This window comes from Rhizobium sp. P1_E6, from assembly GCF_056405875.1.
Map to the genome: position 1 here is coordinate 1 of NZ_JBFUBG010000054.1, position 42,259 is coordinate 42,259.

The window sequence follows — 42,259 nt, forward strand, 5'->3', positions numbered from 1 at the left end:
GCAGACGCCCTGGCATGTGCCATGGATGGCGACGGCGTCGCCACAGATCGTTGAACTCTCGGGACGGTATGCAGAGCGAACGGTTTTCACACGTTTCGTTCCCCCGCCGAACGCTGATGCCATGCCCGGCATGTGGAGGAACTATTACGAAAAATGGCCAATGATGACCGGCGAACAATTGCCGTCGGAACTTATGGATACCGTGGCCGATCTGAGGCCCTTCGCACCGCCTGCCCGCTTCTTCGACAAGCGAACTTATTCTCCCTGGATCGACGGGCGGCTACATGAAACCCTTGCGCGGGAAAAGGTCGAAGCCATCGCCATTACCGGCGGCGAGACCGATATTTGCGTGCTCGCCGCAGCCCTTGGCGCAATCGATCTCGGCTATCGCGTCATTCTGTTGAAAGACGCCGTTTGCAGCAGCGCGGACGAAACCCATGACGCTACCCTCGAATTGCTGGGCGGCCGCTTTTCGGTGCAGGTGGAGATTACCGACACAGATGCATTCCTCTCCGGTCTCTGACCTGCCTCTATCCCTTCTCACTCCTTCGGAATGATGCTGATGTTGCCGCTCACTTCGAGAATTGCAAACCGGATATCTTTGACACTTGCGATGCCCTGCTGTGTTCTTGCGGCCTGCATCACATCGTCTCTCTGAAGTCTCGAACCCTTGAGGGCAGCCTCGTCATAAACGCCGTTGGTAACGAGGACGGTTGGAGCGCCGTCGATCAGTCTGGCCGTCCGGCGCGACCAGCGCTTCAGGTAGGAAAGCGCGATGTCGGTCGTAAACAGCGTCAGGATCAGCAGTACGGAATTGGTGATCGAGAAATCGTCGCCCAGCATGGCCTGCTGTGTCGTTTCCGAAATCACCAGCACGATGACGAGATCGAAGGGTGTCATCTGCGCCAGCGTGCGCCGGCCCGACAGCCTGATAATCACCAGCAGGGTGAAATAGATAGCGACACCGCGAATGACTGCGTCCATTGGCACCTCAAGGCAAGATGCGGACCGAACGTTCGATGACGTCCTGGTCTATACCGATGTGGAAGGAATGCAGCCCCGGCTTCTGTGTATGAAGCCTCAGGATCACCTGGCTCGTCGCGCCAGGATCGGCGGGAAAGACATAGCCGATACGGCCGTTCTCGTAGTCTGCCGCTTTCTGCGGCGGGTCGATGCCTTCGACGGAGAAGATCGTCAGAAAGTCTGGATCGACAACGAGCCTGCGGTCCGAAGCCGACGGCGAAAAAAAGACGCGCAGTTCGTCGGGCGCATTCCAACGCGTGATGATCGGAAGCTCGAGGCTGCCGCCGGCAAGCTTCAATTCCTGCTGGGAGAGAAGCCCGCCGCGCCCAAGCGCTCCGAAAAGCGCGGCAACGAGAATGGCGGCAAAACCAAGCCACGCCCAACGCTGTGCACGCCAGACGCGCTGCTGGAAGCGAGTATGATCCTCGATACCTTCGGGAAGGCTGCTGCTCGTTTTCGGCATGTCAGTACCTGAACGAGCAGCCTTTCCGGCTGCTGTTGAATTGCCTCATGATGCCTCCGGCTCAGTCGCCATTCTGAGTTAGCGCGGCCGGTGCAGTCGGCAAGACGTTATGAACACAAGGAMAAGCTCCGGGCTTGCGGGCAGTTCAGGTCCAGCAGCTTGCGCTCAATAGCCCCTTCAAGTCTTGCGCCACCAGTCGCGGCTCTCGTCGGCGATCTCGATCCCCGCGATGTCGGCGCCGGCTAGCCAATCAGCAACCGTCCTCCCCCCGACCACCAGTTCGGGCGCGATATCCGCAAGCGGCATCAGCACGAAGCCCCGCTCCGTCATTCGTGGATGCGGCAGTTCCAACCGCGGCGCATCCTGCTCCACGCCTTCATAGGTCAGCACATCAATATCGAGCGTGCGTGGCCCCCAGCGCTCGATGCGCTCGCGCTTCATGTCCCGCTCGATCGAGAGGCAGAGATCGAGCAGTGCTTCCGGAGCAAGGCGTGTTTCCACCGCCGCGCAGGAGTTGAAGAAATAGGACTGGTCCGTCTTGCCCCAGGGCGGCGTGCGGTAAAGCCGCGAGACGGCGGCCACCCGGCAGTCCGCGTTGGCGTCCAGTACCGCAAGTGCTGACGCCATGGACTTGACCGGATCTCCGATATTGCCGCCGAGGCCGAGCGTTGCGAGACGGAATGGATTATCGGGCACGATGCTCAACTGTCACCTGCACGAAATCGAGCACGCCGGGGATCGGCGCATTCGGCTTGCGCACGGTGATCTTGGCCCTGATGATCTGCGGGAACTTCTTGCTGAGCCCCTTGGCGATATCGAGCGCCAGCGCCTCGATCAGGTAGCGCCGCTGGCCGACGACGATCCCCTCGATGATGGTGAAGGCGGTGCCGTAATGAACGGTCTCGTGTATGGAGTCGCTTTCGAGCGCGCTGCCCGCCTCCACCTCCAGCTCGGCATCCACGAAAAAGCGCTGGCCGAGGAACTCCTCCTCGTCATGCACGCCGTGGCGGGCGAAAAAGGCGCAGTTCTGCATCAGGATCGTATAGGTGCTCATGACGGCCTCCCCTAAAGCATGTCGTGCAAAAGTGTATAGCGGTTTGCGATGACGACATGCGAAACAAAGACTTAAAGCATGTCACGTAAAAGCGCGTAGCGGTCTTGCGATATCGACATGCGGAAACAAAGACTTAAAGCGTGGCAAGCGGATCTGAAGCATCGCGACACGCTTTGGAAGCGTCGTTCCGGGCGGCCAGCATAGCATCGGCCACGGCAAGCGCATCCCTGTTGATTGCGACATTGTGTACCCGGAAAACTGCCGCGCCTTGAATCCGCAGCAGCGCGCTAGTCGCGGCCGTCGCCGCATCGCGCTCCGCCGGTTCGCGGCCGGTGACCGCGCCGAGGAAGCGCTTGCGCGAGGTGCCGGCAAGAAGCGGCAGGCCGAAGCGGTGCAGTTCTTCGAAACGCGCCATCAGTTCCAGATTTTCACGCGGCGTCTCCTTGGCAAAGCCGAAGCCCGGATCGAGCACGATACGGTCACGCAGGACGCCGGCGGCAGAGGCGATCTCCAGCGAGCGATCGAGAAAGAAGACCTGGTCCTCGATGATATCGGCAAGCTTCTGCCGGTCGCGGCCGGTATGCATGATGCAGAGCCCTGCCCCGGTCTCGGCCGACAGCGCGGCAATGGCCGGCTCCTTCTGCAGGCCGAAGACGTCGTTGACGATATGGGCGCCGGCACCGATGGCAAGCCGCGCCGTTTCCTCGCGATAGGTATCGATGGAAATCAGTGCTTCAGTACGGCGGCTGAGCGCCTCGATGACGGGCAGGACACGCGCCTGCTCCTCCGCCGGACTGACGGAAGCCGCATCCGGTCGCGTCGACTCGCCGCCGATGTCGAGGATCTCGGCGCCGTCTGCGATTGCCTGCAGCGCGTGCTCGACGGCCCTGTCGACCGTCTGGTAACGCCCGCCGTCGGAGAAGGAATCCGGCGTCACGTTGACGATCGCCATGATCACCGAGCGTTTGTGAAGCTCGATCTCGCGATCATGGGCCACACGCCAGAAACTGCTATCGAGCTGCTTCACCAGTCTAATCCCGTCGCTAGCCAAAAAAGCCGCTATCCGATATTGCTCTTGCGGTGGCTATGCCCCAAGCTCCGCCAAACTTCAACACAGGTTCAGTTCAGAATGCCGCTTGCGTTGCGTTATATGCGCCTTCCCATCGCCCTTTCCATGATTGCCTTTTTGCTCTGCGGCCCCGCGGCTGCCGAAGTCGTTGCAACGAAAAGCTATTCCTATTTCAACATCAAGGGAAAGACGGCCGACGAGCTGGACGATGAACTGAGCCGCCGCGGCCCGACGGCGAACGGCTCTTCCGCCCGCCATCCCGGTGCTACCAAGATCCGCTTCGGCGGTGAGGCAACCTATATCCAGGAAAATGGCCGCTGCCGCGTCGGCAACGTCAAGGTCACCGTCCACACACAGATCATCATGCCGCGTTGGGCCAACCGCAAAGGCGCAAGCCGCGAGCTGTCGATGATCTGGGATGCGCTGTCGAGCGATATCAGGCGCCACGAGGAGCGCCATGCCGAGATCGCCCGAACCCAGGCGCGCGCCATGGAGCGCGAACTCAAGGCACTGCCTTGGCAGCGCAATTGCGAGGCGATGCAGGAACTCGTTTCGGAGAAGTCGGCTCGCGGAATAGAGGAGCATGACAAGCTGCAGGCCCGATTCGATCGCGTCGAGGCGGTCAATTTTCAGAATCGCATGCTGAGATTGCTCAACAACAGACTCAAGGGCAAAGGCGGCGAAAGATAAGCCCCTTTTGCCCTTAACACGAGCCGAGATCGTTAGCTGCACAATGAAACTTGTGCGAAACTTGTGCGCTTCCCAGCCTTTTATCGATCATTTTTCATTCTGGTGGACTCAACCGGAACGCGGTAATATGACTATATTCGAAAGTGCAGTAAGGCAGCTGGCTTTCGTGATTGTGTTCTCCTGGCGCGTTCCGAAGCCGCGGGTGTTCCTCCCTCATCCGTAGGTAATGCGCCCGCCTCGCCTCGCTCGCCTCTGGCGTGCGAGGCTTTCTTTTTGGCAAGAGCCCGACTTTTTCAGGAATATGAGAGTTTTTAAGCCTGCCGTTCCGGCACGTGCACGGTGAGGCCGTCATAGGCAGCCTTCATCCTGATCTGACAGGAAAGGCGTGAGGTCGGACGCACGTCAAAGGCGAAGTCCAGCATGTCCTCTTCCATCGCTTCCGGCGGACCGACAACCTCGGTCCACTGTTCGTCGACATAGACGTGACAGGTCGCACAGGCGCAGGCGCCGCCGCATTCGGCCTCGATGCCGGGAACGGAATTGCGGACAGCATTCTCCATCACGGTGGAACCTTGATCGACATCGAGATCGAAGCGCGTTCCGTCAAAGGCGACGATGGTAAGTTTGGGCATCAGGATTATTTCCGGTCTTTGTAGCAGGTGGGCGGATTTTTCTTCCGACAATTCGGCGCATCAGTCAACATTGCCGGATCGCCCGAGCCTCGCAGATTGGCCAGGACTGCGCCATTCTCTATGCGTCATGGGGGAAGTCGCAAAAAGACCCGCCGTTCCCTAATGGAACAGCGGGCCTAGGTTAGCCCCTACCTGCCCTGCCTTATCCGCGGCAGAGTTTCAGAATGAAATTTTCGGCGTCGACAATGGCCGCACCCAACGCAGCCATGGCGGTCGCGTCGCCATTGTTCTCTTCCACGGCTTCCGCAGACTGCGAAACCCGGAAGGCGCCGACGGAGCTTGCTGCACCCTTCAGGCGGTGTGCCGCTGCGCCCACCTTGGTTGCCTCGCCGCTTGCAATGTCCTGCAGGCAGGCGCGCGCCTGGCGCGCAAACATCTGGAGAACTTCGATTTCCACCGTCTTGTCGCCCATCGTCTGGCGCGCAAGATGGACAAGGTCGATCGGCCTGATCTTGGAGGGCGAAGGGCCCTTGGAATTATCAGGTGCTTCGAACGCAATACTCACTGCTGCCATTTGCCAATTCTCCGGTCTTATATCGCCCGCGGTTGCATCTGTTGTGCGGTCGGAGAATGGCGATCACGTTAAATTCCGGCGCATTCAGGGCGAAAATCTAACCGTATGGTTAACGTCCCTTAAATATCGCTAAAATATCGGCTTTTAGGCCGCTTCCAAAATTTAAAGGTGTTAACAACGGGTTAAGAGGGGTGGAAACGCAAGGGTTCATTAATTGTGTAGGCAGCCCAGATGTGTCACTACGATACTGTTGAGGCGGGCTCATGCCGCGCGCCTTTGCCGACAGAGTGGATAATGGTAGTGTTTTGATACCTTTCGTTTGAAAAATCGGCTATCTACTCTGAAATGACATGCTTATCCGTCCGTCCTGGATGGAAGGCTGGCACGGCAAAGGTTCTTTCCGGGCGAAGGCGGTGGCCCGGATGCGCTGCCGGTCTGGCCGGGAATTGCGAGGCATATCGGAATGGCGAATAACAAGTACAATGAATCGATAGAGGACAAGGCGTTCAAGGCATTGGACGAGGCGCTTCAGATCGATTTCGGCCAGGAGAACGTGCCGTCTCGCCGCGGTAACGCGCCCCACGCCCCGGAGGCTAATGTGACTGACCCATCCAATGCCCGTAATCAGTCCCAGGAAGAAGCACAACGCCGCCGAGGCCGCGCTGCCCGCACAGGCGACCAGCAGGCTCGGGCACCGGCCTTCGCCCCCGCTAATGATGCCAGCCGCAATTCACCCGCCTCGCTTCTGAAGTCGCTGGAAAACGGCTCCAGCCGCCCTGCCCTGCGCATGGCCACTTTCATTTCCATCCTGTGGGTCATCATCGGCCTCGGGCTGATGTTCATGCTCTATGGGCCGCAGATCTCGCAGATCCGCTCGCTGACCGATCTTGCCGCTCTACCGGGCGTGATCGCCGGCGTCGTCGGCATCATCGTGCCTGTCATGATGTTCTATGCCTTCGCCATCATGATCGCGCGCGCCCAGGAAATGCGCAACGCCGCCCGCTCCATGGCTGAAGTTGCGCTGCGCCTTTCCGAACCGGAAACCATCGCCTCCGAACGCATCATGACGGTCGGCCAGGCCGTGCGCCGCGAAGTCTCGGCGATGAACGAAGGCATCGAGCGCACCATTGCGCGGGCCTCCGAACTCGAAACGCTCGTGCATTCCGAAGTGAATGCGCTGGAACGTTCCTACGCGGATAACGAACTGCGCGTACGCGGCCTCGTCCACGAGCTCGGCTCCGAGCGCGAAGCGATCGTCAACCATGCCGACCGCATCCGCTCCTCCATCGCCGGCGTCCACGACCAGCTCAAGGAAGAGCTGTCGCTTGCGACAGAAGAGATCGCCATCCGCCTTGCGACCTCGGGCGAAGCCTTCGCCTCGCTGATCGATACGCGCGCTGCCGCGATCATGGAGAAGTCGGACAGCGCCATGCAGTCGCTCGGCACGCTTTTGGCCGCCAAGACCGATACGCTGCTCCATACGCTGACCGCGTCCGGCCTTGCGATTGGCAATGAATTCGACAACCGCCTCGACTCGCTGACCAACACGATCAACGAACATGGCGAGCGCCTGCTCACCCAGTTCGAGACGCGCGCCTCGACGATGGATGCGAGCACCGAGCGCCTGAATGCCGCGCTGCAGGAGCGCACCCAGCAGCTCAACGAAATCCTGATCACCCGCACGCGCGATATCAATCAGAGCCTGACATCGGGCGAACGCACCATCGGCGGCACGCTCGACGACGTGCTCTCCAGGCTGAACGCCGCGCTCGACGAAAAGGGTGCAAGTTTCCGCCAGAGCCTGCAATCGACGGCCGACGATGCCGTCATGGATCTCGACGTGCGCTCCGGCTTCTTCGAGGAACGTCTGCAGACGACCGTTGCCCAGCTTTCGACCGCCTTTGACGAACGCGTCTCCGAATTCACCGATGCCTTCGACAAGCGCGCCGGCTCGCTCGACACCAAGCTCATCGAAAGCCTCACCCGCATCAACGAGACGCTGTCGGGCAACGCCGATTCCATCGATAACATCCTCAATTCCAATATCGATCGTCTGAGCATCTCCATGAGCGAGCAGTCGCTCACACTGGCGACCGCCTTTGCGACCGGCCAGGAAGTGCTGGAAAGCACCCTTGCCAGCCGTTCGGAGGAGATCACCTCGGCGCTGACGACCCGCACCGGCGAACTGGGTTCGGCGCTGAGCAACGCCACGTCGGAAATCTCGCTGGCGCTCGCAACCGGCACGTCCGAACTGCAGAACAACCTCGCCGCCCGGGCAATCGAATTCCGGGATACGCTGCAGACGACCACGACCGAAATCGCCACTGCCGTCGATAGCGGCACCGAAAAGGTCACCGGGGCATTCGGCGGTCGCGCCGAGGAACTGAGCAGCGTTCTCGCCGCTCGTGCTGCCGAGATCACCGATGCGCTGAAGACTGCCCATACCGGCCTCGACAGCGTGATGGCGGAACGCGGCGGCGCGCTGATCGGCGCCCTTGCCGACCATCACACCCGCTTCGACGAAGCGCTCACGAGCCGTTCCGACGCCATCATCAATGTCGTGTCGGGCACGCATGACCGCCTCGCCGAGACGCTCGACGAGAAGGCGATGGCGCTGGCGATCTCGCTGAACGAGACGCAGTCGCGCATCGAGGACACGCTCTCGACCCATTCGGAATCGCTCATCAGTGCCGTTTCCGGCACCAATGACCGCCTCGCCGAAACGCTGCAGCAAAACCAGGCCCGCATCGAGGATACTTTCGCGGCCCGGTCCGAGTCCTTCTTCAATGCCATCTCCGGTACGCATGATCGCCTCTCCGATACACTGGATGAAAAGGCGATGGCGCTTGCCATCTCGCTGAACGAAGGCCAGGCCCGTATCGAGGATACGCTTGCGACGCGCTCGGAAGCCATCATCGATGCCGTCTCCGGCACGCATGAGCGTCTCTCCGAAACGCTCGACGAAAAGGCGATGGCGCTTGCCATCTCGCTGAATGAAGGTCAGGCCCGTATCGACGATACGCTTGCGACCCGCTCGGAGGCGCTGCTCAGCGCCGTTTCCAGCACTCATGACCGTCTCGCCGAGACGCTTGATGAAAGGGCGATTGCGCTCGGCATCTCGCTGAACGAGGTGCAGTCGCGCATCGAGGATACGCTCTCGACCCATTCGGACGCGTTCATCAGTGCCGTTTCGGGCACGCACGACCGTCTCGCCGAAACGCTCGACGAAAAGGCCATGGCGCTTGGCATTTCGCTGAACGAGACGCATTCGCGCATCGAGGATACGCTGTCGACCCGGTCGGAAGCGCTCATCAGCGCCGTCTCGGGCACGCATGACCGCCTCGCCGAAACCCTTGATGAAAAGGCGATGGCGCTTGCCATCTCGCTGAACGAAAGCCAGAGCCGACTGGAAGACACGCTGACGGCGGGCGCCGACGCTCTCGTCAATGTGGCCACCGGCACGCATGACCGGATCGCCGCATCGCTCGGCGAAAGCCAGTTCCGCATCGAGGAAGCGCTCACCAGTCGCGCCGAATCCATCGTCCATGCCGTCACGAACAGCGCCGACCGCCTGTCCGATACACTTGACGAAAAGACCATGGCGCTCGCCATTTCGCTCGATGACGGCCAGAGCCGCTTCGAATCCGCGCTCGAAAACCGCAGCAACGCCATCATGGACACCGTTGCCAGCGCCGAGGAGCGTGTTGCCGGCGCCTTTGCCGACCGCACGGAAGCGATCCGCGCTGCCTATACGGGCAATCAGGCGCGTCTGGAAACCGCGCTTGCCGAGCACACCTCCACCCTGTCCGAAGCCCTCGATGCCGGCAGCGCCCGCATGGAAGGCATCATCGGCGGCATGACGGGTCGCATCGAGGTTGGCATGACCGACGCCCAGCTGCGTATGGCCGCCCTTGCCAACGATGCCGCGAGCAACGTCGAAGGTGGCCTTGCCGCCGCCCATGAGCGCATCCGCGCCACACTTGACGATCGCACCAATGCCATCAACCTGACCCTGAGCGAGGCCCATAACCTCATCAACGACACGCTCTCCGAACAGGCGACCTCGATCGGTACGTCGGTTGCGACGAGCATCGGCATGCTCGAAATGTCGCTGGAAGATCGCGAGGCTGCGATCCGCAATGCGATCGACAAGAGCGCACAGACACTCGAGGATCGCATGCGCGAGGGTGCCGGCCATATTGCCGGCCGCTTCCAGGAAGCCGCCAACACGATCTCGCGTTCCGCTGCAGATTTCTCCGGCCATCTCGACCATTCCGTCGACAATCTCACGGGCCGCTTCACCGAGACCGGCGCCCGCGTCGAAGCCGGCCTTGCCGCCATCGAGGCCCGCATTGCCGATGGCGTCGGCGGCGTGGCCGATAAGGTCGATGCTGCCGGCAGCCATCTCTCCGGCGTGCTCGAGGACGGCATTTCGCGCCTCGGCGCGCTCGGCGACGACACAACGCAACGCATCGCCGCAACCCTCGGCAGCAGCGCCGCAAACCTGACGCATGCGCTCGACAGCCGCACCGCCAGCCTGACCGAGGCCCTCGACAGCCGCGCCGCCAGCTTGACGGAAGTCTTCGACGGCCGCAGCGCCAGCCTGACGGAAGCACTTGATGTCGGCAGCGCCAACCTGACCCAGGCCCTCGACAGCAGCAGCGCAAACCTCGCGCATGCTCTCGATAGCCACAGCGCCAATCTCACCCAGGCTCTGGACAACCGCCGGGCGCATCTTGCCGAAACGCTCGACAGCGGCAGTGCAAACATGGCGCAGTCGATCGACGGCCGCACCTCGGCGCTGAGCGACATGATGGATCGCGGCAACGAGCGTATCACCGAACGCTTGTCCACCATGGACCGCGCTCTGACCGTCGGCCTCGAGGCCGTCAACCGTACGATCGAAGGCAAGGCCGCCGGTCTGGCCGCAAGCCTGCGCAACGCCGTTGCCGAAGCTGCCGAAGGCATGGATGGCGAAGCCACCAAGTCCTCGGAACTGCTCAGCCGCACCGGCCAGCAGTTCGCCGAAGCCATGGACGAGCGCTCCTCGCAGATCGTCAACCGCGTCGCCGAGGCACAGAGCCGCCTCGCCGGCCAGGCTGCCGCCGTTGCCCAGACCTTCTCCGAGGCCGGCAATGTCATCGTCAACAAGGTGGCGGAAGCAGAAAGCATCGTCAGCACCCAGGTCAACGCCATCAATCACGCGCTCGCCGATGCCGGCCAGACGCTGGAAGCGCATGGCAACTCCATCCGTTCGACGCTGACGGATGCCGGTGGCCAGATCACCTCGAGCATGGCTGATGTCGACCGCGCGCTCGAAGCCCGCACCAGCATCATCCGCTCCAGTCTGGAGCAGCGTGCCCGCGAAATCGACACGACGCTCACCGATATCGACAGGGCGCTGGAAGCACGCGGCAACTCGATCCGCGCAACGCTCGACGAGCGCACCCGTGACCTCAACTCCATGCTGGCCGGCCGCTCCACCGAGCTGACGCGCATCCTGGACGAGACGGCCCGGCCGATCATCGACCGCTACACCGATGCCGGCCAGGAAGCTGCCGCCCGCATCACCGCCGCCGCAAGTCTCAGCGCCGAACGCCTGCGTGCAGAAAATGACGCTGTCACCCAGGCCATCACAGCGCGCGCCGAAAACGTCGCCAATGCCGTCGCCGCCATCGAGAACAGCCTGACGAGCAACGTCAACGGCCTCGTCCAGCGCATGTCGGAAAGCAGTGCGGCAATGGCTGTCATGATGACGCGCGCCGCAGACGAGCTGACCGGCGTCGACGGCCGTCTCAGCGACACGACCTCGCGCTTCACCGACTCCGCCGCCAAGGCCGCCGAAATGGTCTCTGCTTCCACCCGCCTTCTCGAAGGCAAGGTCGACCGCCTGTCGGATATATCCGGCCAGACGCTCGCCCAGGTCGGCAGCATTATCGGCCGCTTCGACGACCACTCGAAGGTCCTGGGCCAGGCATCGCATCTCCTTGCCGCAGCCCAATCCGGTCTCGTCTCTACGCTGGAAGAGCGTGAAGGCGCTCTGCAGACCCTCGCAGCCGGGCTCGTGCAGCGTTCGGCCGAAATCGAAAAGACCATGCGCGGCCTCGGCGGCATGATCGAAACGGTCTTCGAACGCGCCGAGCAGCGCTCCAACCAGGTCACCGGCACGCTGCGCCAGAGCGTCCAGGCCTCCTTCGCCGATATCGGCCGGGTGCTCGCCGATACCGAAAAGCGCGCCGAGGACGCCGCCTCCACCATGCGCGACGCGATCAACCGCGCCGGCGAGGAAGCCAATGCCACGATCGACACCAGCTTCGCCAATGTCGAGCGACGCTCCGGCGATCTTTCCAACCGCCTGCGCGGCGGCCTGACGGCTTCGCTGTCGGAAGTCGAACGCATGCTCGGCGAGGCAGGCCGCGCCTCCGACAATGCAGCACAAAGCCTGCGTGAATCGCTGCGCGATGCGATCGACGAGGCGGTCGGCCGCTTCTCGGGCGCCACCGAAGAGATCCGCCGCTCGGCAACCGATATCCGCAACGAACTCGATGCTACCCGCGCCGAACTGAAGCGCGGCGCCTTCGACCTGCCGGAAGAAGCCAAGGAAAGCGCGTCCGCCATGCGCCGCGCCGTCGCCGAGCAGATCAAGGCCCTGCAGGACATCTCGCAGATCGTCGGCCGCTCCAGTCAGCGCCTGGAGCTCTCCGAGCCGGTCGCCCGCACGCTGGCACAGGCCGAGCCTGCTCCGCGTGTTGTCCAGCCGGTGATCCCGACTGCACCTGCCCCGCAGCCGGCACCAACGGCGCGCCAGTCGATCGAATCCATGGGTCTGCGTGGCACCATCACACCGACCCCGGCGGCAGCGCCTGCGCCCGCTCCGGCTCCTGCTCCGCAGCGTCCGGTTGCCCAGGCCCCCCAGCCAGCTCCGACCCCGGCTCCGGTTCGCCAGGAAGCTCCGCGCACGGAACCCACGAGCGGCGGCTGGATCAGCGATCTTCTGCGTGGCGCCTCGCGTGACGAGACAGAGGAAGCACCGCGTGCCCCGGCCCGTCCGGTAGTGGAAGCCGCCGCTCCGGCCCCTGCTCCCACCCAGCGCGCCAATGACAGCCGCAACCCGCGCCATGTCGTTGAATCGCTGAATTCGCTCTCGGTCGATATCGCCCGCGCCATCGATCATGATGCCTCGGTTGACCTGTGGCGCCGCTACCAGCGCGGCGAGCGCGACGTCTTCACCCGTCGCCTCTACACGCTGAAAGGCCAGCAGACCTTCGACGAGATCAAGCGCAAGTATGACCGCGAACCGGAATTCCGCACCGCTGTCGACCGCTACATCGGCGATTTCGAAAAGCTGCTCGCCGATGTCGCACGCACCGATCCGAACCGCACGGTAACGCAGTCCTACCTGACCTCTGACACCGGCAAGGTCTATACGATGCTTGCTCATGCGGCAGGTCGTCTGAGCTGAGTTGTCGGGCCGTAAAGGGCACGTCATGGGATAGTGAGACAAAAGGGGTCATCTGTGGATGGCCCTTTTTTATTGCCCCGGCTCCTTCATTCCGTCACAAACATTCCCGATCCGCATCCACCAGATTGGGTCGCCAGATCCGCCAGACCCTCGCCAAGCCACTTGCCAAGCCAGTAGCTTGCCACGACAGAGACAGTAGACATTGATGACCAAGACGACCTCCCGGCTGATGGCCGCCGCCTTCTCGTCCGTATTTCTTCTGGGCGCGTTCATTCAGGCCGAAGCCGGCCAGGCAAGCTTCCTCGTGGATGCTCAGACCGGCCAGGTTCTGGAGGCGTCCAATCAGGATGATCTGAACTATCCGGCGTCGCTCACCAAGATGATGACGCTCTACCTCACCTTCCAGGCGCTGCACGACAAACGCCTGACTTGGGACCAGAAGCTCACCATGTCGGAAAATRCCGAGAGCAAGGAACCCTTCAAGCTCGCTGTCGGCGCCGGCCGCAAGGTCACCGTCAAGGAGGCCGTCGAAGGCATCGTGGTCCTGTCGGCCAATGATGCCGCTGTGGCGCTTGCCGAACAGCTCGGCGGCTCCGAACAGGCCTTCGGTACTCTCATGACGGACAAGGCCCGCCAGCTCGGCATGAAGGACACCGTCTTCAAGAATCCGTCGGGCCTGCCGGATCCGGAGCAGGTCACCACGGCTCGCGACATGGCCACACTCGGCGTTTCGCTGATGCGTGACTTCCCCGAGGAGTTCAAGCTCTTCTCCATGCGTGGCTTCCAGTTCCGCGGCATGAAGCTGCGCGGCCACAACAATCTCATGTACCGCTATAGCGGTGTCGATGGCATCAAGACCGGCTTCACGGATGCTTCGGGCTACAATGTCGTAACGTCAGCGGCAAAGGACGGGCGCCGCGTCGTCGGCGTCGTCATGGGCGAAAAGACCGCCAGCCTGCGCGACGACAAGATGGCCGGCCTGCTCGACAGCTACCTGCCGTCCGCTTCGACCGCCACGGCCTCGGCAACGGGCGGCACGCCGACGATGACGGATGCTCAGCCAACGAAATGAGGCGACGAGCGCAAGCTCTCTGGTGTTTGATTGTTCGCCGATGGACGTTCAATGTCAGTGGATCACTGCAATCGGTCGTTTCGGGAAAGAAATCGTTGCTGTTCTTTCTGGAGTTCGTTCTTCGGAATGCAGCCGCGCAACCACCCATAGTTCATGGCGGAGCCAGAAAACGCCGCCTTGCTCGATTCCGGGCTACCTCTTCGTACCGTCCATTGAAGAAGCGAACCTGGCAGAATACCGGTTTTTTGGCAGCCAAATCGCACGCATTCGAATTGGATCGATTTGTCTGCTGGGGTGCAGCTGAAGCCGAGAGCGCGGAGTTTCGTGGCCATCGTGGCCTCTTTTCCGTTTACTTCCGAAACAAGCCTTTCGACAAACGCCTTGTACTCGTTCATGGCAAGAGGCGGTGAAGCGGATGTATTGCTCGTAGCATCCTGGGCTTGCACACCGCTCCAGCCTTCAAGGAAGGCCAGGAGCGCAAAAGCCACATTGCGCGTTATTCCAAGCTGCGATCGACGAGCCAAAACCCCACCTCCGGCTCCCGCCTATTAGATTGACTTCAGCGTCCAGCCAACAATCTGGTCGGTGACCGATGTAAAGGCACGGCCCAATCCCTTGACGAAGCCCACGTTGTCGCCGCCGGCCGGAGCAGTGGCCCGGAAGACCTGCTGGGCACGCACTGTGCCGTTTCGATCGTTGAGGATCTTGGCGGAAATCTCCACCACGGCCTTGTTGCCAGACGCTGCGTCGATCTCGAAGGAGCGGATGTCGGTGACGACCTGATAATCGATCGCCAGTCCCTGCCCCGGCTTTCCGACGCCGCCGAGCTTGCCGGAATTCTCGAAGGCCTGGACGAGCTTCGACTGCACCATGCGCGGCAGCGTGTCGCTCCACTGGGCGCGCGACAGATACTGGATTTCGGAGGGTGAAACGCGGATGACGATCTGGTCGCTGTTCAGCGCCTTCAACGCCGTCGGATCGGCAATCAGGATCTGCCGGGTCTTGGCTGATGGACCGGTACCATCCACAGTGGCTGCAGAGAGATCAAAGGTGTCGTTCTTCGCCGCCGTCCCGCAGCCCGCCAGAAGCGCTGCCGTCAGCGGCAAAATAATCGCCGTCCCACGGATCCAGGAACGGCGCGACATCGAATGCGATAAACCCATATTACGCTACCTCTGAATTCCGTTTAGCGCCGCGTGCGCCCGTCATATTGTTTAACCGTCGGTCCGCCGAAAATGATCCGTTGCGGGTTCTGGTCGAAATTGGTGATGGCATTGTTGAGGTTGTTCGCGGTCCCGCGCAACTCGTTGATCAGCGTCTCGACATCACGCAATCCGCTGCCCGAGAACTTCTGCAGATTGTCGGCGATCGGCCCGATGCGGGCATTGACGTTGTCGGCGACCTTCTTGAACGATTCCAGCGTGGCGCGCGCCTCGGTGAAGAGCGAATTCGTATTGTCGGAGCCCAGCAGCGCGTCGACCTTGATGAGGATACCGTCGACGCGGGTCGAAGCAGAGTTCAGCTTGTTCGCCATCTGCTGGACGTCCTGGATCGTTTGGTCGATATCCTTGCGGCGGTCCGACACGGTGTTGGTCACGTCGCGGATGGAGGCAACGGCGGCGCGCGCATCCTTTGTCGCCTGGGCAATATCGTCGACAGAACCCTTGACCTTATTGGCGTCGATGGCGGCGACCAGCGTATCGACACGATCGAGCGTCACCTGCGCCTTCTTGCCGAATTCGTTATAGGTCGTGACCGTCTGATCGAATTTGGCGACCAGGCCCTTGAGATCGCCCGAGGCGTCGGCCACGTCGCGGCTCACCTTCTCGGCATTGGCCAGGATCGTGTTGATCTTCTTCGCATCGACGGCCTTCACCAAATCCTCGACGGCAGCAAGCGTCGAATCCACACGGCCTGAAACGTTCCGAACGGTGTTGGAGAGATCGCCGACACTCTGCAGGAAGCTGTCGATATTGCCGGAATTCTTGGCGAGCGCATCCGAGAAGGTCTCGGCATTCTGCAAGGTCTTGGTCAGCGGTCCGCGCGCATCGCGCACGAAGCCCTGCACGTCACCGACGGCATCATTGGCGCGGTCGAGGATCTTGTCGGCCGTTGCAAGCAGGTTGGTCACGCTCGACTGGTCGGCGACGATGACGGCGCGCTTGCCGCTTTCCAGCGCCTGCTGGAGAATGTTCTTGTCTTCCTTGCGGCCGCCCGAGAGCTCGATATAGGCCGCACCCGTCAGGCCCTGGATTTCAAGGGCTGCCTTGGTGGAGGGATAGATCGGCGCATCCGAGCGCACCTCGGTGAAAGCCAGCGAATATTGCGGATCGTCGGCATCGATGGACAGCGTCTGCACCGAACCGACCTGGATACCGTTGAATCGAACAGGCGAACCGACGCTCAAACCGTTGGCAGAGCCCGGAATGCGCACGATCAGCTCGGCCATCGGCCCGCTGCGGCCATATTCGGCCATCCAGTAGACGAAGCCGAATGCGGCCGCGATCACCAATACGGTGAAAAAACCGACGATCGTGTAGTTGGCTTTGGTTTCCATCGTCTCCGGTCACTTCCCGCTGTCATGCTGCGCCCGGGCCGCCGGCGCGTCGTCCTGCGGCACGATCGAACGCGCGCGCTTGCCCTTGAAGTAGGCCTGAACCCACGGATCGTCGTAGGCCAGCATGTCGTCGATCGTTCCTTCCACCATTACCCGCTTCTTTCCAAGCACGGCAATACGGTCGCAGACGGAAAACAGGCTGTCGAGGTCGTGGGTCACCATATAGACGGTTAATCCCAGGCTATCGCGCAGATTGGCGATCAGCTCGTCGAATTCCGCCGCACCGATGGGATCGAGGCCGGAAGTCGGCTCATCGAGAAAGACGAGTTCGGGGTCGAGGGCCAGTGCGCGGGCGAGCGCCGCGCGTTTGATCATGCCGCCTGAGAGTTCGGAAGGATATTTGTCGGCAGCGTCGGCGGCGAGCCCCACCATGCGGATCTTCAGATGCGCCAGTTCATCCATCAGCGTAACAGGCAGATCCAGATACTCGCGCATCGGTACCTGGATATTCTCCTTCACCGTCAGCGAGGAGAAGAGCGCGCCCTGCTGGAACAGCACGCCGAGCCGCATGTCGAGCGCATTGCGCTCCGGTTCATCCAGTTCGTCGAAATCCTGGCCCAGGATCTTGATGGTGCCGGAACGGCGCGGCAGCAGGCGGAGCACCGTGCGCATCAGCACCGATTTACCGGTGCCCGAAGCGCCGACGAAGCCGAGGATTTCACCGCGGTAGATATCGAGGTTGAGCTTGTCGAGAACCACTTTAGGCCCGAAACCGACCGTGACGTCGCGCGCCGACAGCACGACATCGCGTTCCGCTTCCCCGGCCTCGTTTCTGGTCGATTCGATTGGTTGCTGATCCACGCCGCCCGCCATGTCAGAAATCAATCGCTGCATAGAACATCGCAAAAAGTCCGTCCATCAGGATGACGACGAAAATCGCCTTCACGACGGCGGCCGTCACATGCTGGCCAAGCGATTCGGCACTGCCGCCAACCTTCAGGCCCTCAACGGCTGCGACGATGCCGATGACCAGCGCCATGAAGGGCGCCTTGATCATGCCGGCCAATATGGTCGAAAGCGTCACGGCCTCATGCAGGCGCGACAGGAAGGTGGCAAACGTAATGCCCGAATAAAGATAGGCGACCGCAGCCGCACCCCCGAGCGAGGCGAAGTTGGCAATCACCGTCAGCAGCGGTAGAGCGACTGTCAGCGCCACCAGCCGCGGGAAGATCAGCACGCCGATCGGGTTGAGGCCCATCACCTTCAGCGCGTCGACTTCCTCGCGCATCTTCATGGAGCCGATTTCGGCGGTGATGGCGCTGCCCGAGCGGCCGGCGATCATGATGGCGGTCAGAAGCACGCCGATTTCACGCAGCTGAAGAATGCCGACGAGATCGACGACAAAGATCTCCGCACCGAAATAACGAAGCTGGAAGGCGCCCTGCTGCGCGATGATCGCGCCGATCAGGAAGGACATCAGGAGGATGATCGGAACGGCGCGCACGCCCATATGGTCGATCTGGTTGACGATCGAGGCCGGCGAAACGCCGCTGCCGCGGCCGAACTTCATCTGCGCGCCGCGCACCGCCGATCCCAGGATATACATGGCGGCCGCCACATTGTCCCAGACATCGAGCGTCATCCGGCCGATCGGCGCGAAGATAAGCTGGGCGATCGRGAGCTTTTCCTTCTGCTCCGGCTCCTGCTTTTCAGGATCCTTGGAGAAGGTAGCGATCAGCTCGTCTATATGCTCGTTCGTACCCTCGAAACGAACCGCGCGGCCGGCCGCTTCCTGCTGTTTCTTTAGCCGGCAAAGTAGCCAGATGCCGGCCGTGTCGATATCGGTGACACTGGAAAGATCGAGCGTCAGGTCGCCGCTGTTGCTGCGCGCCAGTTTCTCGAAATCCTGCAGGACGAGGTGGATGTTGGCGCTGCGCCAATTGCCTTCAAGATGCACATGCTGCCCCGAGCCCTCGGCTCGGTCGTCCACATGCAGCGAGGCGGCGTTGCGTTTCTCGGACTTCAAATGACTTGTGTCTTTCAATGCTTGCAGCGACAGTTCCGACTCGCGAACCTTATCGTTCGCCGCCCAGCGCGTTAATATACAGAAGCACCGCGCAATTTCCATGCTCGCAGGAGAGCAATTATGCCGCGTCACCTTGATATCCAGATGAATTCATTCCCGATTGCCGGCACTTTCACCATTTCCAGAGGGGCGAAAACCTCCGCCGAGGTGATTACCTGCACGCTGAGCGAATCAGGCAAGAGCGGGCTTGGCGAATGCGTGCCCTATCGCCGCTATGGCGAGACGATTGAAAGCGTGCTCGCGCAGATCGAATCGGCCCGCCCGCTGATCGAGGAAGGCATTTCGCGCGCCGAACTTTTGCATGCCATGCCACCCGGTGCGGCGCGCAACGCCGTCGATTGCGCCCTTTGGGATCTGGAGGCCAAACTGTCAGGCAGGAGCGTCGCCTCCCGCCTCGATCTCAGGCATCTGAAGCCGCTGACCACGGCCTATACGATCTCGCTCGGTGAGCCCGACGTCATGGCAGCGCAGGTCCGCACACATGCGCAGCGCCCGCTTCTGAAGGTCAAGGTCGGCACCGGCGACGATGAAAGCCGTATCCGTGCGGTGCGTGAGGCGGCCCCCAATGCGGCCATCATTCTCGATGCCAATGAGGGCTGGCCGGAGGATCGGCTGGAACATCATCTGCGTATAGCGGCCGAAGCCAATATCGCGCTGGTCGAACAGCCGCTGCCGGCCGGTCGCGATGACATGCTGGCCGAGATCGCCCGCCATGTTCTCATCTGCGCCGATGAAAGCGTGCATCACACCGGCGATCTCGCAAGCCTCGCCGACCGCTATGACGCGATCAACATCAAGCTCGACAAAACCGGCGGCCTGACTGAGGCGCTGGAAATGAAGGAAGAAGCGCAGCGGCTCGGCTTCTCCATCATGATCGGCTGCATGGTCGGCACTTCGCTTGCGATGGCGCCCGCCGTTCTGTTGGCGCAGGACGCCGATTTCGTCGATCTCGATGGTCCGCTGCTCCTGGCCCGCGATCGCGAGCCCGGCCTGAATTATGCTGGCTCCCTGGTATTCCCGCCCGAAGCCAACCTCTGGGGCTGAAGGTAATAGGCGATGATGACAAGGGTGAGCCCGAAGGCGGCGACACAGGCCATCACGTAATAGCTGTAGAGGCCGAGCGCGGCGTAGATATAGCCTGACGCAATGGTCATCAGCCCCGAGGCCATGCCGATATAGAAGAAATAGGCGCCCTGGGCTGAAGCTTCCTGCGTCTCCTGCACCGTGGCGATGATGCGCCGCTGCACGCCGGTATGCACGAAGGCATAGGTGAAACCGTGCAGGCACTGCAGCGTGAAGAAGCCGAGAAAACTCGTCTCCGTCGGAAAGAACACCCAACGGCAGACGCTGACCGCACAGCCGAAGCGGATCAGCGTCCAGGCATTGAAGCGGCGGTTGAGGCGTCGGGAGAGGAAGAAGACCGTCACTTCCGAGGCAACGCCGGCACTCCAGAGAATGCCGACCTCTGTTCCCGAGAAGCCGAGATGGTGCCAGTAGATCGAGGAAAAGGCGTTGAGCAGCGCGTGGCTCGCCTGCTGGATCGAAACGCCGAGCAGCAGCAGGAGCAGATGCGGTTCCCTCAGCCCGCTGCCTGTCGTCGCCGGAAGGTTGATCGGCTGGCCGCGTCGCCGTGTCGGTCCGATGCGTGGACAGAAGATCGCCATGGCGATGGTCAAAATGAAGCCGAAGATCATGATTGGCAACACCATGCCGCCACCCCAGCGGCCGACCAGTTCGCCGCCGAGCATCGTCGAAACGATGAAGGCGATGGAACCCCAGACGCGCATCGAGCCATAATCCAGCCCCCAGCGGCGCACGCCTGATATCACGATGGATTCGACGACTGGCACATAGGGCGCGAAAGTGGCACCCTGCAGCGCAAAGACGATCAGCACCGACCAGAAGCTCGACGTCCAGTAGAGCGCCACCGCCGTCAGCAGCGATAGCGCCCCCGACCATAAGAGCACATGTGCGCGCTCCGGCATGCGGTCCGCAAAGACAGCCACGATCGGCGCGACGAGAACGCGCACGATCATCGGCACGGCCAGGATGGTGCCGATCTGATGATCGTTGAACTGGTGGGTCGAAAGCCAGACGGGGAAGAAGGGCAGGACGATACCGTTGACCAGCAGCGGCGCGYTGTAGCAAAGCGCGCTGAGCAGCCGGAAGCGCGGCGGCGCTCCCTCACCCGTCGAGGGATTTTGTGCGGGAATCATGATGGACCTGAAGGAAACTGTGCGTTGCCTAACACATCCAATCAAGCACGACTATGGCGAGAAATAGCCCAATCGAAACGATTAAAAAAAATAAACCAAAACGATTTAAAAAATAAATAGGGCCCGTCGCCAAGCGGCAACGGGCTAAATTCCTGGGTGTACCGGCAGAAAGCCCGCCGGCACGGTACGCGCGCAATATTCAGGCGGCCTGCGGGGCGAAATCACCCTCTTCAAGCAATTCGATGGAGGTCAGTGCCGGCACGTTGCTGGTCAGCGCGCGCCAGGTGATGAGTTCGAAAGTGCCGTCTTCATGCTCGACGATTGCCGTGCAGCTTTCGACCCAGTCGCCGGTGTTGATATAGCGGATGCCTTCCATATCCTCGATCACGGCGTGATGGATATGGCCACAGATGACGCCGTCGGCGCCGCTCTTGCGGGCTTCCTCGGCAACCACGCGCTGGAACTCGCCGATGAAATTGACGGCATGTTTCACCTGCAGCTTGGCCCAGGCCGAAAACGACCAGTAGGGCATGCCGAGACGGCGGCGGATCGCGGCAAGCACGATATTGATGCGGATCGCCGTGTCATAGGCCCAGTCGCCGAGATAGGCGAGCAGTCGGGCGTTGCGCACAACGACGTCGAATTCGTCGCCATGCAGGACGAGGTACTTCTTGCCGTCGGCGCCGTCATGGATGATGCGGTCGACGACTTCGATGCCGCCAAAATGTGTGCCCGGAAAGGCGCGCAGGAATTCGTCGTGATTGCCGGGGATATAAACGACGCGCGTACCCTTGCGCGCCTTGCGCAAGAGCTTCTGGACCACGTCGTTGCAGACCTGCGGCCAGTACCAGCTGCGCTTCAGGCGCCAGCCATCGATGATATCGCCGACGAGGTAGATCGTGTCAGCCTCGTGATACCTAAGGAAATCCAGCAGAAAATCTGCCTTCGCAGCCTTGGAGCCGAGATGCACATCGGAAATGAAGAGGGTGCGGAAGCGCCGGGGTTCCATCATGTCTATCACAAGCCTTTCCGCTCGTGTCCCATCGTTCTTCGTCTAGCCTTCCAAAATCAGACTCGTGTATCAGGAAGATGACAAAACGCAGGAAAGCCCTGCGAAGCCGATCAATCCACCGGTCAGAGCGTCCCTGGTGAAGTGCCGCAATCCGATCAGGGAAGGCTCTAATGTCAGCTCCCCTTTACCGTCCGGGTCAAAAAGTTCCCCTGCGGCCATTTCCGTACTGTCCAGGCCGGTCGATTGATGTATGGAGGAGTCTTCAAAAGACTTTGAAGGACGATTGGAAGCGGCGATGGATCACCAGGAAAAATCCCAGGAAAAAGCCAAGACGGAAACGAATCTGACGGGCGGCAGCCTCGACGAACAGGCGCTTTTCTTCCACCGCTATCCGCGCCCCGGCAAGCTGGAAATCCAGGCGACCAAGCCGCTCGGCAACCAGCGCGACCTGGCGCTCGCCTATTCTCCCGGAGTTGCCGCTCCCTGTCTCGCCATTCGTGACAATCCGGAACAGGCGGCCGACTACACGTCCCGCGCCAACCTCGTCGCCGTGATTTCGAACGGTACTGCCGTTCTCGGTCTCGGCAATATCGGCCCGCTTGCCTCCAAGCCGGTCATGGAAGGCAAAGCCGTTCTCTTCAAGAAATTCGCCGGCATCGACGTCTTCGATATCGAAGTGGATGCTGCAAGTGTCGAGCAGATGGTTTCCACCGTCGCTTCGCTGGAGCCGACCTTCGGCGGCATCAACCTCGAGGACATCAAGGCACCGGAATGCTTCCAGATCGAGAAGCAGCTGCGCGAGAAGATGAAGATCCCGGTCTTCCACGACGACCAGCATGGCACCGCGATCATCGTTGCCGCCGCGATCCTCAACGGGCTGGAACTCGCCGGTAAGAAGATCGACGAGGTCAAGATCGTCGCCTCCGGTGCCGGTGCGGCGGCACTTGCCTGTCTTAACCTGCTCGTGACGCTCGGCGCCAAGCGCGAAAACATCTGGGTCCACGATCTCGAAGGCCTCGTCTATGAAGGCCGCGTCGAGCTGATGGACGAGTGGAAGGCAATCTACGCCCAGAAGAGCGACACCCGCACGCTCGCCGACAATATCGGTGGCGCCGATGTCTTCCTCGGCCTGTCCGCTGCCGGCGTGCTGAAGCCGGAACTGCTTGCGCAGATGGCCGACAAGCCGCTGATCATGGCGCTCGCCAACCCGACGCCGGAGATCATGCCGGATCTCGCCCGCGCCGCGCGGCCCGATGCGATGATCTGCACCGGCCGGTCGGACTTCCCGAACCAAGTCAATAACGTCCTCTGCTTCCCCTATATTTTCAGGGGCGCGCTGGATTGTGGCGCCGAGACGATCAACGAGGAAATGAAGATGGCCGCCGTGCGCGCCATCGCGGCCCTCGCCCGCGAGGAGCCTTCGGACGTCGCCGCCCGCGCCTATTCCGGCGAAACCCCTATTTTCGGCCCTGACTATCTCATCCCCTCGCCCTTCGACCCGCGTCTCATCCTGCGCATCGCGCCTGCCGTCGCCAGGGCCGCTGCCGAAAGCGGTGTCGCGCGTCGCCCGATCGCCGATTTCGATGCCTATCTCGACCAGCTGAACCGCTTCGTCTTCCGCTCCGGCTTCATCATGAAGCCGATCTTTGCGGCCGCGAAGACGGCAGAGCGCAAGCGCGTCATCTTCTCCGAAGGCGAAGACGAGCGCGTGTTGCGCGCCGCCCAGGTGCTGCTTGAAGAAGGCATTGCCGAGCCGATCATCATCGGCCGTCCGCAGGTCATCGAAACGCGCCTGAAGCGCTACGGGTTGCGCATCCGCCCGCTACAGGATTTCGAGGTCATCAACCCCGAGGACGATCCGCGCTTCCGCGAATATGTCGATCTTTATCTGCAGCTGGTCGGCCGCCGCGGCGTCATCCCGGAAGCCGCCCGCACCATCGTGCGCACCAACACGACCGTCATCGGCGCCCTGGCGTTGAAGCGCGGTGAAGCGGATGCGCTGATCTGCGGCCTCGAAGGCCGTTACGAGAAACATCTGCGCGACGTGCGCCAGATCATCGGCAAACGTAAGGATGTCTGTGATTTCTCAGCCCTCAGTCTGATGATCTCGCAGCGCGGTGCGACCTTTTTCACAGACACCTATGTGACCTTCAATCCGACAGCCGAGGAAATCGCCGAGGCGACGGTGCTCGCTGCCGAGGAAATCAAGCGTTTCGGCATCACGCCGCGCGCCGCCCTCGTCTCGCATTCGAACTTCGGCTCGCGTGAATCCGAAAGCGCTACCAAGATGCGCAATGCGCTGCAGTTGGTGCGCGAGGCGGCCCCCGATCTCGAAGTCGACGGCGAAATGCACGGTGAAAGCGCGATCTCCGAGGAGCTGCGCCGTCGTGTCATGCCGCACACGACGCTGCATGACGAAGCCAACCTGCTGGTCTTCCCGAACCTCGATGCGGCCAACATCACCCTCGGCGTGGTCAAGTCGATGACCGACGGATTGCATGTGGGCCCGATCCTGCTCGGCACGGCAATGCCCGCCCATATCCTGGCGCCGTCGGTGACCTCGCGCGGCGTGGTCAACATGGCGGCGCTTGCTGTCGTCGAGGCATCGCAGCCGGCTTGAGCCGGTTGCCCGTTCTCATTTGAAATCAGGCCTATCTCAAAATCAGGGACTCCGTATCGACCGGCGTCCCTGATCAGCCAGCGCATCGGCGCGCTCATTGCCATCGGTGCCTGAATGGCCCTTGCACCAGGCGATACCTATCATCGGGTTCTGCGTTAGCTCGACATCGAGGGCCTTCCAGATCTTCGCATCTGATATCACCCGGTTTCTGGCCTTGCCGTTCGGGTTGCTTTTCTTCCAGCCATTGTTTCTCCAGATCGGACGCCAGCCGTTGCAGCCTTCCACGGCATAGACGGAATCCGACCAGATGACCGCCGCTGCATCAGCTGCTGTGCGGTTGATCCATATTGCCGCCTCGAGCACCGCGGTCACTTCCATCGTGTTATTGGCCGTATCCTTTGCGCCGCCGAAGCCGGATGCGATTTCGACGCCATCGCGATAGGCGACAAAGGCCCATCCCCCGTGGCGGGAGCCGGRCTCAAARCAACCGTCCACGAAAACGTGAAGTCCGCCTCGGGCATCCGGTATTGCCCAAGTCGTTTCCGCGGCGGCAGCTTCGTCAGAAATATCTGTCATGTCAGCTGTTTAGCTATGAACCTTTTTCCGGGCGGGTGCAGGAGAGATTGGAATGGAACCATCAGGCTTGCTGGATAAGGTCGCAAAAATGCGCTAGGAATTACTCCGAGCTTATTAAGGGAAATACGTTAAGACAAAGCGCGGTGGATTGAAGCCGCAATCGACAGATAAATGCTTTTCTCTTTCCGGAACGACGTCGTGAAGCGCCGAAACCTGTATCTCGTTTTCTATCTGGCATTCGCGGCTCCTGCGGTGGCGCAGACCAATGCGATCTGCGAGGATCTGCGCGGGCGCCTTGCCGACTTGCCGCAATCGATCGGCAATAACGGCCTGGAGATGCGCCAATATGCGGGCGCGCTTGCCGAACAGAACCTGGAATTGCGTAAGGTGCGCGGCGATCTGCGTCGGTATGGCTGTACCTCAGGCAGCATGGTGGTCGTCGGCGGCGAGAATGCCGGCTTCTGCACCGAGCTCGAGCAGGCTGAAGTCAAGATGGTGGACAATATCAGCTTCCTTCAGGATCGCCGGAACGAATTGCGCCAGTCCGGTACGGATGCGGCCCGCGAGGGCCTGATGGCCGCACTCGAGGACAATGGCTGCAACAGCGACAGCTTTGGCGAACCCGCTCCGAGCGACGTCTATGCTCCAGCTCCGAGCATCGAAGAGCAGGCCATGCGCGGCGACACGTTCATTCCGCTCGGCGGCGGCGAGCACTATGGCCTGCCGCGCGCCGAAATGCTCTCGCCTGTCAGCACCATCTGCGTGCGCACCTGCGACGGCGGCTTCTTCCCGATCAGCAACAACGCCACTTCGGTGGATTTCGGCCGCGATGCGGCGACCTGCTCGAAGATGTGCCCAGGCGTCGAGACGGAGCTCTTCTATCGCGACGTTTCCAGCACCGAGACCTCGAACATGATCTCGACGGCGACGGGAACGCCCTACAGCGAGATGAAAAACGCCTTCGCCTACAAGACCCGCGCGCCCGGCGAAAAATCCGCCTGCTCCTGCAATCTGACTGCCTATTACGAGCAGATGCGCAAGAGCCAGGCTGCCTATGCGCCGGCACCCGAACCGAAGGGCTCGATTACGACGATCAAGACGGAAGCCCCGAAGGCCGCGAGCGCGCCGCCTGCCCCGCAGCCGCAGGTGGCGGATCGTCCCTATGACCCCGCCGGTAACAAGGTCCGTCAGGTCGGCCCGCAATTCCTCGCCGGCGATCAGGGCAAGATCGATCTCGCCAATCCTGCAACATCGGGCCCGCAGCCCCAACAACAGCAGCAATAGGGTACGATCTCGGCCGTCGGGACAGCGTCTTCAGTTTGAGGCGCGATGCTCCCTGAACGCTGCCGCCAGCGTGCGCAGTGCCGCGCGCGATTTGGCATCCGTCAGCGTCGAGTGCAGCACGACCTCCGAGGATGGTAGCGACGGCAGGCCGAACCGCTCGCTGACCTCGACCGTACCGACGGGTGCCAGGCGATAGGAAAAGGTCGAGACAGCAAGCCCGGCCGAAACGGCTGCTGTCACAGCCGAAGAGCCGCCGCCGAGGAAGACTTCCGCCCAGGGAATGCCCGCCGCATCGAGCGCCCGGGTGCAGACATCCCGCACCCTGCAGTTGGGCGACAGTGCTGCAAGACGCAGCGGCTCACCGCGGCGATATTCGAATTGCGGCGTTGCGAACCAGCCGAAATGCTCCGGTGCCAGAACCTCGCCGTCGCGCCGGTCCTCGTCCCGACGGACGATCGCCGCATCCAGATCGCCGCGGTCGAAGGCTGCAAGCAACTCGCAGGAATTGTCGAGCCGGACCTCGATCGTCAGCCCCGGATCATGGGCATTGAGGCGCGCAAGCAGCGTCGGCACTTCCGGGCCGGCGACATGGGCCGCAATGCCCAGCCTGAAATGACGGCGCGACGAGGAAAGTGCGGCGACCGCCCGGTCATGGGCCGCGAGGAATTCCCGTGCGGCATCAAGAAATACCGCGCCCTGTGCGGAAAGCCGCACCAGCCGCGGCGTGCGCTCGATCAGCCGGTGGCCGAGCCGCTCTTCCAGCCGTTTCAGCTTGACGCTGATCGCGCCCTGCGTGCTGCCAAGCTCACTGGCGGCGCGGGTGAAGCTCTTGTTCTCGGCGATCGTCACGAAGGCCTGAACGGAATCGACATCGAGCATGGTCATGGCATCTATCCGAAATTGTTGTGTCTGAAATAGTTAATCATCCAATTCTGTAATGTTCAAGCTCTGCTTATGCTGACGCAAATGGACGACATCGGATGTCACCGTTGTATGTCTCAACGTCGAAAGGCCAAAGCATGACCCCTGCCTCCCCTCCTTCCTCACGTTTCAGAGGCATTATCGCCCTGATGGCCGCTTGCCTCTCCTCGCTCATGTTCGGCCTTGAAATATCGAGCGTCCCGGCAATTCTGCCGACGCTTGAAAAGGTGCTGCATGCCGATTTCAGCGCGCTGCAATGGATCATGAACGCCTACACGATTGCCGTCACCACCGTGCTGATGGCGGCCGGCACCTTTGCCGATCGTTACGGCCGCAAGCGCGTCTTCCTCATCGGCATTACCGCCTTCGGCCTCACCTCGCTCGTCGCCGGCCTTGCGCAGGATGCCTCGCTGCTGATTGCTGCCCGCTTTCTGCAGGGTATGAGCGGCGGCATCATGCTGATCTGCCAGGTCGCCGTTCTCTCCCATCAATTCCGGGAGGGCCGCGCCCGCAGCATGGCCTTCGGCTGGTGGGGCATCATCTTCGGGATCGGCCTCGGCTTCGGCCCGATCATCGGCGTTGCCATCGTGGCAGCCGCCGGCTGGCAATGGGTGTTTCTCATTCATGCGGTCCTTGCCGTCATCACCATAGCCCTCGCTGTGACAGGCATTGAGGAATCGCGCGACCCGGGTGCGGGACGGCTTGATATTGCCGGCATCGCCACCCTTTCACTATCGGTCTTCTGCCTCGCCTTCTTCATCACGCAGGGGCCGGCCCTGGGCTTTGCCAGCCCCACGGCACTCGCCATTATCGCTCTTTGCGCGGTAAGCCTTATCGCCTTCGTCATTGCCGAGTGGCTGAACCCGCGGCCCATGTTCGATGCCTCGGTCTTCCGCATCCGCACTTTCTCGGGTGCGATCATCGGCTCGGCTGCCATGAACATCAGCTTCTGGCCCTTCATGATCTATCTGCCGATCTGGTATCAGGCCGGCCTCGGCTACGGCAGCCTTGCCGCCGGTCTCTCGCTGCTGGCCTATACGCTGCCGACCCTTGTCGTGCCGCCGTTTGCCGAGCGTCTTTCGCTCCGCTACCGGCCGGGCCTCGTCATTCCCGGCGGTCTCTTCACCATCGGCCTCGGCTTCCTGTTGATGAAGTCTGGCAGCGCCGCCACCGAGCCAAGCTGGCTGACCATGATGCCTGGCGCCCTGCTCTCAGGCATCGGATTGGGCTTCACCAACACTCCGGTCAGCAATACGACGACGGGTGCCGTCTCCAGCGATCGTGCCGGCATGGCCTCCGGTATCGACATGAGCGCCCGTATGATCTCGCTCGCCATCAACATCGCCGTCATGGGCTTCATCCTCTTCAACGGCGTCTTCTCGCATCTGAAGAGCGTCCTGCCGTCATCGATGGCGGCGGACGATCTCCGCTTGGCTGCCGAACGCATTTCCGCCGGCAATATCGCCTCCCTGCCCGATATCCCGGCCGCGACGGTGCATGATGCGCTCGTCCAGGGATTCGGCGCAGTCATGCTCTACGGCGCCGTCGGCGTCTGGCTGATGGCCGCCGCGAGCTTCCTCGTCTTCGGCCATTGGAAAGCCCCTGTTTGCGCCAGGGAATGCGATAGCCAGCCAGCCCAATGATGCAGACCCGCGCCGGCTCAACCCGGCGCGGTCTAGCCTTCAACCTGCCCCCAGCCGTCATGGAAGACCAGTTCTTCCAGCGGCATCCTTTGCCGCCAGCCTTTGACCGCCAGTTCCGGCTGCTCGTAGAGCCGTTCGACGAAGCCGGCGCAGAGCCAGCCCACCACCTCGATATGATCGGGAATGCCGAGGATTTCCTTCAGGTCGCCCTCGCGAAAGATGCTGACCCAGCCGATGCCGACGCCTTCCGCTCTGGCAGCAAGCCACAGGTTCTGGATGGCGCAGACGGTGGAATAGCTGTCCATACGCGGATTATGCGTGCGCCCCAGTACCACGCTGCCGCTGCGGGTAGGATCGCAGGTCACGCAGATGCCGAGTGGCGCCTCGACAATGCCTTCGAGCTTCAGCGAACGGTATTTTTCCTGCCGTTCGCTGTCGAACATGCGGGCCGCTTCCTCATTCGCCTTCATGAAAGCATCGCGCACCCGCGCCCTGACCTCGGCACTCTTCACCAGAATGAAATTCCACGGCTGCATGAAGCCGACCGAAGGCGCGTGATGCGCCGCCGTCAGCAGCCTTGTGACGAGATCATCCGGCAAGGGATCGGGCAGGAACTGGCTACGCACATCGCGCCGCGTCATGATCGCATGATAGACGGCCTCGCGTTCGGCCGCAGAAAAACCGGATGCCGGGCAAGCGGCATCATCAATGGGTCGCATCGTCAAATCCCCAACAACGCAACCGCCCGCCGTCCGCGCGGGTTGGGTCTATCTTGCCAGGCCGGTCTTCTGACTTGGCTTCATTCGCTTCGCCGCAGCCTTCCCGGCCTTGCGGCCAGTGGCGTGATAAGCGGCAAGCGTCAGCCTTACAGCGTTGGGCACGTTCCGGTCTCGCACCGGATTCCCGATTCTCCCGCCTGTGAAAACGGGCACCTGACGGCTGATCTATGGCGTGGAAACGGCATGGCGGCAAGCTGCATGCGACATTCATTTCGTGGACAGTCCGGAAATGCTGGCCTAGAACGAAACCCGAATCCGACTGGCGCCGAAAGCGCCCCTTCATTCTCATTGCATTCCGGTTGCCCGTGTCCCGTCTAACGCCGATGATCCTCGCGGTCGCCCTGTTCATGGAACAGATGGATTCGACCGTGATTGCCACCAGCCTGCCTGCGATTGCTGCCGATATAGGCACTTCGCCGATCGCATTGAAGCTTGCGGTAACGAGCTACCTCGTGGCCTTGGCGATCTTCATTCCGATCAGCGGCTGGATGTCGGATCGCTTCGGTGCCCGCAATATTTTCCGCCTGGCGATCTTTGTCTTCATGGTCGGCTCCGTCGCCTGCGCTTTCTCCAATTCCATCGCCGCCTTCGTCATCTCCCGTCTCATTCAGGGTGCCGGCGGCTCGATGATGACGCCGGTCGGGCGATTGCTGCTGGTACGCGGTACGCCACGTCACCAGCTGGTGAATGCCATGGCCTGGCTCACCATTCCGGCGCTGATCGGCCCGATCATGGGACCGCCGATCGGCGGCTTCCTGACGACCTATCTCAGCTGGCACTGGATCTTCTGGATCAATGTGCCGATCGGCATTATCGGCATCATCCTCGTCACCCGCTTCCTGCCGGCTGTCGAACCGCGCAGCCCGAAGCCGATGGATTTTCCGGGTTTCTTCCTGTCGGGCATCGGCTTTTCCGGTTTCGTCTTCGGCCTTTCGGTCATCAGCCTGCCGGCGGTTCCCGTCATCTACGGTTATGTTACCGTCGCTGTCGGCATCCTTTCCGGCATCCTCTATTTCATCCATGCCAGGCGCACGCCGCATCCGCTGCTCGACCCGAAAATGTTCCGCTATCCGATGTTCCGGGCATCGATCCTCGGCGCCTCGAATTTCCGCATGGGGCTCGGCGCGTTACCCTTCCTCATGCCGCTGATGCTGCAGCTCGGCTTCGGCATGACCCCGCTGCAATCAGGCTCGATCACCTTCGTCAGCGCGCTCGGTTCGATGGGCTCGAAATTCGCCGCCACCCGCACCTACAATGCCTTCGGCTTCCGTAACGTCATTGCGCTGACCACCTTCCTCGCCGCGATCTTCCTCGGTGTGAACGGCCTCTTCACCGTCGAAACGCCGCTCTATGTCATCATGGGCTGTCTTCTCGTCGGCGGCCTGCTGCGTTCCATGGCCTTCTCAGGCGTCAACGCCATGGCCTTCGGCGATGTGGACGAGGCCGACAGCAGCCAGGCAACCGCCATCAATGCGGTGGCGCAGCGCATCTCCATGGCCATGGGCGTTGCCGTCGCCGGCACGATCCTGGAAATCTCATCGAGCTTCCACGGCGGCAAGCTGCTGGTTTCCGATTTCCATATCGCCTTCTTCATCGTCGCGGCGATCTCCGCCCTTGCCTGCATCACCTTCCTGCGCCTGCCCGCCAATGCCGGAGAGGAACTGACGACGCGCCGCCGCAAGAACCGACATGCAGAGCCGGAAGAGGCACAAGGAGAGGCAATGGCGGAAAGCCGCTGAAAACCTCACGGATCGGTCATTTTCTCTCACAGATTCCGCGTGACAACTCCCATCGGCATAGCTACATAGGCTGCATGTCGATTTCGTCCGTTTATGCATCGCGATTTTATTCGTACCGCTGCTTCCAGCGGATGCGGGTCTGTGCGTAGACGAAACTAACGCAACGACAAACCCGAACAGCCGCTAGTCAACCTGGCGGCTTTTTTGTTCCGCACGGTATGACCAAACAGGAGAGCATACCGTGACTGACACTATTGATGATCTTCGCATCGTCGAGATCACCCCGCTGACCAAACCTGCCGATATCATCTCGGAAATCCCGCGTGACGCCGCCGTCACCGAGACCGTGACCGGTACGCGCGACACGATCCACAACATCCTCACGGGCAAGGACGACCGCCAGCTCGTCATCATCGGCCCCTGCTCGATCCATGATCCGGCAGCCGCTCGCGAATACGCCTCCCGCCTGGTCGAGCAGCGACGACGCCTCTCCGGCGATCTCGAAATCGTCATGCGCGTCTATTTCGAAAAGCCCCGCACCACTGTCGGCTGGAAGGGCCTGATGAACGATCCGCATCTCGACGGCAGCTACCGTATCGAGGAGGGCCTGCGCCTCGCGCGCCGCCTGCTGCTCGACATCAACGCCATGGGCCTGCCGGCCGGCTGCGAATTCCTCGATACGATCACGCCGCAATATATCGCCGACCTCGTCAGCTACGGCGCCATCGGCGCGCGCACGACCGAAAGCCAGATCCACCGCCAGCTCGCCTCGGGTCTCTCCTGCCCGATCGGCTTCAAGAACGGCACGGATGGCGGCGCGCGCATCGCGCTCGATGCGATCATGGCGGCTTCCCAGCCGCACCATTTCCCGGCCGTCACCAAGGACGGACAGGCAGCGATCGCCTCGACGCGCGGCAACGAGGACTGCCACATCATCCTGCGCGGCGGCAAGCGCCCGAATTATGAGGCGGCAGACGTCCAGGCCGTTATCACCGAAGCCGTCAAGCTCGGTGTCGACCCGCGCATGCTGATCGATGCCAGCCACGCCAACAGCGGCAAGGATCCGATGAACCAACCGAAGGTCGTCCGCGCCGTCGCCGGCCAGATCGTCGCCGGCAATGACCATATCAAGGGCATGATGATCGAGAGCAACCTCGTCGCCGGCCGCCAGGATCTCGTCCCCGGCAAGCCGCTCGTCTACGGCCAGTCGATCACCGACGGCTGCATCGGTTGGGACATGTCGGTCGACGTGCTCGAGGATCTCGCCAAAGCCGTCCGCGACCGCCGCAAGGCAGCTGTCGCTGCCTGAGTTGCCGCGGGCAAACCCCGCCGCCCATTCACAGGGCGGTGGGGTGGTCAGCCGGGTTTTTGCTGGCAACAGGTTCGAGATCCCAACGGGGACGAACGTATATGCTTCTCCATATACGTCTGAGCGTTGGCATTTCGCACCGATCGCCGGAACGATCACCAACATTCGCTGCGTCGACTTTAACGTCTACCTCAATGCTGACGGAACGATCACGGCTGGTGCCGCTCACAATGTGAAACGTACGATCGAATATCCTGCAGGGGTTTTCCACACGGTTTCTTGGGGTGGCGTTGCGACCCTGAGCAAACCGAATGCGATCATGAAGCAGCGGGCAGACGTCCTTCAGTCATCTGTCGATGGGAAACCCTTATCGATCCCTGCTGCCGCGTTGTTCGGAGAACGGACGGTCAACCTTTCCAATGGCATTGCGCTTCCGACCGTCGTTATCCTGCGGCCTGCACCGTCCTGGGAATTCCGGATGGGAACGTCGCTTCCGACCAAGGAAACAGTGGGACGATCAACCCGACCACTGGCACTCGAACCTTCGGGTCATTTTATATCGAGGCTGAAATTATCGGCGTTGATGGCGCTCGGTCCTATGTGGCTTTCGGGGATAGCCTGACCTTCGGGACCGGCGATGAACAAGCATCCGGTCCCAAATACAGTTCCGGTATCATTCCTCGGCTCTTTGATAAGTACGGCCTACCATATCTCAAGATCTCCATCGGCAACCTCACGGCCTCTGGGCTGGCAACCAACGGGGCGGCAACCCTTGCAACCCTTCTTGACGGTGCACCGTTCACAGACGGAGTTAATGCTCTCGGCGTCAACGACTTTGCTACCTATGGCAATGCGGACGTCCCGCTGATGTTCAGCAGGTTTCAGTCGCTATATGGTCTCTTTGCCGGGAAGCGGGTTCACCAGCAGACAATCACTCCGCGAACTGACAGCAATGACGGCTACACGACGCCAGGAGGCCAGTCGCCGAAAACCGGTATGGCAACCATGCCGGCGTGTAATGACCTGATCCGCGTGGGCCTCCCGAATGTCCACAATGTCATTGACCGGGCGGACAGCGCAATGTCTGCGCGCAATTCGAATGTGTGGGGTGGTCCGCCCTGGCCCCCCGTCAAGACGGATGGCGTTCATTCGGTGTCAGCGAAGAATGCCAACGAGGTGGCAGTGTTGACGCTCCCGGCTTGGCGCCCCACAGCCCCATCGTCAAAGGCGCGCTGAATGTGTGTCAGAGTCACATCTGTGCGTCTTGTGATGCCCTACCAGATCCATAGGACCGATCACCTTCACCTAGAGGTAGGCCCACGATAACGGGAGTTAAAGCGTTCCGAAGTTCATTTAGATGCCAGAGAATTTGTTGGGCCCGCTCCCTTGTTTTCATTGTTTGGCCATGAACTGTGGCGTCCAAGATCTGAAAATTAATGTGGTTATTGCGGCTCAAGAAACTCTGAAGAGGATAGGCCCCTTCTATCTGCCGAATAAGATCCTCGGAAAAGTTGGGTCTGATTTCATCTGTTTCCGAGGTGTTGTTCATTGCGTTATGAATTGCCATTTCGGCCAACCCTGCCAGCCTGGATATAGTGTAGGCAGCATGCAATTTTCCTTTTCGTTCCACTTCGAGCGCCGCGTTGCGGGTTTCCTGAAGTTCCTGTCTCTGAACTTCAATTTGCTCCTTCAGTAATTGGGAATTGCTGTCGGCCGATTTGCGAGTTTCCTCCACCGTCCACTTGGCTGCAATGAGTGCCATGAACCCTGCTGCCGCTGTGGCAAATGCGGATGCTGCGCCCACGACAACGCTCCATTCGGAAGCACCCCAAGACATAGTCACTCCTACGTTCGCCTTTGGGCGGACATTACCTCCTCTTGGGAAATAGGAAAGCACCCCCGCTCCCGCGAACCGAATGGTCTGACCGGACGATTGTTATACACGTGTTGACGTGCAATTCTGTAAGGTAATTGGGGACGGTGCACATGGCGGTAACGACATTCGCTTCTCCGCCATGGTGGAGAATTGCTCTTGCGTTAGCAGTAGTGCCTTTGGTGGCATCCTTCGCATACGCTGTTTTCAGCCCCGCCTATCAGGGYCTGCCGGATATGACCGAACGCATTATCCGAACAACCCAAGTCGTTGCATTCATCGGTGCCTATCCGCCAACTCTTGTACTGGGAATTCCATTGCTGCTCTATCTGAGGGGACGCATAGGGCCGTCCCTTGCAAATTGTGTGATGGCTGGAGCCTTGGTGGCGACCTTGCCCTGGATATGCCTGGTCCTATTTTTCGGCCCGGATCAGGCTTCTACTGATGACCACGTCACCTACCAAAACGGAATGATGACATGGTGGGGATTTCTGGAAGCTGTCGAATTGCTCGCAGAAATAACGGTATTCGGTATTGCTGCCGGCGCCTTGTTTTGGCTTTTGGCCGCCGCAGGCGTCAAGAGTCACCCCGCTTCTCAAAGTGAATAGCGGCCCCACCGCCCCATCATCATCTGCCTCTGAGGATTTCAGGAACTACGAGTTTTGGATTGCATAGATGAACAGAGCGGTCCACGCCGAACCAATTACAAACACCACTGACCAGAGCCACATTGCTTCTTTTATGACGCGCTCGTTTTTCCTGAGGACGTGCATTAACAACGACAATATAAATAGAAGGTAAGCTTGCGGGGAAAGAAGTATCATGAAAAATAGTGGTCCACGTAATTGGGCCGCGTCGGAAATTTCTTCACAAATGCTGTCGTATGACGTCGGTAATCTAGCTAAAATGTAGAGAGATACGAAGTATATTACAAATATAATGATCATCGATTTTCTTATAAAATGAGTTTTACTCAAAGCCATATCTCGCGGTAGACCTGTATTGCGTCGTGTGCTTAATCTATCGTCGTACTCGAAGTTGTATTCCGAAGCAACTTCTCACCGCCCCATCATCTCTGGAGACTTGTGGCATGCCGGCGTTGATGCAATCATGACAGCTTACGATTGAACATTTGAAGGACATGAAAGTTGACTGCCACTCTCGCGCGCTCGCTTTTTGCCTGTTGCTTAGTGTCAGCCTTGGGATCCAATGCCGAACGCGCCAAGGCTGACACAGCTGATAGCCCCAGCGTTTTTGAACTAGGTAGCTCGCTAGATGAGGCCCGGCGCATTTCAAGCCAGCGGGGTTGGAACGTAAGGGTGCTTTCACCTGAGCTTCCCGGTCAATGGTATGTTGATGGCGCAGAAGTTGGTCTTTTCGTTTGCGATAACAACCAAATCGCCGCTGTGACGAAAACACGAGATGGCGGCGTTGATGAGTTTGCCTCGATCGTGTTCTATTCGTTCACAGTAAAGTATGGTCGACCGGAGACGACCGTAGTGGCATTTCCGTTGGGACTGAACACCGTTTCAAGTATCGATTCAAGATTCGCCCCGGCCGGAGGAGAATCTGTTTCGGTGCAACTCCAAAGCATCGGAGGGCACTCAAGAGTTACTGTGAACCGTGCTTCTGAAACATCGTGTCCGGTGGAAACAGACCCCGCAAATCAGTGAGCCACCGTCCCATCATCATTTGCTTGGAAAATCGGAGACCTTCATGAAGGTAATAGCTCACTAATTCTGCGAGGCATTCATGGACGATTCACCGCAGCCAGCAAGATTGCGGATTGCAAAACTCATCGTAATTTTGACTGTTACCTGGCTGTTTCTCGGCGGTATCTCGTCGATTGTGGTGATGGGAGGTTCCAGTTTCATACCTTCTGCAGATTGGACGTCTGAGACACGTCTTCCGCGCATCATCTTAGGCCTGCTGTCCACCGCTTTTCTTGTCTGGGCCGCATGGAAAGGTGGCAAACGGGCTCGACGGAACGAACTGAACCTTGCCCTCTCAGGTGCAGCGTGTCTTGGGTATTTGACGGGAAGCAACATCCTGTTCATTTGGCCGATACTGCTCCCATTGTTTGCAGGTCATCAAGTTGCGCTCCCGTTCACGGTAGTTAAAGCAATTGACCTCGGTGGAGCGAAATGCCCGTCGAGAGTTGTCTTTGAACAGATGCCCTTCCTACACCAATTTTGCCGTGATCGTGAAAAGGTAAGATTGAGCCTGTCGTCGGGTGAACGTATCGTTGCAGTCGGTTGGGGAACGCAATACGGATTGTACGCGCACGAATTGCGCGCCTCGGACGTTAGAGGCCCCCGCTGACAGTCATTGCCGTGCCGGCCCAGAGCCCCACCGCCCGCTCATCAAATGGCGGTGTGCCCTCTCAAGATCCTACCGGGAAATACCGCACATAGGCGAATTCCTCGCCATCCGGCGACCAGTTCGGCACATTGATCGTGCCCTGCCCGCCGAAGAGCTCGAACAATTCCGTCAGGTTGCCGCCATCCATGTCCATCATTCTCAAACGCACATTCAGATCGCGCGGATGGTCGAAGACATCGGGGTCGTAGGAGAGGATCAGCACCTTGTCGTTGTTGGGTGACGGATGGGCGAACCAGTTTCCGTAATTGTCTGATGTCACCTGGTGGAGACCTGTGCCATCGGGATGGATGCGCCAGATCTGCATCAGCCCGGTGCGGCTGGAGTTGAAATAGATCCACTGCCCGTCTACCGACCAGTCCGGCCCGTCATTGCGGCCCTCGCCATGCGTCAGCCGCTTCTCCTCGCCGCCGTCTACGGAGATCGTATAGATATCAAAAACCTGGTCGCGGATGCCGCAATAGGCAAGCTCGCGCCCATCCGGTGACCAGCCATGCCAGTAGGACGGCAGATTCTTGGTGATCAGCCGCGGCTTGCCGCCCTCGATCGGCAGGATATAGATCGCCGACTTGCCGAATTCGGTCTTGTCGGAAATGACGATCTCTTCGCCATCGGGCGAAATGCCGTGGTCATTGTTGCAGTGGACCGCAAAGCCAGTGTCGACCTTCTCGACAAGATCGCTGCCGTCGAGCCGCAGGCGGTAGAGCAGCCCGTCGCCATTGATCAGCAGATAGGCGCCGTCGCGCGAGAAATTCGGCGCCTCCACCAGCGCCTCCGTCTGCCAGACGACGCGGCTTTCGCCTCTCTTGACGTTATAGATCTCTACCGAACTGCGCATGTGCCCCCTCCCGGAAGTCTCAAAATCAGCGATCCCGGAACCGGTTGGTGATCGGGTAGCGCCGGTCGCGGCCGAAATTCTTCTTGGTGATCTTCACGCCCGGTGCCGACTGGCGGCGTTTGTACTCGGCGAGATAGAGYAGATGCTCGATGCGATGCACCGTCTCGACATCATGGCCGCGCGCCACGATCTCCTCGACCCCCATTTCCCGCTCCACCAGGCATTCCAGGATATCGTCGAGCACGGGATAAGGCGGCAGCGAATCCTGGTCCTTTTGATCAGGCCGAAGCTCGGCCGACGGCGCCTTGTCGATGATATTGTGTGGGATGACCTCGCCCGAGGGGCCGAGCGCATCCGGCGGCACATTCTCGTTGCGCCAGCGGGCCAGCGCATAGACCTGCATCTTGTAAAGGTCCTTGATAGGATTGAAGCCGCCGTTCATGTCGCCATAAAGCGTGGCATAGCCGACCGACATTTCCGACTTGTTGCCTGTCGTGACCACCATCGAGCCGAACTTGTTGGAGATCGCCATCAGGATGACGCCGCGCGCGCGGCTCTGCAGGTTTTCCTCGGTAATACCGCTGTCGGTGCCTTCGAAGAGATCTGATAGCGCCGAGGAGAAGCCCGTCACCGGCTCCTCGATCGCCACGATATCGTAGCGGCAGCCAAGCGCCCTGGCGCAATCGGCCGCATCCTTCAGCGAGTCTTCCGAGGTGTAACGATACGGCAGCATGACCGTGCGCACGCGCTCCTCACCGAGCGCATCAACGGCAATCGCCGCGCAGATCGCCGAATCGATACCGCCGGAAAGGCCGAGCACGACATTCTTGAAGCCGTTCTTGTTCACATAGTCACGGAAGCCGAGCAGGCAGGCGCGATAATCGGCCTCCTCACTCTCGGGGATTCGCGCCATCGGTCCCCCGGAGCAATGCCAGCCGTTTTCCGTGCGCTTCCAGGTCGTGACCGCAAGCGCGGTTTCGAACTGGCTGAGCTGGAAGGCGAGCGACTTGTCGGCATTGAAGGCAAAGCTTGCGCCATCGAAGACGAGCTCATCCTGGCCGCCAAGCTGGGCGGCATAGACCATGGGCAGGCCGGTTTCGATCACCTGCTTCAGCACGACCTGATGGCGGATATCGACCTTGCCGCGATAATAGGGCGAACCGTTCGGCACGAGCAGGATTTCCGCTCCGCTTTCGGCAAGCGTCTCGCAGACACCGAGATCGCCCCAGATATCCTCGCAGATCGGAATGCCGATGCGCACACCACGGAAATTCACTGGTCCCGGCATCGCGCCCTGGTCGAAGACGCGCTTCTCGTCGAACTCGCCGTAATTCGGCAGATCGATCTTGTCGCGCACCGCCACCACCTTGCCTCCGTCGAGCACGGCGATGGAGTTGTAGCGCCCCGTTTCGTCCTGGCGCGGAAAGCCGATGACGATGCCCGGCCCGCCATCGGCGGTATCGGCAGCGAGGCTTTCGACAGCTTTCCAGCAAGCGTGGATGAAGGCCGGCTTCAGAACAAGGTCTTCAGGCGGATAGCCCGAAATGAAAAGCTCGGTCATCATGAGGATATGCGCACCCTGCCGCGCTGCATCGGCGCGCGCCTCGCGCACCTTGGCAAGGTTGCCGGCGACATCGCCCACCGTGGGGTTCAGCTGGGCGATGGCGATGTTGAACGTATGGGAGAGAGCGTTTTCCTGTGTCATGTCATTCATTTAATCCGCCCTTTCGTGCACCGCAATAAGCCGCTTCAAAAGCCGTAGCCATCTGCGGCGAAAATTTGATGAAGGGCAGCCCCATGCCTGTGCCTATCCCTCTGTTTGCCTTGCGCGACGCCGATACGCATTGCAATTTGCGGCAAGGGCGGAATACTGCGCGCCAATTCGATCCATTCCCGGGACAATGCCATGTATAATCTTCCGAATTTCGTCCACCTGCATTTCGGCAAGCCCGCCGATGAGCTCGGAGACATCGAAAAGCGTGTGATCGCCAAGGCGCATGAGCGCAAGATCATCTCCACCGATGTCAACGCCGCCATTGCCGCCGAATCCTCCTTTGGCGAACGTGTAGCCGATGGTATCGCCCGCGTCGGCGGTTCCTGGTCTTTCATCATCACTTTCCTCACTTTCCTCGTGATCTGGACGATCATCAACACGGTCATCCTGATGACCAGGGCCTTCGACCCCTATCCCTTCGTCTTCCTGAACCTGATCCTCTCCATGCTCGCCGCCATCCAGGCGCCGATCATCATGATGTCGCAGAACCGTCAGGCCGAGCGCGACCGTTTCGAGGCCGCCAAGGATTACGAGGTGAACCTGAAGGCCGAGCTGGAGGTGCTGTCGCTGCACCAGAAGATCGATATGCGCGTGCTCACAGAACTCACCGCGCTGCGCGAGGATGTCTCCCGGCTGAACGCCATCCTCGCAGAGCGGGGACAAGGCTAAAACAGCGCGGTCTTAAACAACTGAAATCCCGTCGCAATTTCTGCCCCGCCGCAGCGTTTCATTTGACAGGACGCAAGCATTTGGCTCAACCTGCCGGCACTACGCGAGGGGCGGTGCTTGGCAGAAGAGTTTCATTTCGGCGCGTTTTCGATCGCACCTGCCAGGCGGAGCCTGATGCGGGAAGGTTCTGCCGTGCCGCTCGGCAGCCGCGCCATCGATATTCTGCTGTTTTTGTTGCACCATCCCGGCGAGCTGAAGACCAATGCCGAGATTGTCAGGCAGGTCTGGCCGGATACTTTCGTGGCCGAGGCCAATCTGCGTGTCCATGTCTCGGCGCTGCGCAAGGCGCTGGGTGATATCAAACGCGAGCCGCAATTCATCGCCAACGTCCCGGGCCGCGGCTATACCTTCATCGCGCCCGTCAGCCGTCGCAGCAATGGCGCAGCGCCTGCCACTGCATCTCAGAGATTTCGCTCCGAGCGCCTGCCCGCCCGCATCTTCGGCCGCGAGCAACCGATCGCTGCCATATCAGGCCAGCTCGCCAAGGGGCGCCTCGTGACGATTGCCGGTCCCGGCGGCATCGGCAAATCCACCGTTGCCCGCGCCGTCATCGCGCAAGGCGGCTTCGACGGCGAGATCGTCTGGATCGATCTTTCGGAGGTCGCAACCGGTAATTTGATACCGACCGTCATCGCCTCCGCCCTCGGCATCCTCTCCCGCAGCGACGATATATCAAGGGAGATCGCGGCTCATCTGCAGCTGCGCAAGCTGCTGCTCGTGCTCGACAGCTGCGAGCATGTGGTGGCCGATATCGCCGAGCTCGCCGAGGACCTGCTGGCCGAAGCGCCTGATCTGTATATCCTCGCGACAAGCCGCGAGCCGCTTCGCGCCGAAGGCGAACGTGTCTACCGTCTCCTGCCGCTTGATTTGCCGCAGGGTGCCGTCACCGCCGAGGCCGCCCTTGTCTCGCCCGCCGTGCAGCTTTTCGTCGAACGCGCCGATGCCTGCCTTGGCGGTTACACGTTGACGGATGCGGATGCTGCCGATGTCGTCGATATTTGCACCAGGCTCGACGGCATTGCGCTGGCAATCGAGCTTGCCGCCGGCCGGCTGGAGGCGATGGGGGTCGCCGCCCTCTCCCGCTCGCTGTCGGATTGCTTCCGCGTGCTGACGCGCGGGCGGCGTACCGCGTTGCCACGTCACCAGACGCTGCGCGCCACGCTCGACTGGAGCTACCTCATCCTGTCACTGGAGGAACAGCAGGCGCTACGCGAACTCTCCGTCTTCCGCGGCCGCTTCACCGGAGAGGCCGCCGCTGCCGTCTTCTCTGGAGGCGAGCCCGAGGACCTGCTGGCCGCCCTCGTCGCCAAATCGCTCGTCGCGGTCGAGACGACGACGGACGAAACCCTCTACCGCCTGCTGGACACGACCCGTCTTTATGCCGGTGAGAAACTGGCTGATACTGGCGAGCTGCCCGATGTCATGGCTCGGTTTTCCGGCTATCTTTGCGCCGCACTCGAAAGTGCCGAGCAGGATCTCTATTCCGCTCCGCCGGACCAATGGCCTGAGGATTTCGCCCAGCAGGTTCCGGGCCTTCGAGTAGCCCTCGACTGGGCCTTCGGCACTTCGGGCGATGCGCTTCTCGGTGTGCGGCTCACGGTTGCCGCTCTGCCGCTCTTCTTCCGCCTGTCGCTGCTCGACGAATGCCTGGCCGCACTCACCCATGCCATCGCCTTCCTCGACGCCCGCCCCGGCCTTGACGAGAAAAGCCGGATGAAACTTTACGCCGCGCTCGGCTGGCCGCAGCTTCGCGCCACCCATGCACCGGAACTCGGCGTCGCCGCCTGGACGACGGCATGGCGGATTTCTGAAGAACTCGGTGATGTCGACCATCAGCTTCGCGCCATCTGGGCGCTCTGGGTTGATCTGGTGAACCGCGCTGAAC

General features: G+C 60.9%; 36 protein-coding genes and 1 riboswitch. Of the genes, 16 read left to right on the forward strand and 20 right to left on the reverse strand.

All coding sequences use genetic code 11. The annotated features are described in order from the left end of the window. A partial coding sequence (locus AC1D35_RS22475) for a cysteine hydrolase family protein (RefSeq protein WP_477940121.1) occupies nt 1–523 on the forward strand: 523 nt, incomplete at its 5' end. 17 nt (nt 524–540) lie between these two features. On the opposite strand, the gene AC1D35_RS22480 is transcribed toward AC1D35_RS22475, so the two are convergent. The 5 genes from AC1D35_RS22480 to folP all read right to left on the reverse strand — a co-directional run bounded on the left by AC1D35_RS22480 (nt 541) and on the right by folP (nt 3,567). Then, nucleotides 541–984 carry a DUF421 domain-containing protein gene (locus AC1D35_RS22480; RefSeq protein ID WP_113301133.1) on the reverse strand — a complete coding sequence of 148 codons (444 nt, stop codon included), beginning with the start codon at nt 982–984 and terminating at the stop codon, nt 541–543. 7 nt (nt 985–991) lie between these two features. Continuing rightward, nucleotides 992–1,486: a hypothetical protein gene (locus AC1D35_RS22485; RefSeq protein ID WP_477940123.1), complete on the reverse strand. Its 495-nt coding sequence runs from the start codon at nt 1,484–1,486 to the stop codon at nt 992–994. A 177-nt stretch (nt 1,487–1,663) separates the two neighbouring features. Further along, nucleotides 1,664–2,191, reverse strand: coding sequence for a 2-amino-4-hydroxy-6-hydroxymethyldihydropteridine diphosphokinase (gene folK / locus AC1D35_RS22490; protein ID WP_477855234.1), 528 nt, complete (start codon nt 2,189–2,191; stop codon nt 1,664–1,666). Next, nucleotides 2,172–2,540: a dihydroneopterin aldolase gene (gene folB, locus AC1D35_RS22495; protein WP_113301130.1), complete on the reverse strand. Its 369-nt coding sequence runs from the start codon at nt 2,538–2,540 to the stop codon at nt 2,172–2,174. The genes folK and folB overlap by 20 nt, the downstream gene beginning before the upstream one ends. A gap of 133 nt (nt 2,541–2,673) precedes the next feature. After that, nucleotides 2,674–3,567, reverse strand: coding sequence for a dihydropteroate synthase (gene folP, locus AC1D35_RS22500; protein ID WP_113312277.1), 894 nt, complete (start codon nt 3,565–3,567; stop codon nt 2,674–2,676). A gap of 102 nt (nt 3,568–3,669) precedes the next feature. On the opposite strand from folP, the gene AC1D35_RS22505 reads away from it, so the two are divergent. Continuing rightward, on the forward strand, nt 3,670–4,299 hold the full coding sequence (locus AC1D35_RS22505; protein ID WP_113301128.1) for a DUF922 domain-containing protein: 630 nt from the start codon (nt 3,670–3,672) through the stop codon (nt 4,297–4,299). A gap of 311 nt (nt 4,300–4,610) precedes the next feature. Here the strand turns inward: AC1D35_RS22505 and AC1D35_RS22510 are convergent, their stop codons facing one another. Together AC1D35_RS22510 and AC1D35_RS22515 are read right to left on the reverse strand one after the other, a co-directional pair. Continuing rightward, entirely contained in the window at nt 4,611–4,931 is a 321-nt protein-coding gene (locus tag AC1D35_RS22510) for a 2Fe-2S iron-sulfur cluster-binding protein (RefSeq protein WP_112547779.1), read from the reverse strand. A 202-nt stretch (nt 4,932–5,133) separates the two neighbouring features. After that, nucleotides 5,134–5,505 carry an Hpt domain-containing protein gene (locus AC1D35_RS22515; protein WP_113301127.1) on the reverse strand — a complete coding sequence of 124 codons (372 nt, stop codon included), beginning with the start codon at nt 5,503–5,505 and terminating at the stop codon, nt 5,134–5,136. A gap of 463 nt (nt 5,506–5,968) precedes the next feature. Here AC1D35_RS22515 and AC1D35_RS22520 point away from each other — a divergent pair, with 463 nt between their 5' ends. Then, nucleotides 5,969–12,967, forward strand: coding sequence for an apolipoprotein A-IV repeat region-like domain-containing protein (locus AC1D35_RS22520; protein ID WP_113312143.1), 6,999 nt, complete (start codon nt 5,969–5,971; stop codon nt 12,965–12,967). A 205-nt stretch (nt 12,968–13,172) separates the two neighbouring features. Next, on the forward strand, nt 13,173–14,039 hold the full coding sequence (locus tag AC1D35_RS22525) for a D-alanyl-D-alanine carboxypeptidase family protein (protein ID WP_477940129.1): 867 nt from the start codon (nt 13,173–13,175) through the stop codon (nt 14,037–14,039). A gap of 62 nt (nt 14,040–14,101) precedes the next feature. Here AC1D35_RS22525 and AC1D35_RS22530 read toward each other — a convergent pair whose 3' ends face one another. The 5 genes from AC1D35_RS22530 to AC1D35_RS22550 are packed head-to-tail and all read right to left on the reverse strand — an operon-like array spanning nt 14,102 to nt 18,640. Beyond that, nucleotides 14,102–14,563 carry a hypothetical protein gene (locus AC1D35_RS22530; RefSeq protein WP_162748655.1) on the reverse strand — a complete coding sequence of 154 codons (462 nt, stop codon included), beginning with the start codon at nt 14,561–14,563 and terminating at the stop codon, nt 14,102–14,104. A gap of 24 nt (nt 14,564–14,587) precedes the next feature. Further along, a complete protein-coding gene (locus AC1D35_RS22535; RefSeq protein ID WP_113312146.1) occupies nt 14,588–15,202 on the reverse strand; it encodes an ABC-type transport auxiliary lipoprotein family protein in 615 nt (204 codons plus the stop codon). A gap of 23 nt (nt 15,203–15,225) precedes the next feature. Continuing rightward, nucleotides 15,226–16,596 (reverse strand): MlaD family protein, encoded by a 1,371-nt coding sequence (locus tag AC1D35_RS22540; RefSeq protein WP_113301123.1) that lies wholly within the window; start codon nt 16,594–16,596, stop codon nt 15,226–15,228. A gap of 9 nt (nt 16,597–16,605) precedes the next feature. Beyond that, nucleotides 16,606–17,469: an ABC transporter ATP-binding protein gene (locus AC1D35_RS22545; protein WP_113312148.1), complete on the reverse strand. Its 864-nt coding sequence runs from the start codon at nt 17,467–17,469 to the stop codon at nt 16,606–16,608. A gap of 1 nt (nt 17,470) precedes the next feature. Beyond that, entirely contained in the window at nt 17,471–18,640 is a 1,170-nt protein-coding gene (locus tag AC1D35_RS22550) for an MlaE family lipid ABC transporter permease subunit (protein ID WP_477940132.1), read from the reverse strand. A gap of 102 nt (nt 18,641–18,742) precedes the next feature. On the opposite strand from AC1D35_RS22550, the gene dgcA reads away from it, so the two are divergent. Next, nucleotides 18,743–19,726 (forward strand): N-acetyl-D-Glu racemase DgcA, encoded by a 984-nt coding sequence (gene dgcA / locus AC1D35_RS22555; protein ID WP_113312149.1) that lies wholly within the window; start codon nt 18,743–18,745, stop codon nt 19,724–19,726. Here the strand turns inward: dgcA and AC1D35_RS22560 are convergent. Then, the gene (locus tag AC1D35_RS22560; RefSeq protein WP_477940134.1) at nt 19,678–20,898 is read right to left on the reverse strand and encodes an MFS transporter; all 1,221 of its coding nucleotides are present in this window, start codon (nt 20,896–20,898) and stop codon (nt 19,678–19,680) included. The genes dgcA and AC1D35_RS22560 overlap by 49 nt on opposite strands. Before the next feature lie 199 nt (nt 20,899–21,097). Then, entirely contained in the window at nt 21,098–21,910 is an 813-nt protein-coding gene (locus AC1D35_RS22565) for a UDP-2,3-diacylglucosamine diphosphatase (RefSeq protein ID WP_113301118.1), read from the reverse strand. 295 nt (nt 21,911–22,205) lie between these two features. Between AC1D35_RS22565 and AC1D35_RS22570 the strand changes: the two genes are divergently transcribed. Continuing rightward, nucleotides 22,206–24,530: an NADP-dependent malic enzyme gene (locus AC1D35_RS22570; RefSeq protein WP_162747257.1), complete on the forward strand. Its 2,325-nt coding sequence runs from the start codon at nt 22,206–22,208 to the stop codon at nt 24,528–24,530. Between the two features lie 42 nt (nt 24,531–24,572). Here the strand turns inward: AC1D35_RS22570 and AC1D35_RS22575 are convergent, their stop codons facing one another. Further along, a complete protein-coding gene (locus AC1D35_RS22575; protein ID WP_477940136.1) occupies nt 24,573–25,106 on the reverse strand; it encodes a ribonuclease H family protein in 534 nt (177 codons plus the stop codon). A 198-nt stretch (nt 25,107–25,304) separates the two neighbouring features. On the opposite strand from AC1D35_RS22575, the gene AC1D35_RS22580 reads away from it, so the two are divergent. Next, the gene (locus AC1D35_RS22580) at nt 25,305–26,390 is read left to right on the forward strand and encodes a DUF2865 domain-containing protein (protein WP_113312153.1); all 1,086 of its coding nucleotides are present in this window, start codon (nt 25,305–25,307) and stop codon (nt 26,388–26,390) included. Between the two features lie 30 nt (nt 26,391–26,420). Here AC1D35_RS22580 and AC1D35_RS22585 read toward each other — a convergent pair whose 3' ends face one another. Beyond that, complete coding sequence (locus AC1D35_RS22585; protein ID WP_113312152.1) at nt 26,421–27,275, reverse strand: LysR family transcriptional regulator; 855 nt, start codon at nt 27,273–27,275, stop codon at nt 26,421–26,423. Between the two features lie 134 nt (nt 27,276–27,409). Between AC1D35_RS22585 and AC1D35_RS22590 the strand changes: the two genes are divergently transcribed. Beyond that, entirely contained in the window at nt 27,410–28,954 is a 1,545-nt protein-coding gene (locus AC1D35_RS22590) for an MFS transporter (protein ID WP_477855224.1), read from the forward strand. A 32-nt stretch (nt 28,955–28,986) separates the two neighbouring features. Here the strand turns inward: AC1D35_RS22590 and bluB are convergent, their stop codons facing one another. Next, nucleotides 28,987–29,673: a 5,6-dimethylbenzimidazole synthase gene (bluB, locus tag AC1D35_RS22595; protein WP_113311322.1), complete on the reverse strand. Its 687-nt coding sequence runs from the start codon at nt 29,671–29,673 to the stop codon at nt 28,987–28,989. Nucleotides 29,674–29,715: 42 nt separating this feature from the next. Further along, nucleotides 29,716–29,905: riboswitch (cobalamin riboswitch) on the reverse strand. Nucleotides 29,906–30,056: 151 nt separating this feature from the next. On the opposite strand from bluB, the gene AC1D35_RS22600 reads away from it, so the two are divergent. The 3 genes from AC1D35_RS22600 (at nt 30,057) to AC1D35_RS22610 (ending at nt 33,403) form a co-directional block, all read left to right on the forward strand. Beyond that, a complete protein-coding gene (locus AC1D35_RS22600; protein ID WP_113311323.1) occupies nt 30,057–31,472 on the forward strand; it encodes an MFS transporter in 1,416 nt (471 codons plus the stop codon). Nucleotides 31,473–31,713: 241 nt separating this feature from the next. Continuing rightward, on the forward strand, nt 31,714–32,781 hold the full coding sequence (locus AC1D35_RS22605) for a 3-deoxy-7-phosphoheptulonate synthase (RefSeq protein WP_113311321.1): 1,068 nt from the start codon (nt 31,714–31,716) through the stop codon (nt 32,779–32,781). Between the two features lie 43 nt (nt 32,782–32,824). Next, the gene (locus AC1D35_RS22610; protein WP_162748611.1) at nt 32,825–33,403 is read left to right on the forward strand and encodes a hypothetical protein; all 579 of its coding nucleotides are present in this window, start codon (nt 32,825–32,827) and stop codon (nt 33,401–33,403) included. A 627-nt stretch (nt 33,404–34,030) separates the two neighbouring features. Here AC1D35_RS22610 and AC1D35_RS22615 read toward each other — a convergent pair. Further along, nucleotides 34,031–34,618 (reverse strand): hypothetical protein, encoded by a 588-nt coding sequence (locus AC1D35_RS22615; protein ID WP_113311319.1) that lies wholly within the window; start codon nt 34,616–34,618, stop codon nt 34,031–34,033. Nucleotides 34,619–34,767: 149 nt separating this feature from the next. Between AC1D35_RS22615 and AC1D35_RS22620 the strand changes: the two genes are divergently transcribed. The 3 genes from AC1D35_RS22620 (at nt 34,768) to AC1D35_RS22630 (ending at nt 36,976) form a co-directional block, all read left to right on the forward strand. Further along, nucleotides 34,768–35,262, forward strand: a complete 495-nt coding sequence (locus AC1D35_RS22620) for a hypothetical protein (RefSeq protein WP_113311318.1) — start codon at nt 34,768–34,770, stop codon at nt 35,260–35,262. Nucleotides 35,263–35,802: 540 nt separating this feature from the next. Further along, the gene (locus tag AC1D35_RS22625) at nt 35,803–36,327 is read left to right on the forward strand and encodes a hypothetical protein (protein ID WP_162748610.1); all 525 of its coding nucleotides are present in this window, start codon (nt 35,803–35,805) and stop codon (nt 36,325–36,327) included. 79 nt (nt 36,328–36,406) lie between these two features. Further along, on the forward strand, nt 36,407–36,976 hold the full coding sequence (locus AC1D35_RS22630) for a hypothetical protein (protein WP_477855314.1): 570 nt from the start codon (nt 36,407–36,409) through the stop codon (nt 36,974–36,976). A 61-nt stretch (nt 36,977–37,037) separates the two neighbouring features. Here AC1D35_RS22630 and AC1D35_RS22635 read toward each other — a convergent pair whose 3' ends face one another. Together AC1D35_RS22635 and AC1D35_RS22640 are read right to left on the reverse strand one after the other, a co-directional pair. Beyond that, a complete protein-coding gene (locus AC1D35_RS22635) occupies nt 37,038–37,871 on the reverse strand; it encodes a TolB family protein (RefSeq protein ID WP_113308316.1) in 834 nt (277 codons plus the stop codon). A gap of 25 nt (nt 37,872–37,896) precedes the next feature. Continuing rightward, nucleotides 37,897–39,576 (reverse strand): NAD+ synthase, encoded by a 1,680-nt coding sequence (locus AC1D35_RS22640; RefSeq protein WP_113308398.1) that lies wholly within the window; start codon nt 39,574–39,576, stop codon nt 37,897–37,899. A 201-nt stretch (nt 39,577–39,777) separates the two neighbouring features. Between AC1D35_RS22640 and AC1D35_RS22645 the strand changes: the two genes are divergently transcribed. Together AC1D35_RS22645 and AC1D35_RS22650 are read left to right on the forward strand one after the other, a co-directional pair. Then, nucleotides 39,778–40,314 carry a DUF1003 domain-containing protein gene (locus AC1D35_RS22645; RefSeq protein ID WP_113301109.1) on the forward strand — a complete coding sequence of 179 codons (537 nt, stop codon included), beginning with the start codon at nt 39,778–39,780 and terminating at the stop codon, nt 40,312–40,314. Between the two features lie 117 nt (nt 40,315–40,431). Further along, on the forward strand, nt 40,432–42,259 hold a 1,828-nt coding region (locus tag AC1D35_RS22650; RefSeq protein ID WP_477940142.1), incomplete at its 3' end, for an ATP-binding protein.

What these genes read in the sequence shown, in the direction of transcription:
- AC1D35_RS22635 (WP_113308316.1), bottom strand. Translation starts at nt 37,871, where the DNA reads ATGCGCAGTTCGGTAGAGATCTATAACGTCAAGAGAGGCGAAAGCCGC.
- AC1D35_RS22515 (WP_113301127.1), bottom strand. Translation starts at nt 5,505, where the DNA reads ATGGCAGCAGTGAGTATTGCGTTCGAAGCACCTGATAATTCCAAGGGC.
- AC1D35_RS22510 (WP_112547779.1), bottom strand. Translation starts at nt 4,931, where the DNA reads ATGCCCAAACTTACCATCGTCGCCTTTGACGGAACGCGCTTCGATCTC.
- dgcA (WP_113312149.1), top strand. Translation starts at nt 18,743, where the DNA reads ATGCCGCGTCACCTTGATATCCAGATGAATTCATTCCCGATTGCCGGC.
- AC1D35_RS22590 (WP_477855224.1), top strand. Translation starts at nt 27,410, where the DNA reads ATGACCCCTGCCTCCCCTCCTTCCTCACGTTTCAGAGGCATTATCGCC.
- AC1D35_RS22565 (WP_113301118.1), bottom strand. Translation starts at nt 21,910, where the DNA reads ATGATGGAACCCCGGCGCTTCCGCACCCTCTTCATTTCCGATGTGCAT.
- AC1D35_RS22520 (WP_113312143.1), top strand. Translation starts at nt 5,969, where the DNA reads ATGGCGAATAACAAGTACAATGAATCGATAGAGGACAAGGCGTTCAAG.
- bluB (WP_113311322.1), bottom strand. Translation starts at nt 29,673, where the DNA reads ATGCGACCCATTGATGATGCCGCTTGCCCGGCATCCGGTTTTTCTGCG.
- AC1D35_RS22535 (WP_113312146.1), bottom strand. Translation starts at nt 15,202, where the DNA reads ATGGGTTTATCGCATTCGATGTCGCGCCGTTCCTGGATCCGTGGGACG.
- AC1D35_RS22485 (WP_477940123.1), bottom strand. Translation starts at nt 1,486, where the DNA reads ATGCCGAAAACGAGCAGCAGCCTTCCCGAAGGTATCGAGGATCATACT.
- AC1D35_RS22645 (WP_113301109.1), top strand. Translation starts at nt 39,778, where the DNA reads ATGTATAATCTTCCGAATTTCGTCCACCTGCATTTCGGCAAGCCCGCC.
- AC1D35_RS22585 (WP_113312152.1), bottom strand. Translation starts at nt 27,275, where the DNA reads ATGACCATGCTCGATGTCGATTCCGTTCAGGCCTTCGTGACGATCGCC.
- AC1D35_RS22540 (WP_113301123.1), bottom strand. Translation starts at nt 16,596, where the DNA reads ATGGAAACCAAAGCCAACTACACGATCGTCGGTTTTTTCACCGTATTG.
- AC1D35_RS22505 (WP_113301128.1), top strand. Translation starts at nt 3,670, where the DNA reads ATGCCGCTTGCGTTGCGTTATATGCGCCTTCCCATCGCCCTTTCCATG.
- folB (WP_113301130.1), bottom strand. Translation starts at nt 2,540, where the DNA reads ATGAGCACCTATACGATCCTGATGCAGAACTGCGCCTTTTTCGCCCGC.
- AC1D35_RS22480 (WP_113301133.1), bottom strand. Translation starts at nt 984, where the DNA reads ATGGACGCAGTCATTCGCGGTGTCGCTATCTATTTCACCCTGCTGGTG.
- AC1D35_RS22630 (WP_477855314.1), top strand. Translation starts at nt 36,407, where the DNA reads ATGGACGATTCACCGCAGCCAGCAAGATTGCGGATTGCAAAACTCATC.
- AC1D35_RS22615 (WP_113311319.1), bottom strand. Translation starts at nt 34,618, where the DNA reads ATGTCTTGGGGTGCTTCCGAATGGAGCGTTGTCGTGGGCGCAGCATCC.
- AC1D35_RS22600 (WP_113311323.1), top strand. Translation starts at nt 30,057, where the DNA reads ATGATCCTCGCGGTCGCCCTGTTCATGGAACAGATGGATTCGACCGTG.
- AC1D35_RS22545 (WP_113312148.1), bottom strand. Translation starts at nt 17,469, where the DNA reads ATGGCGGGCGGCGTGGATCAGCAACCAATCGAATCGACCAGAAACGAG.
- AC1D35_RS22570 (WP_162747257.1), top strand. Translation starts at nt 22,206, where the DNA reads ATGGATCACCAGGAAAAATCCCAGGAAAAAGCCAAGACGGAAACGAAT.